This window comes from Devosia sp. (assembly GCF_017307495.1).
Taxonomy (GTDB): Bacteria; Pseudomonadota; Alphaproteobacteria; order Rhizobiales; family Devosiaceae; genus Devosia_A.
Map to the genome: position 1 here is coordinate 281,209 of NZ_JAFKHE010000013.1, position 46,266 is coordinate 327,474.

Here is a 46,266-nt window from a genome sequence, read left to right on the forward strand (position 1 = left end):
AAGGGGCGACGCAGTCGCCTCTTCACTTCCCCGTTGATTGGAGGCCGGGAGGGTGGCCCCAGGCGAGTATGTATCCAATCCTGCCAGGCGCCCGCCACATTCCCGCATATTCGTATCGACTAACCACCCCGCACCCGCCATGGTCGCCCGCGTGCTGCCGGCCTATATCTGGCTCACCACGTTCAGGGACCCCGCACCATGATCACCGTTGAATCCCAGGCCGCCGTGCGTTCCGCGCCCACGCTGCCGCTGACCACCAGGCTCGGCGCCGCCCGCATCGGCGTTACCAGTCGCGACAACGCGCTGGCCATCTGGCGCGACGTCGTCGGCCTCGAACTCATGTCCGAGGATGCCGAGGCGCTCCACCTCGGCGCCGGCGGGCAGGAACTCATCACCCTCGAGCTCGGCGCCACCAAGCCGTTCCCCGATCGCTCGCTCGGCCTCTATCACGTCGCCGTCCACGTCCCCACCCGCCAGGCGCTGGCCGAGATGGCGGTGCGCGCGCTCATGCGCCGCGTCCGCATTTCCCCCACCGACCACCTCGTGTCCGAGGCGATCTACCTGTGGGACTTCGACAACAACGGCATCGAGATCACCTTCGAGACCCCGTGGCGCGGCCATATTGGCAACGGCGAGGACGGCTTCTACGTCAAGACGGTCGACGGCTCGCCGCATTCCGGCCGCGAGGCCATCGACATCGACGACCTGCTCGGCGAACTGGACGACCTCAAGAATGTCCCGCCGCTGATGCCGGCCGGCACCCGCATCGGCCACATCCACCTGCATGTGAACGACCTCGAGCGCGCCATGCGCTTCTATCGCGACGGCCTCGGCTTCGGCGGCCTGTTCATCATGCGCCGCTTCGGCATGGGCGACCTCGGGCTCGACTACACGCCGCACACCATCGCCTTCAACATCTGGTCCGGCCCCAACGCCGCCCAGGCCCCGAAGGGCTCGGCCGGCCTGCGCTGGTTCCACATCGTCGTCCCCGATCAGGCCGCGCTCGATGCCATGAAGGCCCGCCTGACCAGCATCGGCGCGCCCTACACCGGCACCAACGAGGGCCTCGAGGTCCGCGACCCGGCCGACAACCTGGTCAAGGTGGCAGTGGCCACCTGACCCTCCCAGGGGGCAGGGAGAGCGCTCACGTCGCGCTCGCCCACCCACCGGGCCATCCCCGCGAAAGCGGGGATCTCCGTTTGGCCCACGGACCAAGACCAGAGGTTCCCGCTTTCGCGGGAATGACACCGTGCCTGGTGGCAACGTCAGTCAGGCACTCATCCAACGAGCGACAAGAACCGCTCCACCTCGTCCGCCGTCGTCGCCCAGCTCGTCACCAGCCGCACCAGGTCCTCGTCCGGCCCGAGCTGCCCGCCCATCGCCTCGGCCGGCCATTCGTAGAGCGTGCCGCCGGCCGCCCGCACCGCCGCGATTGCCGCCCTGGGCAGCACGGCGAACACTTCGTTCGCCTCGCTCTCCCAGCCGAGCCACGCCGGTCCGGTGCCGCGCAGGCCGGCGCGCAACTGCTCGGCGCGCGCATTCGCCGCCCGCGCCCAGCGCAGCCAGTTCCCATCCGTCAGGTATGCCTCGAACTGCGCCGCGACGAAGCGCGCCTTGCTGAACGTGTGCCCGGCCCGCTGCCGCCGCGCCGCGAGGTCATGGAGCCTGTCGGGCGCAAATACCACGATCGCCTCCGCCGCCCAGCAGCCGTTCTTGGTGCCGCCAAAGCTCAGGAAGTCCACCCCGGCCTTCCAGGTCAGCTCGGCCGGCGTGGCCCCGCTTGCCGCCACCGCGTTGCCGAACCGCGCCCCGTCCATGTGCACGGCGAGGCCGCGCGCCCTGGCGAGCCCCGTCAGCGCCTGCACCCCGGCCGGCGCATAGACCGTGCCCAGTTCCGTCGCGTTGGTGAGGCTGAGCGCCACCGGCACGCCGTAGCGGCTGCCCTCCGGATAGCGCGCCATCATCTCGGCCAACGCCTCCGGCGCCATCCGCCCCGCCGCCTGCGGCACCGCGACGAGCTTCATGCCCTGGCTCTGGAACTCGGTGGCGCCCCACTCGTCGACATGGATATGCGCCTCGCTCGAGCAGAACACCAAGCCGCCCGGCCGGCTCAGCGCCGCCAGTCCCAGCGAATTCGACGCCGTGCCGGTGCCGGTGAACCACACCTGCACGTCCGTCTCGAAGACCTCCGAGAACAATCCCGTCACCCGCCGGGTCAGCGCGTCGTTGCCATAGGCGGGGGCCGCCCCGTCATTGGCCCGGTGCAGCGCCGCCATCACCTCCGGCGTCGCCCCGGCCCAGTTGTCGCTCGCGAAATTCATTTGATGGTCTCGATTGGTAGGAAGCATGCTCCTAGCACGCCTCCGCCACCCTCTGTCATCCCGGCGGTAGCCGAAAGCCCACTTCCATGCCAGCCAGCGCCACCGCTATGATCCGGCCTGGAGGAGACCCCGATGCGAGCCATATCCTGCGTGGCGCCGAACCAGCTGGCGCTTGTCGAAATTCCGCGTCCCGAACTGAAGCCGGGCTGGGTGCGCGTCGCCATCCGCCACATCGGCATCTGCGGCACCGACTATCACATCTTCGAAGGCAACTTTCCGTACTTCGAGTATCCGCGCGTCATCGGCCACGAGCTGTCCGGCACCGTGGTCGATGCCAACGGCGCCGACTTCAGCGTCGGCCAGCCGGTGGTCATCAACCCCTATCTCACCTGCGGTACCTGTCCGGCCTGCCGCGAGGGCAAGACCAACTGCTGCGAGACGCTGAAAGTCGTCGGCGTCCACGCTCCGGGTGGCATGGCCGAAGAGATCGTCATGCCGGCCGCCAACCTTTATCCGGCCGGTGAGCTCAGCCTGCGCGATGCTGCCATGGTCGAGTTCCTCGCCATCGGCGCGCACGCCATCCGGCGCACCGCCGAGCTCAAGCCGGGCGCGCGCGCCCTCGTCGTCGGCTCCGGCCCGATCGGCCTGGGCGTTGCCCACTTCGCCCGGATCGCCGGTGCCGAGGTCACCGTCGTCGATGCCGCCCCGGACAAGATCGCCGCCACCCGCGAGCTGGGCTTTGCCACCTTCTCGCCCGATCAGCTCGACGGCGCCGAGTTCGCCGGCCGCCGGCTGTCCGGCTTCGACGCGGTCTTCGATTCCACCGGCTCGATCCGGGCGATGAACGCCTCGCTCTTTCACACCCGCAACGGCGGGGCCTACACGCTGGTCGGCGTCATCAAGGGCGACCTCGTCTTCCCCGACAGCGAGGTGCACCGGCGCGAACTCACCATCCGCGCTTCCCGCAATGCCCAGAAGGCCGATTTCGAGGACGTCATGGCCGCGATGCGGGCCGGCAGGATCCCGACCGACCGCCTCGCCACCCATGCCACCAGCATGGACGACGTCCCCTCCAGCATGCCCGCCTGGGCCCACGACCGCACCGGCCTGATCAAGGCGATCGTCACGGTGTGACCCTACCCCGCACGGGGAGGGAGACCAGCGAAGCCGGTTGAGGGGGCGACTACGTCCTCCGGTGGCTGCAGCCCCTCATCCGGCGCTACGCGCCACCTTCTCCCCGACGGGGAGAAGAACAGCGCAGTATCGGTAATCACCTCTGTTCCTCTCCCCGTCGGGGAGAGGGTGGACCGGCGCAGCCGGGACGGGTGAGGGGTGCCGGGCCACTGGGGCCATCCTACCCCCGGCCGAGCATCCGGTTCGGCGTCACGTCGAGCTCGATCTCTTCCATGCCGAGCAGCCGCGCCACCACCTCGGGCGGGTCCTTGACCACATGCGTGCCCGACACCGTATCGATCTTGGTGTCGCGCAATCCCTTGACGATCGCCACCACGTGATCGGGGTTGATGTACATGAACCCTTCGGGCGTATCGAGCTTGACCAGCCGCATGCGTCTCTCCTGTTGCTGCGGACATAACCGAACGAACGCCGCCGGGTGACATTCTGCCCGCCCCATGGGAAAGGAAGGATGAACCGCATTCTCCACCGGAGTCGCCCGTTGCGCAGCGCCGATGACATCCTTGCCTTCTGGTTCGTCGAGCACGATCGCAGCCACTGGTTCGGCGGCGGCCCGGAATTCGATGCCGAACTCAGAGAAAAGTTCGCCGATACCCACGCCGCCGTGGCTCGCGGCGAGGCCTGGACCTGGCGCCGCACCCCGCTCGGCCGCCTCGCCGAAGTCATCGTCCTCGACCAGTTCTCGCGCCAGATCCACCGCGGCACGGCGCAGGCCTTCGCCGCCGATGCCATGGCGCTCGCCCTCGCGCAGGAGGCGGTAGCGGCCGGCCACGACAAGGCGCTCGAGCCGGTGCCGGAGCGCCAGTTCCTCTACATGCCCTACATGCACTCGGAATCGCTGCTGATCCACGACGAGGCCATGCACCTGTTCGCCTCGCTCGGCAGCGAGGACGTCCTCGCCTACGAGGTCTCGCACCGCGACCTGCTGCGTCGCTTCGGCCGCTATCCGCGCCGCAACGAGGTGCTTGGCCGCGTCTCCACGGCGGAGGAGATCGACTATTGCGCCAGCGAGGAGGGCAAGTGGTGATGGATCATTTCCTGCCGCTCTTCGCCATCCTGGGCGCCCTGCTGCTGGGCGCCATCAGCCCCGGTCCGAGCTTCGTCTTCGTCGTTCGCACCGCCGTCGCCCAGTCGCGGGGCGAGGGGCTCGCCGCTGCGCTCGGCATGGGCGTCGGCGCGATGCTCTACGGCGCCCTTGCCGTGCTCGGCCTGCGCACCCTGATGCAGGATGGCGGGCTGCTGTTCACCGCGCTCAAGGTCGCCGGCGGGCTCTACCTCGTCTATCTCGCCTGGCAGATCTGGCGCCACGCCGCCCAACCGATCACCGTCGAGACGGGCGGCGCCGGCGCCGCCAACCCCGGGAAGGCCTTCACCCTCGGCCTTCTCACCCAGCTCTCCAATCCCAAGATCGTGGCGGTGTTCGGCGCCGTCTTCGCCGCGCTGCTGCCCGCCGATCCCGCGCCCTGGCTGTACTGGGCCCTGCCGCCGTTGATCTTCCTGCAGGAAACCCTGTGGTACGGCATCGTCGCCGTGGCCTTCTCCGCGAGCCGCCCCCGCGCCCTCTACCTCAACGCCAAGCTCTGGGTCGACCGCGCCGCCGCCACCTTCATCGGCGTCCTCGGCGTGCGGCTGATCCTCGAGGCGCGCTAGAGGTCCCCTTGCGTGATGCATTTGTGCATCGCTCGGCATGAAACCGCTCAGCCGACTGGCGAAGGGATCAATTGGTCATTCCATCTTAAGCGCTGCCGCGTAAGTAATGGGGCAGTCTTGCTTGGGGTGCAAAAGATGATTCTCCGTTCCCTTGTTACTGCTGCCGGACTTTCCTTGCTGGCCGGCACCGCCTTCGCCGCCGACCTCACCATGCCTGCCGGCGAAGTGCCGGTCGTCGACAATGGCTTCGACTGGGCCCGCCCGTATGTCGGCGCTTCCGTGAGCAGCGAGTTCTCGCTCGACGACGGCGATGACTATTTCGGCGGGGGTGTGTTTGCCGGCATCAACTTCCTCGCCTCCGAGAGCTTCCTGCTCGGCGTCCAGGTGACCGCCGACGCGGTTTCCGACGGCGACGCCAGCTATGGGGAACTCTTCGTGTTGGGCCGCGCTGGCATCCTGCTTACGCCCGACATGCTGCTCTACGGCATCGGCGGCGTCGGCTTCGACTGGGAACTCGACGATCCTGACAACAACAGCACCGCGTACCAGCTCGGTGCCGGCATCGAAGTCGCGGTCAGCGACAGCGTCACTGTCCGCGGTCAGCTGACCGGCTACGGCTACTTCGACGACAGCGATCTGTTCGACTATGCCCGCGCCACCGTCGGCGTCGCCTTCCACTTCTGATCGCCGCCAGCGTAGCGCCTTTAATCGGGCCCCTCGGGGCCCGATTTGCTGTGTGCTAATGACGTTCACGATTCATTTGAAACGGCGCATCTTTCCCTCACCCTGACCCTCCCCCCGAAGGGGAGAGGGTACGCAAGGCCATTAAGCGGTGCCACACCGCCCCCTCTCCCCTCCGGGGAAAGGGCTGGGGTGAGGGGCAGGTCGAGGTGATTCCGATACCAGCTGCAGCGGTCTATGCGACGATGCCCTGCACCAACCCGGGATCGACCAGCGCGCCCTTGTGCCCGATCACCACGCCGGCCACCCGGTGTGCCCGTTCGACCGCTTCGACCGGCGACAATCCCCGTGCCCGCCCGCTGAGATATCCGCCGTTGAACGAGTCGCCGGCGCCGGTCGCGTCCACCACATGCTCGGCCTTCGGCGCCGGCACGTACTGGCGCACCCCGTCGGCGGTCGCGACGAAGGCCGGCTTGGCCCCGTCCTTGGCCACCACCTCCTGCGCCCCCAGCGCGAGGTAGCGCTCCGCCGTCGCCTCGGGCGAGGCATCGCCGAACAGCGGCGCCTCGTCGGTATGGGTCGGCAGCACGATGTCGGCGATCGTCGCCGCCGCCGTCAGGATGCACGCCATGATGCGCGGGCTGGTCCACAGCGCCGGCCGGAGGTTCGTGTCGAACACCACCGTCGCGCCGGCATCGCGCGCCTTGACGATCGTCCGCATCAGCTTGCCGCGTGCCTTGGGCGCAAGGATCGCCATGGTGATGCCGGAAAAGTACACCGTGTCGGCCCCGACCACCGCCGCCTCCAGCGCCTCGACGTCGTCGGCCAGTTGCTTGGCTGCCGATTGCCCGCGCCAGTAGGTGAAATGCCGGTCGCCTTTCTCCTGGTGGATCAGGTAGAGGCCGGGCCGCCGGTTGGCGATCGTCTGGATGCGGTCGGTGCCGATCTCCGCCTTGCCGATGAAGGCGCGCATCTGGGCCGAATACATGTCGTCGCCCAGCGCCGTCACGTAGTCGACCTGCCAGTCCGCAGGCAGCAGCGCCTTGGCGTACCAGGCCGTGTTCAGCGTGTCCCCGGCATAGCCCAGGCGGTACATCCCACCCTCGCCGCCAGACATCTCGATCATGGCTTCGCCGATGCTCACGAACCGCTTGGTCACGCCGCTTGTCCCCTCAACTATCCGATGCTTATGCCGAGGATATCGGCCTTAGGCAACAGGCTGGTATGGCAGTCAGCGGTGCGCTTCGGTATGGTCCTGATCCTCCAATGGAAGTTCATGCAGATGACGCGACTTTCCCTTGCCGTTTCGCCGGTCGACTACCCTGAAGTGCAGTGGGGTACATTTGACCGAAAACAGGTCACGCCCGGCATCGTCCATCTCGGCATCGGCGCCTTTCATCGCGCCCACATGGCCGTCTATGTCGATGATCTGCTTGCGAAAAATCCGTCCTGGGGGATCATCGGCGCCTCGCTGCGTCGCCCCGACACGCGCGATGCGCTGGCCCCGCAGGATTTCCTCTACACCCTCGCCATCCGCGACGCCTCGGGCACGAAATGCCGGGTCATCGGGTCCATCCTCGATGTCCTCGATGCCAGCACGCAGCGCGGCCAACTCATTGAAACCATGGCGAATCCGGCGATCCGCATCGTCTCGCTGACCGTCACCGAGAAGGGCTACTGCCACGACCCGGCGACCGGTGAGCTCGACGAAAAGCACCCCGACATCGTCCACGACCTGGCCCATCCCGACCAGCCTGTCAGCGCCCCCGGCATCATCGTCAAGGCTCTGGAATTGCGGCATGATCGGGGACTTGTCCCCTTCACCGTGATGAGCTGCGATAATCTGCCCTCGAACGGCAAGACGGCGGGCCGCATCGTCCGCCGCTTCGCCGAATTGCGGGGAGGAGGCGGGGACCTTGCGAAATACGTTCAGTCGGTAAGTTTCCCCTCGACCATGATCGACCGGATCGTGCCCGCCACGACCGACGCAGATCGAGAAATAATAAAGAAAATCAGTGGCTTAGAAGATGCCTGGCCGATCATGACCGAGCCCTTCACCCAATGGGTGATCGAGGACGATTTCCCCGCCGGCCGCCCGCCCTTCGACACTGTCGGCGCCCAGCTTGTCGAGGATGTCGAGCCCTTCGAGCTGATGAAGCTCAGGATGCTCAACGGCTCGCACTCCACCATGGCCTACCTCGGCTACCTCTCGGGCTACCAGTATGTCAGCGAAGCCATCGCCGACCCCGGAATTCACAAGCTCATTCGTGGACTTATGACTGATGAGGTGATGGCCACGCTGCCCATGCCGCGTCCCACGCTCGAAGCCTACCGCGACCAGTTGCTCGCCCGTTTCGCCAATCCCGCCCTGAAGCACCGCACCTGGCAGATCGCTATGGACGGCACCCAGAAGCTGCCGCAGCGCCTGCTCGCCACGATCCGCGATCGGCTGGAAAAAGGCCAGTCGATCCAGAGGCTTGCGCTCGGTGTCGCCGCCTGGATGCGCTACGTCACCGGCATCGACGAGCAGGGCAATCCGATCGACGTGAAGGATCCCCACGCGGCGCGGCTGCGGGCCATCGCCGACAGCGCCGGCCGCGATGCGCAAAAGCTGGCCGCCGGCCTGCTGGAAGTGCAGGAAGTCTTCGGCACCGACCTGCCGGCCAATCCGGCGTTCACCGAGCCGGTCACCAACCACCTGAAATCGCTAATGGAAAAGGGCGCGAAGGTGACCGTTTCGTCGCTTTCCTAGCCCCGCCCACCGTCCGCGTTTAGCGCACGGTAGCGGCCTAGAGCCGCCCCTCCATCGCCCGGTCGAAGATTTCGAGGGCCAGCGCCTTGGTCAGTTCCACCGGATTGCCGCCCGCCGTCGGGTCGACGATCGCCATGTCGGCGATCAACTCACGCTTCTCGCCCGTCACTTTGAAGTCCTTCAAGGTGTTGGGAACGTTGAGCTTTGCGCGCAGCCCGTTGATCGCGTGCAGGAACGCATCGAAGCTCGGCGGCATGCCGCAATAGGCCGCGAGGCGCGCGATCTTGGCCTCGATGGCATCGCGGTTGGCGACCAGCACGTAGGGCATGAACATCGCATTGGTCATGCCGTGATGCGTGTCGTACAGCGCGCCGACCGGGTGGCTCAGCGAGTGGATGGCGCCGAGCCCCTTCTGGAACGCCGTCGCGCCCATCGCGGCGGCGCTCATCATGTGCCCGCGCGCCTCGATATCGTTGGGGTTGGCCGCGACCTTGGGCAGGTTCTCGAGCGCCAGCCGCACGCCCTCGACCGCGATGCCGTCGGCCAGCGGGTGGTAGCCCTTGGCGCAGTAGGCCTCGAGGCAGTGCGCCAGCGCGTCGAACCCTGTCCCCACGGTGATGAAGGCCGGCATGCCGACCGTCAGCTCGGGGTCGGCGATGACCACCTTGGGCATCATCAGCGGGTGGAAGATCACCTTCTTGGTGTGCGTCGCCTCGTCGGTGATGACGCCGGCGCGGCCCACTTCGGAACCGGTGCCCGCCGTGGTCGGCACCGCGACGATCGGGAAGATCCCCTTGGGGTCGGCGCGGGTCCACCAGTCGCCGATATCTTCGAAGTCCCACATCGGCCGCGTCTGCCCGGCCATGAAGGCGATGACCTTGCCGGTGTCGAGCCCCGAGCCGCCGCCGAAGGCGATCACCCCGTCATGCCCGCCCTTGCGCAGCACGTCGATGCCGGCGGCGACGTTGGCCGATATCGGGTTCGGCTTCACGTCGGCGAACACTCCGACCCCGTAGCCCGCATCGCGCAGCAGCTTCAGCGTATTCTGCGTCACCGGCAGGTTGACCAGCCCGGCATCGGTCACCAGCAGGGGCTTGGTGATCCCCGCCGTCTTCAGCGCCTCCGGCAGCTCGGCAATCCGCCCCGCCCCGAACTTGATCGCCGTCGGGTAGTTCCAGTTGGCCTTGGTCATTGCGCCATTTCCTTTGTGGTCGTGTAGCCGGCGGGCAAAGTCAGTTTGTGAACGTGTTCTTCACCCGAACCGATCGGGCCATGTAGGGTATCCAGATTGCTGCACCGACTATTGCCTGACTGAGCGACCTGACGGTCTCCCGGTCGAAGAGTTCGGCGGCCCCTGACGCGAAGACGTCATGGAAAACCACGTAGGCAACTGCGAGATCGAGAACCAGCCAGCTGAGGTTGGCGCCGAGCCAGTATTGATAGAGGCGGGGGAAGGTCGATCGCCTCTGCAGCATTTGAACGAGAAGGTAGATCGGCGCAACAAACTGCACGAGCAGATTAACGAGAGTCTCGATGGCTATGAAGGCGGCCTGATGAAAAGGAAACTGCCCCAGCATGCCGAGGGCTTCCCATGAGTTCCAAAGGTTCCAGGCCCCCACAAAAGGGGTCAGGCAGATCCCAAGCAGCGGCAGGAGCAACCACCCGCCGATACCCGAAACCGTCTTGCCAGGGCTGCTCGCCAGTCCATCTGCGTTCGTCATTCCGTTCCCCCAAACAGTACTTGCGAGTATCACACTCGCCGCAAATGATAACTCTTCGGCTGCGTGAGATTGGCGTACCCGATCTCGCTCAGCGCGCCGCCCTTGCCGGTCTCCTTCACCCCGGTCCACACCAGCGCCGGATCGAGATAATCGCAGCGGTTGGCGAACACGGTGCCCGTCTCGACCTTGGCGCCGATGCTGGCCGCCGCATCGAGGTCCTCGGTCCAGATCGAGGCGGTGAGCCCATACGGGCTGTCGTTCATCAGCTCGATCGCCTCGGCGTCGTCGCGCACCTTCATGATGCCGACCACCGGGCCGAAGCTCTCCTCGCGCATCACCGCCATCTGGTGGTTCACGTCGGTCAGCACTTCCGGCGCGAGATAGGGCGAGCCCTCCTCGTCGAGCGTGTGCCGGGTGTTGAGATGGGCCCTGGCGCCCTTGCGCAACGCCTCGAGCGTCTGCCCGCGCACCAGGTCGGCGAACCGGCCGGTGGCCATCGGGCCGACCACGGTGTCGGCCTCGAGCGGGTTGCCCAGTGTCCAGCCGCGCGCCACCTCGACGAAGTCCTTGACGAACCGGTCGTAGACCGAGGCATGCACGTAGATACGCTCCACCCCGCAGCAGCTCTGCCCCGAGTTGAAGAACGAGCCGTCCACGAGGTTCTCCACCGCATGGTCGAGCCGCGCGTCGGCCCGCACATAGGCCGGATCCTTGCCGCCGAGTTCGAGCCCGAGCGTCGCGAACGTCCCCGCCGCCGCCCGCTCGATCCGCCTGCCGCCCTCCACCGAGCCGGTGAAGTTGATGTGGTCGATCTGCCCCGAGCCGATCAGCTTTTCGGTATCGGCGTGGTTCAGCACCAGGTTCTGGAACAGCCCGTCCGGAAGCCCCGCCGCCTTGAACGCCTCGGCGAAGCGCTCGCCCACCAGCAGCGTCTGCGACGCGTGCTTGAGGATCACCGCGTTGCCGGCCATCAGCGCCGGCACGATCGAGTTGACCGCCGTCAGGTACGGGTAGTTCCACGGCGCGATCACCATCACCGTGCCGAGCGGCTCACGCGCGATCCAGCGCTCGAACCCTTCCTTGTCCGGCCGCATCGACGGCTTGAGGCTGTCCTCGGCGATGGAGATCATGTAGCGCGAGCGCTCCTCGACGCCGCGCTTCTCGCCGCCGTAACGCACCGGCCGGCCCATCTGCCAGGCCAGTTCGGGAACGATCTCGTCGTTCTTCGCGATCAGCGCATCAAGGAAGTGCTCGAGGAACTTCGCTCGTTCCTTGACGGTGATTTCGCCCCACACCTCGCGGGCCCGTTTGGTCTTGGCGACGGCGCCGGCAATCTCGGCACCTGTTGCCAGCGGCCGCTCGGCATATACCCGCCCGTCGATCGGCGAGACGATCTGGACCTTGTCGGTCATTTGTCACCTATCTGTTGTGGGCGCTGTTCTAGCTGCGCTCGAACCCGCGCTTCAACTCCCAATCGGTGACGCGCCGGTCATACTCGAACTGCTCCCACTCGGCCGTATGGACGTAGTGGCTCACCACCTGCTCGCCGAAGGCCGCCTTCAGCATCTCGGAGCCCCTGAGCGAACTGATCGCATCACGCAGCGTCTTGGGCACTTCGCGCAGCTTCTCGCCCACGTAGGCGTCGCCCGAGAAGGGCGCCTCGAGGCTGAGCTTGTCCTCGATGCCCTTGAGCCCGGCGGCGATCAGCGCGGCGAACGCCAGGTACGGGTTGAGGTCGGCCCCGCCAATGCGGCACTCGATGCGCACGCCCTTGCTGTTCTCGCCGCACAGCCGGAAGCCGGCCGTCCGGTTGTCGGGGCTCCAGATCGCCTTGGTCGGTGCGAACGTGCCGACCTGGAAGCGCTTGTAGGAGTTGATGTAGGGCGCAAGGAAGTAGGTGACGTCGTGCGCGTAGGTGAGCAGGCCGGCCACGTAGTGGCGCATCATCTCGCTCATCCCCAACTCGGCCCCGGGCGCGAAGAAGACGTTGCCCTTCTTGTCGGCCAGCGACATGTGGATATGGCTCGACGAGCCGGCGAGGCCGTAGTCCCACTTGGCCATGAAGGTGATCGACTTGCCGTGGTTGTGCGCGATTTCCTTCATCGCGTTCTTCATCACCACGTGCCGGTCGGCCATGGTGAGCGCGTCGGCGTAGCGCACGTTCAGCTCTTCCTGCCCGGGTCCCCATTCGCCCTTGGAGTTCTCGATCGGGATGCCCGAGGCCTGCAGCAGCCGGCGCATGTCGCGCAGCACGCCCTCTTCCTTGGTGGTCTGGAAGATATTGTAGTCCTGGATGTAGTAGCCGGCGGTGGCGAGGTTCTTGTAACCCTTGTCCCAGGCGGAGCGGAAACTCTCGTCGAACAGGTAGAACTCGAGCTCGGAGGCGAAGTTCGCCGTCAGCCCGAGCTTCTCGAGCCGCGCCAGCTGCCCCTTGAGGATGGCGCGCGGGCTGTGCGGGATCGGTTCGTGGTGATGATGGTCGACGAGGTCGGCGAGGATGATCGCCGTGCCCTCGAGCCAGGCCGCCTTCATCAGCGTGTCGAGGTCCGGCTTCATCACGAAGTCGCCGTAGCCCCGGCCCCAGTTGGCCGCCTCGTAGCCCGGCACCGGCTCCATGTCGATGTCATTGGCCAGCAGGTAGTCGCAACCATGCGTCTCGTCGATCGCGCCGTCGAGGAAGAACTCGGCCTGGAAGCGCTTGCCGATCAGCCGCCCCTGCATGTCGGGGAAGGCGACCAGCACGGTGTCGATGGTCCCGGCCTTCACGTCGGCTTTGAGCTGGTCGAGCGAATAAGCGGCCATCGCCGCCTCCCATTGTTCGTTTTCTTGTCGTTGGGACCCGGCCGCGAGGGTGCGGCCGGGCCGATGTCGAAACGTCAGCTGTAGCGGTACGGGGCGCCGGCCTTTGCCATGTCGGCGTTGTACTGCTTGATGATCTCGACCACCTTGGCGCTGCGCGGGCTCTGTCCGGCGATCTGGTCCCAGAACGCCTGCGCGTCGGCTTCTACGGTCTTCCACTCCTCTTCCGGGATTGTGGTCAGTTCCAGCTTGCCGTTGATGCGGAAGTTCGCCTCGCCGTTCCAGTACCAGTGCTGCCGGTAGTAGTGCGAAGAGTCGATCATCAGGCGGTAGAGCTGCTGCAGGTGCGGCGGCACCGCGTTCCACTTCGCCGTGTTGACGAAGTACGAGCCGGCCCAGGCGCCCGACAGCGGGTTGGTGAGGTAGTATTTGAGCACATTGGCCCAGCCCACCGTGTGCAGCTCGGTGGTGCCGCTCCAGCAGATGCCGTCGAGTTCGCCCGTCTGCAGGGCCGGCTCGACGTCTTCATACGGCAGCGACACCGGCACCACGCCGTACTTGGCGAGGAACTGCCCGGCCGTCGGGAAGGTGTAGACGCGCAGCCCGTTGAGGTCGGCGAGGCTGCGCACGGGTTTGGTCGTGCCGAAGTTGCATGGGTCCCACGCGCCGGTCGAAAGCCAGGTGACGTCGGGGATCTCGGCATAGGCCTCTTCCCAGATCTCCTTGAGCCCGCGCCAGTGCCACAGCGCCGGCACATCCAGCGAATAGCGCGAGGCGAGCGGGAAATAGGCGCCAAACACCTTCACGTCCACCGGCGCCGCCGCCGAGTCGTCGTCGCTCTGGGCCGCGTCGATCGTGCCGGTCTGCACGGCGCGGAACAGCTCGCCGTGCGGCACCAGCTGGTCGGCCGTGTAGAGCTCGATCTCCATCTCGCCATTGGCGGCGGTGTTGAACCATTCGATCGCGTTGCCGACCACGTGTTCGGCCAGCGCCGGCCCGGCATAGGTCTGCAGCCGCCACTTGATCGGCGACTGAGCCTTCACATGCGGCATCGCCAGGGCCGTTGCGCCCATCGCGGTGGCGGTGGCGAGGCCGGCCTTCTTCAAGAAGTCGCGCTTGTTGAGTTTTTCAGTCTCACTCATTGGTCGTCCCTTTCCCTGGTTGAGCCGTCATTGGTGCCGCAGCACTTTCGCCAGTGCCTAGCGCCCCGTGTACATTTGCGGGAGCCACAGTGCGATCTGCGGGAAGAGCATCAGGATGATGATGGTCAGGATCATCATCAGCGCGAACGGCAGGATCGACCTGTAGATGTCGCCCAGCGTGATCTCGGGCGGCGCCATGGCGCGCATCAGGAACAGGTTGTAGCCGAACGGAGGCGTGATGTACGCGACCTGGCAGGTGATGGTGTAAAGGATGCCGAACCAGATCAGGTTGAAATCCAGCTCCTTGACCAGCGGGATATAGAGCGGCGCCACGATCACCAGCATGGCGGTGTCGTCGAGGAACATGCCCATCACCACGAAGCTCAGCAGCATCAGGATAAGGATGCCCCACGGATCGAGGCCGAAGGTGTTGAGCAGCAGGTGCTCGATCGCCTTGACCGCTCCGAGCCCGTCATAAACGGCCGAAAAGCACAGCGCGCCGAGGATGATCCACAGGAACATCGAGCTGATCACCAGCGTGCTGCGCGTCGTCGTCTCCAGCACCTGCCAGGTGAGCCGGCGGGACACGAGGGCCGCGAGGGTGGCCAGCACTGCCCCGACGACCGAGCTTTCGACGAGGCTGGTGACGCCGGTCATGAACAGCCCCATCATGATGCCGAACACGGCCAGCGGCAGGAATCCGGCGCGCAGCAGCGCCAATTTCTCGGCCCAAGTGATCTGGTCGCGCTCCTCCTTGGGCATCGCCGGGGCGATCTCCGGCTGCAGCCGGGCGCGGACATAGATGTAGACAATGAAGATCGCCGCCATCATCAGCCCGGGCAGGATGCCGGCCAGCCACAGCTGCAGGATCGGCTGCCGCGCGATCATGGCGTAGAGCACGAGCACCACGCTGGGCGGGATCAGGATGCCCAGCGTCGAGCCGCCCTGGATGACGCCAGTGACCATCACCTTGTCGTAGCCGCGCCGCAGCAGTTCCGGCAGCGCCACGGTGGCGCCGATCGCCATTCCGGCGACGCTCAGGCCGTTCATTGCGGAGATCAGCACCATCAGGCCGATCGTGCCGATGGCTAGCCCGCCGCGGACCGGGCCGAACCAGACGTGGAACATGCGATAGAGGTTGGACGCGATGCCGCTCTCGCTCAGCATGTAGCCCATGAACACGAAGAACGGCACCGTGATCAGCGGGTACCAGTTCAGCACCTGGAACGCAGCGTTGAACGGCAGTTCGGCCGAGCCCTGGCCCCACAGCCACAGCGCCGCCACCGAACCCACGAAGCCGATGACGCCGAAGACGCGCTGCCCCGTGAACAGCAGCACCATCATGCTGGCGAACATGAAAAGGGTAATCAGTTCCGAGCTCATCAGATCTTGGTCCCGCGTGCCGCGGCGATATCGCGGAAGAAATTGGCAATGAACTGCAGGAGCATCAGGACCAGACCGATGGTCATGATCGTCTTGATCGGCCACAGCAGCGGCGACCAGGCCGAATAGTTCTTCTGTCCATAGATGACGGCGTAGCTCGTGCTGGAGATGCCGCCCCAGATCATCACGCCGAGGTAGAACATCACGAACAGCGCCGTGAACGCGTCGAGGCCCGCCCGCCGCTCCGGCGGCAGCCGGTTCCAGAACAGGTCCATCCGCACATGGCCGCCCTGCTGCAGCGTGTAGGCGCCACCCAGCAGGTAGTAGGCCGACAGGATGAACTGGCTCATCTCCAGCGCCCAGTTGACCGGCGCGCCGAGGAACAGCCGCGACAGCGTGGAGGCAAGCAGCACACCGGCGAGGACGAAGAACAGCAGCATCGCGAACCGCCCGACCCAAAGGTTCAGGCGATCGACGAAATGGACGAAGACTCGGATGGGTTTAGGCACGCGGCAAGTTCTCCGCCGGTGTTGTGATGGGTGGCTGTGGGTGCGACCCCGCAGCGTTGTCGCGTGCCCCGAGAGCAGCTTCGAGGCACCGGGCCAGCCGGGCGGCCCACTCGGCCACGCCTTCCGGTTCGAGAATCTCGTCGTGTCGGATTTCGATCATCGTCGCCTCGAGCCCGCGTTCCTCGCCGTGATGCTCAAGCGTGTAGGTCACGCCGTTGAGGGCCGAGTAGGGCTCGTTCCAGCCCACGTTGAGCCCTGCATCCTCTTCGAGCAGCGCGTCGCGCAGCGCGGCGGTGAAGCGGGCGTCACGCGCATGGATCAGCCCGATCGGCCACGGCCGCGGCACGTCCTTGTAGACCGGGGTGAACGAGTGCACGGTGACGAGGATGGTCCGCAGCCCGGCCGCCCGGCGCGCGTCCAGCACCTCTTGCAGCGCCGCATGGAACGGCTCGTGATAGGCCCCGATCCGCCGCGCCCGCTCGTTGTCGCCGACGTCCTTGTTGCCGGGGATCTCGGTGCGCTCGGAAATGATCGGGATCAGGTCCGGCGCGTCATGCCGCCGGTTGCAGTCGATGATCAGCCGGCTGACGGTCGAGGCGACGAGCGCTGCGTCGAGCCGTTCGCTCAATTGCAGCGCCACGCCGAGCGCGCCGGGGTCCCAGGCGATGTGCATCAGGCGCTGGTGCGGCGTCAGGCCCAGGTCGCCATACGGTTCCGGGAAGCGGTTGGAGGCGTGGTCGCAGGCCAGCACGAAGGGCGAATGCCCTTCGGCGTTGAACACCTGTACCGGCGGCACGACGCTGGCCTCGCGCCGCGGATCGAAGTGATGCCCCGACATCTTGCTCCCCCAAGCAACGGTCACGCACCCCCCTCGGGCCACGTCACCGCTTTCACGTCCGCCGATCCCCCGTGCGAACGCTGACGGTAAACTGACGGGTTTTTGACCGTTTGGTCAATCCACCCCGTTACAACTCGCTGTGGGTCTTCATGAACGCCTTGGGCGTCAGCAGGATCTTGTCGTCGACCTCGCCGATCAGGCCGGTGTCCTTGCCCTCGTAGTCGAGTGCGTTCAGCACGGAGCGCATGATGGCGAGTCGGCCGCGCTTCTTGTCGTTGTTGAACACGATGCGCCAGGGCGCGTGGGGTGTGTGCGTGGTCTGCAGCATGCGATTGCGCGCCTTGGTGTAGTCGTCGAAGCGTTTGAGCGCCTCCATGTCGACAGGCGACAACTTCCAGATCTTCAGCGGGTCGTGCCGCCGGTCGTGGAAGCGCTTGAGCTGCATCTCGCGGCCGATGGTCAGCCAGAACTTGAACAGGTGGATGCCGTCGCGCACCAGCATCTTCTCGAAATCCGGCACTTCCTCGAGGAACTTGTCGGTCTCGGCGGGGGTGCAGAAGCCCATCACCGGTTCAACGCCGGCGCGGTTGTACCAGGAGCGGTCGAACAGCACCTGTTCGCCGGCGGCCGGCATCCAGTCGACATAGCGCTGGAAGTACCACTGCGTCTTTTCCCGGTCCGACGGCTTGGGCAGCGCCACGTCCATGTTGAAGCGCGGATTGAGGTTTTCCAGGTAGCTGGCGATCGATCCGCCCTTGCCCGCGGCGTCGCGTCCCTCGAACACGATGACTATGCGCTTGCCGGTCTTGGCCTGGTCGTGTTGCAGCAGGGCCAGCTGGCGCTGCACCTGCAGCATCTGCGTGGCGTAGGCGTCGCCGTCGATCTTCTCGTCGTATGGATAGCCGCCCGAGGTCAGCGCCTTCTTCTTGATCCATCGGGGCAGCACCGGGTCTTCGAGGTCGAAGTTCTCGAGCGCGTCGGACATTCTACTCAACTCCGCATCCTGTCATGACCGTGTCACAACCGTGCTATGAACACCCCTGTCTGACAAGGTGCCGAATCGTTCCGGCACCGAGGGAAACGACTGATGGTTGACGAGCCGCCGCGCGGTGTGACCGGATTGGGCTGGCTCGAGACACTGCGCGGCCGGCTGTATGGCCGCCTTCTCCTGCTGCTGGCGGTCGGGCTGGTGTTCATGACACTGGCCGGCCTCGATATCCTGTCGCCCGGGATCGGCGCGCTCGCCTATGGCGCGATCGTTGCCCTCGCCGCCCTCGTGCCGGAAACGGCGGAGTCCGCCGCGGGCGTCGTCTCCGGCGGTAGCCAGGGCGAGCTGGCTTTCGCCGACGCGGTCCGCCACTTCGCCGACGCGCTGCCCGATCCGGCCGTCGTGCTCGATGCGCGCAGCGTCATCATTCACCTCAATCGCGAGGCGCGGCACCACTTCCCCGGCGTCGTCGCCGGCACCCCGATCGCCTTCACGCTGCGCTCCCCCCAGTTGCTCTCCGCCATCGAGGCGGCGCGGCTGGGCCCGGCCCAGACCATCGAGTTGCACCAGACCGTGCCCACCGAGACCTGGTACAAGGCGACCATCGCTCCGCTGCTGCCGGGGGCGCAGGGCAAGGACGGCATCCTCGTCATCACTTTGCAGAGCCTCACCGAAGCCAAGCGCCTCGAGTCGCTGCGCACCGATTTCATTGCCAATGCCAGCCACGAGCTGCGCACCCCGCTCACGTCGCTGGTCGGCTTCATCGACACGCTGCTCGGTCCTGCCGCCAACGACAAGGTGGCGCGCGAGCGGTTCCTCGGCCTGATGCGCGGCCAGGCCGCGCGCATGAGCAAGCTGATCGACGATCTGCTCTCGCTTAGCCGCATCGAGATGCGCCAGCACGTGCGGCCGATCACCCCGGTCGACCTGGGCCCGCTGCTGCGCGAGGTGGCCGAAGGCCTGCAGGTACAGGCGGCCGAGACCCGGACCCGGCTCGATGTGCGCCTCCCCGAGGGATCGGTGGTCGTCAGCGGCGATCGGGACGAACTCTACGAGGTGTTCGAGAACCTGATCGAGAACGCGATCAAGTACGGCGCCGACGGCGACAACATCGAGATCACGCTCACTCCCGACACCGGCCGCACCGGCTTTGCCGCCCTGGTCTCGGTGGTCGACCACGGCGTCGGTGTCGCCGAGGAGCACGTCCCCCGCCTCACCGAGCGGTTTTATCGCGTCGACGCGGAATCGAGCCGCAAGAAGAAGGGCACGGGCCTGGGGCTCGCCATCGTCAAGCACATCGTCACCCGCCACCACGGCCTGCTCGCCATCAGGAGCCAGCCGGGGCAGGGGACCCGCGTCGAGGTGCTGCTGCGCAAGTAGCGGTCCATGGCGGTAGGCGGGCAGGGCCCCGTGCTGGCTTTGCACCGCCGGTCCTCGCATGACGGTCGCCCGACCCGTCCCAGTGTCATTCCCGTTCGCCCAGGTGTGCGTGTTTCCACAGAAACGGCGCTGTCATGCGGCGCAAAGTGATGCGAAATCAAGGTATTAGGCCGTCATAAAAGTGCAACGCCGCTGTCATAAAACGTTGTGACAACGGCCATAGGTTCCGCCTTGCAGACAGGGCGGCCGGAAGACCGGGCCCGCCGACAGGGCCTTAGGGTCATCCTTCCGGAAGGGAAAAGACATCATGAAGATTGCAGTTTTCGCGAGCGCCGCGGTTATCGCGCTTGCCGCTGGCCTCGGTGCCGCCGCCGCGCGCGACCAGATCCAGGTCGCCGGTTCGTCCACCGTGCTCCCCTACGCCAAGATCGTCGCCGAGTCGTTCGGCGAGGCCTTCCCGGACTTCAAGACCCCGGTCGTTGAGTCCGGTGGTTCGGGCGCCGGCATCAAGCAGTTCTGCGAAGGCGTCGGCGAAGACAAGATCGACATCGCCAATTCCTCGCGTGCGATGAAGAAGGAAGAGCTCGAGACCTGCAAGGCCAACGGCGTCGCCGACGTCGAGGAAGTCAAGATCGGCTACGACGGCATCGTATTCGCCTCTGACATTGCCGGTCCGGACTTCGCCTTCACCCCGGCCGACCTCTACAAGGCGCTCGCCGCCAAGGTCGTGGTCGATGGCAAGCTCGTCGACAACCCCTACACCAAGTGGTCCGAAGTGAACGCTGCGTTCCCCGCGTGGGATATCGCCGCCTATATCCCGGGCGAAAAGCACGGCACCCGTGAAGTGTTCGAGACGAAGCTCCTCGACGCTGGCTGCGACAAGGACGCCCTCAAGGCCGCCGGCGTCGCCGATGCCGACGTTGCCAAGACCTGCGTCGCGGTCCGCAAGGACGGCAAGGCGGTCGACATCGACGGTGACTACACCGAGACCCTCGCCCGCATCGACAGCAACAAGACCGGCATCGGCGTGTTCGGCCTCGCCTTCTACGAGAACAACGCCGACAAGCTGAAGGTCGCGACCGTCGGTGGCGTCGCCCCGTCGACCGAGACCATCTCCTCGGGTGAATACCCCGTGTCGCGCCCGCTGTTCTTCTACGTCAAGAAGGCTCACATCGGCGTCATCCCGGGCCTCAAGGAGTATGTCGAGTTCTTCCTGTCCGACGACATGATCGGGCCGGACTCGCCGCTCGCCCAGTATGGCCTGGTCGCGGCTCCCGACGCCGAGCGCGACGAGATCCGTGCCAAGTTCGAAGCCGGCACCACGATGTAATCTGATCGGCGCGGGCTACGGCCCGCGCCGCCCCGCCTTCGGGCAAACCAGAGACCTGGGGCCTGCACCGCGCGACGAAGCGGCACACGGCCCCAGTACGTTGCAAACGAGGCATAGATGTCCGCAGGCTGGCTTGTCGCAATAGTTCTCGGCATTGGCGTCCTCGCGTACTTCTTCTCGGCTCAGCGGGCCCGCGCGCAGCGCGACCAGGTCGACCGCGCCAAGGAAGTCCCGCACTCCCTGCCGCTCTATCACGGCTGGTTCGCCTTCCTGCTCTCGACGCTCCCGGCGATCATCGTCCTGGTCGTCCTCAGTGCAGTCTCGAGCGGCCTGATCGAGGGGCGCATTCGCGCCGAGGCCGGCACCCACATTCCCGACCCCGCTGCCGCCAGCCTCCAGGTCGGCATCATCCACAACGCTGCCGAAGCGCTGGCCAGGCTCGGCCTCACCGGTACCGGCGTTCCGTCCACCTACGCCGCCCTGCGCGACGCGGCCTCGGCAGCCGGCATCTCGCTCGCCGACAGCGGCGAGGACTACATGCTGCCGCTCGCTGCCGGCGTGAATGAAGAGGCGGCACTGCATCGCCTGCTGATCCAGGGCCTGGCGCTGCTGCTCTCCGTTGCCGGCGCCGTCTTCGCCTATTCGCGCATCCGCATCCGCCTGCGCGCCCGCAACGAGGTCGAGCGCATCGTCCTGTGGTCGCTGATCGGCGCCTCCACCGTCGCCATCCTCACCACCGTGGGCATCGTGCTCTCGATGCTGGGCGAGACGATCCACTTCTTCTCCGAGGTCAATCCGCTCAACTTCTTCTTCGGCACCGTCTGGGACCCGCGCTTCGCCGCGGCCGGCTCGGGCGGATCGGAGGGGCAGTTCGGCCTCATCCCGCTGCTCGCGGGCACGCTTTATATCGCCTTGGTCTCGATGCTGTTCGCGGTGCCGGTCGGTCTGATGGCGGCCGTCTACATGGGCGAGTACGCCTCGCCGCGCATCCGTTCGACCGTGAAGCCCCTGCTCGAGCTGCTCGCCGGCATCCCCACCATCGTCTACGGCATCTTCGCCGTGGTGACCCTCGGGCCGTTCTTTCGCGACCTCAGCGCGGCGCTCGCCGGCGGTTTCGCCTTCATCCAGGCCCAGTCGGTGTTCACCGCGGGCATCGTCATGGGCGTCATGCTGATCCCCGTCGTCTCCTCGCTCTCCGACGACGTGATCACCGCCGTACCCCGCGCCATGCGTGACGGCTCGCTCGCCCTTGGCGCCACGCGCTCGGAGACCATCCGCAAGGTGATCCTGCCCGCCGCGCTGCCCGGCATTGTCGGCGCGCTGCTGCTCACCGCCTCGCGCGCCATCGGCGAGACCATGATCGTCGTGCTTGCCGCCGGCGTCGCCGCCCGCCTCAGCATCAATCCGTTCGAGGCGATGACCACCATCACGGTCAAGATTGTCAACCAGCTGACCGGCGACCTCGAGTTCAACTCGCCGCAGACGCTCGTCGCCTTCGCCCTCGGCCTCACCCTCTTCGTCATCACCCTCGGCATGAACGTCTACGCGCTCTACATCGTGCGCAAGTATCGGGAGCAGTACGAATGACCGACGCCGCCCTGCCGAACAGCGCCGTCGCCCCGGCCGCACCGGCCGCACCGGCCGCACCGGCCCGCCGCGATTTCGGGCTGAGACGCCGGCACGCCGCCGAGCGCCGCTTCCGCTTCTATGGCCTCGCTGCCATCGTCATCGGCCTCGGCTTCCTCGCCGTGTTGCTCTTCTCCATCGTTTCCAAGGGCTACACCTCGTTCGTCCAGACCTCGATCACCGTGCCGGTCGAGTTCTCCGCCGATATCATCGACAAGGACAACAAGCGCGCCACCGACCCGCGCGTGCTGGTCTCCGCCAACTATCCGGTGGTCGCCCGCAACGCCGTCGCCCGGGCCCTCGGCATCTCGCCCGACGACAAGGCCGCGATGCGCGACGTCGCCAAGTTCGTCTCCGACGGCAGCCGCGCCACCCTGCGCCAGATCGTGCTGGCCGATCCCTCGGTCGTGGGCACCACCCGCCCGGTGACGTTGCTCGCCACCGCCGACATCGACAGCGCCAACAAGGGCCAGATCGACCTTTCGGTCCCCGAGGCCAAGCGCAAGGTCTCCGACCAGCAGCTCGCCTGGCTCGATCAGCTCCGCCAGCAGGGCGCCATCTCCACCCCGTTCAACTGGGGCCTGCTCACCTTCGGCGCGTCCTCCCGCCCCGAGACCGCGGGCCTCGGCGTGGCGCTGATCGGCTCGCTCTACATGATGGGCATCGTGCTGCTCTGTGCGCTCCCCATCGGCGTCGCCGCCTCGATCTACCTTGAGGAATTCGCCAGGAAGAACCGCTTCACCGACTTCATCGAGGTGAACATCAACAACCTCGCCGCGGTGCCTTCCATCGTCTTCGGCCTGCTCGGGCTGGCGGTGTTCATCAACTTCTTCGGCCTGCCGCGCTCGGCGCCGATCGTCGGCGGGTTCGTGCTCACCCTGATGACGCTGCCCACCATCATAATCGCGACGCGTGCGGCGCTCCGCGCCGTGCCGCCCTCGATCCGCTCGGCCGCGCTGGGCATCGGGGCCAGCAAGATGCAGATGGTGTTCGACCACGTGCTGCCGCTCGCCACCCCCGGCATCCTCACCGGCACCATCATCGGGCTGGCCCGCGCACTGGGCGAAACCGCGCCGCTGCTGCTCATCGGCATGGTCGCCTTCGTCGCCGACGCCCCGGCCACCCCGCTCGATCCGGCCACGGCGCTACCCGTCCAGATCTACATGTGGTCCAATGAGGCCGAACGCGCCTTCGTCGAGCGCACCTCGGGCGCCATCATCGTGCTGCTCGCCTTCCTTGCCCTCATGAACATCGCCGCCATTCTGCTGCGCCGCCGCTTCGAGCGCCGCTGGTAAGCCAACCCGGATGAACGACATGACCACCGAAGCCTTCGCTACCGGCCCGGCCGCCGCTCCGACCCCCAACGCCCCGCCCAAGATGCAGGGCGAGAAGGTCTGTGTCTTTTACGGCGACAAGCAGGCCCTGTTCGACGTCGACCTCAAGATCGAGCCGTTCAGCGTCACCTCGCTGATCGGTCCCTCGGGCTGCGGCAAGTCCACGTTCCTGCGTTCGCTCAACCGCATGAACGACACCATCGACGGTTGCCGCGTCGCCGGTCGCATCAGCCTCGACGACGACGACATCTACGATCCCTCGATCGACGTGGTCGAACTGCGCGCCCGCGTCGGCATGGTGTTCCAGAAGCCCAATCCGTTCCCCAAGTCGATCTACGAGAACGTCGCCTACGGCCCGCGCATCCACGGTATTGCCCGCAACAAGGCCGACATGGACGAGATCGTCCACTCGTCCCTGCGCCGGGCCGGCCTGTGGAACGAGGTCAAGGATCGGCTGACCGAGCCCGGCACCGGCCTCTCCGGCGGCCAGCAGCAGCGGCTGTGCATCGCGCGCGCCATCGCCACGCGCCCGGAAGTGCTGCTGATGGACGAGCCATGCTCGGCCCTCGACCCCATCGCCACGGCCGTCATCGAGGAACTGATCGATGAGCTGCGCGAGAACTTCACCATCGTCATCGTCACCCACTCCATGCAGCAGGCGGCCCGCGTCAGCCAGAAGACGGCGTTCTTCCACCTCGGTAAGCTGATCGAGGAAGGCAGGACCGAGGACATCTTCACCAATCCCCGGAACAAGCAGACGCAGGACTACATCACCGGCCGTATCGGCTGACCTCGGGAGCGCGTGCAGGAAAGGACGGCAACGGCTTTCCGGTTCGCAAGCGCGACCAGACAACAACTTGGAGCCGCCCGGCGGCGACCGGCCGACGAACGGCTCCAGAAGAGGATTCGACCATGGCGACTACGCTGAACGAGCACATCGTCACCTCCTACGAGGACGAGCTCACCAATCTCAACACCACCATCTCCGAGATGGGCGGCATGGTCGAGCAGGCGATCACCGAGGCGGCGCGGGCGCTGCTCCGGCTCGATCACCAGCAGGCCCAGGACGTGCGCCTGTTCGACAAGAAGATCGATGAGATGCAGCAGCGCATCAACGATGCCGCGGTCTCCATCATTGCGCGCCGCCAGCCCATGGCCGCCGACCTGCGCATGGTCGTGACGGCCATCCAGGTCGCCAACGATCTCGAGCGCACCGGCGACATGGCCAAGCAGCTGGCCAAGCGTGCCCTGCAGATCGAGACGCTCAGCCTCGCGCCCAAGTTCTACAACGGCGTCAAGCACATGAAGGACCTGGTCGCCCAGCAGCTGCAGACGGCACTCGATGCCTACCTGACGCGCAATTCCAAGGCCGCAATCGAAGTCTGCTCGCGCGACGACGAGGTCGACGCCATCTACAACTCGCTGTTCCGCGAGCTCCTGACCTACATGATGGAAGACCCCCGCAACATTACGCAGTGCACGCACCTGCTGTTCTGCGCCAAGAGCCTCGAGCGCGTCGGCGACCACGCCACCAACATCGCCGAGGCCGCCTACTACCTCGAAACCGGCCGGCACCTGGGTGCCGACGAACAACAGCGCCAGCCACGCTAGGATAGTCCAAGATGAGTGCAACCATCCTGATCGTCGAGGACGAGGAAGATGTCGCGGTCCTGCTGCGCTACAACCTCGAGGCCGAGGGGTTTCGCGTCGCGACCGCGGCGTCGGGCGACGAGGCGGTCGAGCGCATCCGCGACGGCGTGCCGGACCTGATCCTGCTCGACTGGATGCTACCGGGCCTCAGCGGCATCGAACTGTGCCGCCGCTGGCGCGCCAGGGAAGAGACCGCGCGCACGCCGATCATCATGATCACCGCCCGCGGCGAGGAGGAAGAGCGCGTCCGTGGCCTCGCCACCGGCGCCGACGACTATGTCGTCAAGCCGTTCTCCATCCCCGAGCTCCTCGCCCGCATCAACGCGCTGCTGCGCCGCTCGAGTCCCCAGCTCGTCACCGCCGTGCTCAAGGCCGGCGACCTCGAGCTCGATCGCACCAGCCATCGCGTCCGCCGCGGCGGACGCGAGGTGCATCTCGGCCCCACCGAGTACCGCCTGCTCGAATACCTGATGCGCCATCCCGGGCGCGTGTACTCGCGCGAGCAGCTGCTCGATGGTGTCTGGGGCAACGACGTCTATGTCGACGAGCGCACTGTCGACGTCCATGTCGGCCGCCTGCGCAAGGCCATCAACCGCCACCGCGACGCCGATCCCATCCGCACCGTCCGCGGCGCCGGCTACGCCTTCGACGAGCGCTTCGCCGCCCTCAGCTAACCCGCCGCTTGGCAGCCCTGCTGCCTGGCGAGGCCGGAGCTTGGCCCGGCCCCCCGACCCCCAAAGCCAATTGCCCCCTTGCCCCGTCGTCCGGCATTTGTTGAACTTGCCCCGCCGGTTCTCGGCAGGGAAGCCAATTCAATGAAGTCAGCGTTGGTCGTGTGGGGCGGGCTCGAACTGCATGAGCCCGAGAAGGGCGCGCATGTCGTGCGCGAGATTCTCGCGGCGGAGGGCTTCCGCGTCACCGTCACCGACGACTACACCGCGCTCGGCGGCGCCGAGGTCGGCGGCTACGACCTGATCGTGCCGCAGGTCACCGGCGGCGAACTCGACCGCGAGAATTCGATCCGCCTGTGCGCCGCCATCGAGGCCGGCACCGGCCTCGCCGGCTTCCACCATGGCCTTGCCACCAGCTTTCCGGGCAACCCGCGCATGCGGTTTCTCGGCGGCTGCACCTTTGCCACCCATCCCGGCGACATCATCACCTATCGCGTTGATCCGAAGGTGAAGGACGATCCCGTCATGCAGGGCATCGCCAGCTTCGAGCACACTTCGGAGCAGTACTACATGCATGTCGATCCGACCGTTCGGGTGCTGGCCACCACCACCTTCAGCGGCGAGCACGCGTTCTGGAAGAAGGGCGTCGAGATGCCGGTCGTCTACAAGTCGGCCTATGGCCATGGCCGCGTCTTCTACTCCGCCCTCGGCCACAAGCCGGCCGAGCTCGACAAGCCCGAGATCCGCACCATCCTGACCCGGGGCCTGCTGTGGGCGGCGCGCTGATCGAGACGCGTCCCGTCGGAACGACCGGCATCGAACTGAGCCGCATCGGATTCGGCGGCGCGCCCCTCGGCGACCTCAGGCGAGCCCCGTCCGATGCCGCTTCCCGCGAACTGCTGCAGGCCGCCTGGGACGCGGGCATCCGCTACTTCGACACCGCCCCGTTCTACGGCTCCGGGCTTTCGGAGCGGCGGATCGGCGATTTCCTGCGCGACAGGCCGCGCGACGCCTATGTGCTCTCCACCAAGGTCGGTCGGCTGCTCGTCCCCGATCGCGCCTGGGCCATGCAGCGCCACGGCGATGCGCGCGCGCTGCCGTTCCGCCCGGTGTTCGATTTCACCCATGCCGGGGTGATGAAGAGCTACGAGCACTCGCTGCAGCGGCTGGGCCTCGAGCGTATCGACATCCTGTTCCTGCACGACCTCGGCCGGTTCAGCCAGAAGGACCGCCACGAGGAGACGATGCGGCAGGCCCTCGAAGGCGGCGGCATCCGCGCGCTCGAGGAGCTGCGTGCCTCGGGCGCGGTCCGCGCCATCGGCGCCGGCGTCAACGAGTGGCAGGTCATCGACGAGCTGATGAACCATGCCCGTTTCGACGTCTTCCTCCTCGCCAACCGCTACACCCTGCTCGACCAGGCGGTGATTGATACCCTTTTCGCCCGCATCCTGCGCGAAGGCGTCGCCATCGTCGCCGGCGCCCCGCTCAACAGCGGCATCCTCGCTACCGGCCCGATCCCGGCCGCGACCTACGACTATGCCCCGGCCAGCCCCGAGATGATCGAGAAGACCCGTCGCATCAAGACGCTGACCGACCGTCACGGCACCACCCTGATCCGCGCCGCGCTCAGTTTCCCGCTTGGCCATCCGGCCGTCACCGCCATCATTCCGGGCTTTTCCAACCCGGCCGAATTCGCCGACAATCTCGCCGGCTATCGCAAGGCCATCCCGGCCACGCTGTGGACCGAGCTCAAGGCCGAGGGGCTGCTGCATCCCGAGGCGCCGCCGCCGGTGACGCCTGTCCTCGACTGACTGCCGCAACGACCCGGCCGATCCGGGCGTTGCCAACAAGCAAACAACAGGAGACCGCATCATGGGTGAACGCTTCAAGCTTACGGCTTCGGACGGCTTCGTCTTCGGGGCCTACCGCGCCCGGCCCGAAGGCAAGGTGCGCGGCGGCGTCGTGCTGATCCAGGAGGTCTGGGGCCTCAACAACTGGATCCGCTCCGTCGCCGACCGCTGGGCCCGGCACGGTTACCTCACCATCGCCCCCTCCCTGTTCGATCGCGTCGAGCCCGGCTTCGAGAGCGAGAACTACGGTCCCGATCACTTCGCCCGCGTCGGTGAGCTGATGAAGACGTTCTCCATGGACAAGGCCGTGCTCGACGTCGAGGCGGCGATCAAGTCGGCGTCCGAGGGCGGCAAGGTCGGCATCACCGGCTACTGCTTCGGCGGCCGCGTCACCTGGATCGCCGCCAGCCGGCTACCGGGCCTCGCTGCCGCTTCGGGCTACTACGGCGGCGGCGTGCCCAACTACATCGACCTCGCCCCCAGGGTCCCGATCGAGATGCATTTCGGCGACAAGGACCAGGGCATTCCCCTCGAGCAGGTCGAGCAGCTCAAGGCACGCCATCCGGAGGCCGACATCCACGTCTACCATGCCGACCACGGCTTCTGTAACAGCGACCGCCCCGAGAAGTTCGACGAAGCCGCCTGCACCAGGGCCTCGGCCCGCTCGCTGGAGTTCTTCCATAAGCACCTCGGCTGATCTCGCCCGGCACTTCGCCTATCTCGAGGAGGCGGTCGACGATGCGCGGCGGCTTATGCTGTCGCGCCGCCGCGCCATGCTGGCCGCGCACCTGGCTGACGCCTACGCCGACCGCCTGTTCGCCGCCCGCGGCGAGACGGCCTCCGACGTCCTGGAGTTCCGGGCCCGACTTGCCCGCGCCCACCCGGCGCTGTCCCTCGTCTTCGACCTCGTCGCGGGCCGGGCGGAACTCATCACCGAGGCGGTGGAGGTCCCGATCGCCGAGTATGGCAGCCTCCGCGTCGAGGATTTCATGGTGAGCCTCTACAACCACAATACCGTGCAGCGCATCCGCCTCGTCACAGCGGATGGCCGCCACCGGGACGTGCACGAGGTCCTGGCGGAAGCGGTGAAGGCACTTTCGAGTGCGAGCTGAACCTGCCGGCAATCGCCTCCCTCCCCCTTGAGGGGAGGGATCGAGGGAGGGGGTGGTGCGGTGATCGCCGACACTCTTACCCCTCCCTACATGGGGGGGAGGGGAGCCCAACCGGCAGCCGGCTACTTCTCGGCCATCAGTTCGAGCAACTTCAGCGTCGTCTGCCAACTGCGGATGGTCATCGACTTGTACAGCGGTGACGCCACGATGCTGCTCAGCCGGCTCCTGGTGCGCTCGGCACTGAGCCGTTGCGAGTAGATTACGCCGTTGCCGGGCCAGACCTTGTCGACGCCCTCGCGCGGCTTGAACACCGCGAAGGCCTCGTCCCGGTCGATGTCGATCAGGAAGATGGCGTCGCTGTGGTAGCGGTCCGGCTGGTCCCCGAACCCCTCCGGCCGGTTGTCGATCACCGCCTGCAGTTCGCCACGTCTGACCACCAGCACCTTGACCAGCTCGTCATCGAGCCGGAACGCCGTCGTCAGCGTCTGCTCGATCCGCCGCGCCAGGGTCCCGGCGGCGAGGTTCGATCGGAACATCGCATTGCCGCTCTGGATATACGTGCTCACCTCGGTCAGCCCGATGTCCTCGAGCATCCCCTTCAGCCCCGCCATCGGCACCTTGTTCTTGCCGCCCACATTGATGCCGCGCAGCAGGGCCAGGTACTTCGTCTTGGCGGTCATGCTGTCCCCCTGCGTCTAGGTGGGCCTATGATCCAGAGTGTGCCGGCACGCGATCGCCACCCGATGGCTTGGGAGCCGGGATGGAAGCTCAGGAGGTGCGGCCTGCCGAGAGAACAAGAAAGGCCGGGATCACTCCCGGCCCTTTGGCTGCTCAGTCTCGGTTCAGCGTTTCTTCCTGTCGAGCTGGTGGTAGGCCCGGCGCGAGTGGAACTCGCAATAGGGCTTGCCCTCGTCGGAATGCTGGCCGCAGAAGTAGAAATCCGGCGTCAGCGGGTCCCCGATCGGCCACTTGCAGGTGTGCTCGCTGAGCTGCAGCAGGGTCAACCGCTGCTCGACCGGGATGAACAACTCCTGCGCCTGCGGAGCCATCTCCATCTCGACTGCGTATTCCTGCTCCATCTTGAGCGCCGTGGCGCCCTGGATGGCGCCGCCGCCACCCGTGCTGATGGTGTTGCGGGTCTTCATCACCGTGCCCAGGCCGCTCGAGCGCGAGGCGCTGGCGGGCGAGGAGACGCGGCGGGGAGCCGGACGCGGAGCGCTGCGCACGCGCGGCGCCGAAGTCGCCGGCTTGGCGCGGCCCGAGAGCTTCAGGCGGTGTACCTTGCCGATCACTGCGTTGCGGGTGACGCCCTCGCCAAGCACGCCCGCGATCTGACTGGCGCTCAGCCCCTCAAGCCAAAGCTTCTTGAGCAGCTCGACGCGTTCTTCAGTCCAGCCCATCAAATCAATTGCTCCTAATCGCAGGGGCGTGGACGGACTCACCGACCGTGCCGTTACCGCAGCAACAGCTCAACACACTACGCATCGTAGGTCTGAAGGGTCCGCCACACGAGATATCGTGTCCCAACGCCTTGATACTACACGGGTCGCTGAATCCGGTGCAAGCGTCGGGGCGGTTTTACACGGGGAAAACACGGCAGGAATCGGGCGTCACGCAAAGCCCGAGTCAAATCAGGCACTTGGCCCCGCAACGCCCGTGTCCGTTGACTTAACTACTCCACAAAGGCATATGGAATGCCTGCAACGCGCCGCCCAAACGCAGCGCGTTTTTGGTTTTTGTGGGGCTTTTGCAACAGTCCCGTCCCCGAGCCCTGAAAGGTGCGAAAATGTCTGCGCTATACGGTACGTATGCCCGGTCCAACCTCGCTTTCGAGCGGGGCGAGGGCGTGCGATTGTATGCTCAGGACGGCACCGAGTATCTCGACTTTCACGCCGGCGTGGCGGTGAATGCGCTCGGTCACGGCGACCCCCACATGGTCGCGGCGCTGAAGGCGGCAGCCGACAGGGTCTGGCACACGGCCAACACCTTCACCATTCCCGAGCAGGAGCGGCTGGGGCAGCGGCTGGTCGAACATACCTTCGCCGACGCCTGCTTCTTCACCAACTCGGGCACCGAGGCGGTGGAGTGCGCGGTCAAGACCGCCAGGCACTACTTCTGGGCCAAGGGGCAGGTCGACCGCTACGAGATCATCGCCTTCACCGGCTCCTTCCATGGTCGGACCATGGGCATGATCGCGGCCTCGGGCAACGAGCACTATCTCGAGGGCTTCGGCCCCCCGCTCGCCGGCTTCGTCCATCTCGACCCCAACGATCTCGCCGCCGTCGAGCAGGCGATCACCCCCAATACCGCCGCCATTCTGGTCGAACCCGTCCAGGGCGAGGGCGGCTGCACCGAGATGACCGGCGACTTCATGCGCGGCCTGCGCGCGCTCTGCGACAAGCACGGCATGCTGCTGATCCTCGACGAGGTGCAGTGTGGCTATGGCCGGACCGGCAAGTTCTTCGCTCACGAGTGGACCGGCATCGAGCCGGACATCATGGCCGTCGCCAAGGGCATCGGCGCCGGCTTCCCGCTTGGCGCCTGCCTCGCCAAGGGCGAGGTGGCCAAGTCCATGGTCCCCGGCACGCATGGCTCGACCTATGGCGGCAATCCGCTGGCCTGCGCCATCGGCAATGCCGTGCTCGATCGCATGCTGGCTCCCGGCTTCTTCGAGCAGGTCGACCACGTGGGCCAGCGCCTCAAGTGGCATCTGCAGCAACTGGCACAGCGCTTCCCGCACCAGGTGCTCGAACTGCGCGGCAGGGGCCTGTTGGCCGGCATCCGCATTGCTGCGCCGGTGAAGGAAGTGGTGGCACGGCTCCGCGACGAGCAGCACATGCTCGCCATGACCGCCAACGAGAACGTGCTGCGTCTGCTGCCCCCCCTTGTCGTCACCGAAGCCGATATCGAGGAGGCGATGGCCAAGCTCGCCGCCGTCTTCGAGCAGATCGAAGCCGAAAAGGCCACTGCCTGACCCAATTGCCGGAAAGCGATCTCAAGGGCGGGGACAGCAAACCCCGCCCGGCGCATTCCGAAACGGAGAGGTCCGATGACCGCTACCCCGCCTAGGCACTTCCTCAATCTCGACGATTTCGACGCCACCACGCTCCGCGGCATGCTGAGCCAGGCGGTCGAACTGAAGGACCGTCTCAAGAAGGGCGATCGACCCCAGCTCCTCAAGGACAAGGTCCTGGCCATGATCTTCGAGCGCCAGTCGACCCGCACCCGTGTCTCGTTCGACGTCGGCATGCGCCAGCTCGGCGGCGAGACCATCATGCTCACCGGCCAGGAAATGCAGCTGAGCCGTGAGGAAACCCTCTCCGATACCGCCAAGGTGATGTCGCGCTACGTCGATGCCATCATGATCCGCATCCTCACCCACGCCGACCTGCTCGAGCTGGCCGAGGCGGCGACCGTGCCGGTGATCAACGGGCTCACCCGCCGCGCCCATCCCTGCCAGGTGATGGCCGACGTGATGACGTTCGAGGAGCACCGCGGCAACATCAAGGGCGCCAAGGTCGCCTGGGTGGGCGACAGCAACAACGTGCTCGCCAGCTGGGTCAACGCCGCCGATCTGTTCGGGGCCGAGCTGACCATTGCCGTGCCCGAGGAATATTCTCCCGAAAAGGATCTGCTCGCCGACATCAAGAAGGCGGGTGCCGCCGTCCGTCTGATCGAGGATCCCGAGGAAGCGGTCAAGAACGCGGACCTCGTCATCACCGATACCTGGGTGTCGATGGGCGACGCCGACGCCGCCGAGCGCCGCCGGGCCTTGAAACCTTACCAGGTCAATGCCCATCTGATGGGACTTGCCGACAAGGACGCGCTGTTCATGCACTGCCTGCCGGCCCACCGCGGCGACGAGGTGACCGACGAGGTCATAGACGGGCCGCAATCGGTGGTCTTTGATGAAGCCGAGAACCGGCTTCATGCCCAGAAGGCAATCCTGTGCTGGTGCCTGGGTCAGGACCGGCAGAACACCTAGGCCTTTCGACCGACCCTTGCCGTTGCTCGGTGACCGGTTGCAGCGGCCTGAAGAGCAACACCGCGCCACGGCGTCATTCCCGCGCAAGCGGGAATTTCCGTTTGGAGTGCGCGGCCAACGAGACGGTGGGGCGGGGACCTTCGGCCCGCCACCGAGCGAGATCGGACTTTTTGACATGACGCAGACGGAGCTCCGCACCTATGGCCTCGATCGCCCGGAATCGGGCGACGATGTCGTCGTGCCCTTCACCCTGGACCGGCTCGACAGCCGCGGCCGCGTGGTGCGGCTGGGCGCCGCCCTCGATGCCATCCTCAACCGCCACAACTATCCCGAGCCGGTGGCGCGCCTGCTCGGCGAAGCGGTCGTGCTCGCTGCGCTGATCGGTTCGTCGCTGAAGTTCGAAGGCCGCTTCATCCTCCAGACGCAGACCGACGGTCCGGTGAACCTGATCGTCGTCGACCTCGACGCTCCGGATGGCCTGCGCGGCTACGCCCGTTTCGATGCCGATGCGGTGATGCAGGCGATCCAGCGCGGCGAGACCTCGCCGGCGCAGCTGCTGGGCAAGGGACACCTCGCCATGACCGTCGACCAGGGCGTCCACATGGAGCGCTACCAGGGCATCGTCGCGCTCGATGGCGGCACGCTCGAGGACGTGGCGCACGCCTACTTCCAGCAGTCCGAGCAGATTCCGACGCTGGTCCGGCTCGCGGTGGCGCAGCACTCGGTCAAGGGTGGTGCGAGCCCGCGCTGGCGCGCCGGCGGCGCGCTGGTGCAGTTCCTGCCCCCGCATGGCCAGTCGGTGATGCCGGACCTGCCGGGCGACGGCGATTTCGACAATCCCGAGACCGCCGATCCGGACTATGTCGAGGACGACAAGTGGACGACGACGCGGGCCTATCTCTCGACCGTCGCCGATGACGAGCTGGCGGACCCGGACCTCTCCGCCGAACGCCTGCTGTTCCGGCTGTTCAACGAGCCGGGCGTCCGCGTCTTCGATCCGATCGCGCTCGAGGAGCGCTGCACCTGCTCGGCCGAGCGGATCGAGGCCATGCTGCGCGACAACTTCACGGCCGAGGAACGCCAGGAGATGGTGATCGGCGGCGAGATCGAGGTGGTGTGCGAGTTCTGCTCGGCCGACTACCACTTCAAGCCGCACGAGTTCGAAGACCACCTCCCGCACCGCCACTGAGGCGAGGCCCGCCCGGCGCGGGCCCGCCTTCACTCGCTCGCCAAGGCCACCACCGGATCCAGCCTGGCCGCCGCCCTCGCCGGCATGAAGCCGAAGGCGACGCCGATGACGCTCGAGGCGACGAAAGCCGCGATGATCGTCGTCGGCGAGTAGATGAAGTTCAAGCCGCTCACCAGCTTCTCGACGCCAAAGCCGATCGCCAGCGACAGCAGCACCCCGATCGCCCCGCCGATCAGGCAGACCAGTACGGCTTCGATCAGGAACTGCTGCATGATGTCGCTCTGGCGGGCCCCGACCGCCATGCGCACGCCAATCTCGCGCGTCCGCTCGCGCACCGAGACGAGCATGATGTTCATCACCCCGATGCCGCCCACGATCAGCGAGATCACGGCGATGGCCGAGATCAGCAGCGACAGCGTCTGCGACGTCGACTGGATCGTCTCGCGGATCGTGTCCGTGTTCTGCAGGCTGAAGTCGACCGTGCCATGCCGCTGGGTCAGCAGCGCCGCGATCGCGGTCTGGGCCTCGGTGACATCGGCGCTGTCGGCCACGCGCACGGTGATCGAGGACAGCCAGCTCTGCCCCAGGATGCGCGACATCGCGGTCGTGTAGGGCATCCAGATGCTGATTGCGTTCGACTGCGGTCCGAAATTGTTGGTGCTGGCGGCCACGACGCCGATGATGCGCAGCGGCACGTTGCCCACCAGCACCACCTGGCCGACGGGCTCCTCGCCGCTGGTGAACAATGTATCGCGCGCCGTTGTATCGATCACGGCTTCCTGCGCCAGCGCCGTGATGCTGTCCGCGTCGAATGTCGTACCGGCGACGAACGACCGGTTGCTGACCCGGAAATAGTCCGAACCTACGCCCTGGATTTGAGTACTCGCCGTGACGCCGCGATAGCGCGCCTGGCCGTTGCTTGAGACCTGGGGTGTCACGCTGTCGGCATAGGACTCGGCAGCGATCGCCGCCGCATCGGCCGGCACCAGCGTGCGGATGGCGTCGCGGCGTCGATCGGCCGCGTTGGCGCCCGGTAGCACGTTGATCGTGTTGGTGCCGATCGAGCTGATGCGCTCGAGCACGGCCTGCTGGCTGCCCTGGCCCAGCGCCACCACCGACACCACCGAGGCAATGCCGATGATGATGCCGAGCATGGTGAGGAACGTGCGCAGGCGGTGGCTCGACAGGGCGCGCAGGGCCATCTGCAACGCCTCCGCTCCCCGGTCCAGCAGCTCGCGCCATGCCGGCACGCGCTTGCTCCCGGCGCTGGCCTTGTCCCTGGGCGGATTTGGCTTTTCAACGCGACGGTCGGAAACGATCACGCCGTCGCTGATCTCGATGACGCGCTCGACCTGCAGGGCGATGGCCGGATCGTGCGTCACGATGATGATCGTGTGCCCCTCGGCGTGCAGCTCCTTGAGCAGCGCGATCAGCTCCTTGCCGCTGTGCGAGTCGAGTGCGCCGGTCGGCTCGTCCGCGAGAATGATCTCGCCGCCATTGACCAGGGCCCGCGCCACGCTCACCCGCTGCTGCTGCCCGCCCGAAAGCGCATTGGGCCGGTGCGTCAGGCGGTCGCCGAGGCCCAGCCGCTCGAGCAGGTGGCGAGCCCGCTCGCGTCGCTCATGCCTCGTGGCGCCGGAATAGATGGCCGGCACCTCCACGTTCTCCACCGCATCGAGGTCGGCGAGCAGTTGGTAGCGCTGGAAGATGAAGCCAAAGTGGTCCCGCCGCAGCTCCGCCATGTCGTCGGGGCCGAGCGCGCTGACGTCGCGGCCGTCAAGGCGGTATTGCCCCGTCCAGCCGTTGTCGAGGCAGCCCAGCACGTTCATCAGCGTGGACTTGCCCGAGCCCGACTGGCCGACGATCGCGACCATCTCGCCGGCGTCGATGTCGAGGTCGATATCCTTGAGCACGACGATGCTCTCGGTCCCCGCGGGAAACTCGCGGCGGAGCTGTCGGACCGAGATCAGGGCTTCGCTCATCGTCCGATATCCATCAACGCAGGAACGCGCCCGGCGGCGGGCCGCCGCCGGTCAGGATGTTCCGCGTCTGGCTCTGGCCGGAAGTCGGGCCGCGGGTGCTGCCGGTCGCCGCCGACGTCACCACCAGGTCGCCCTCGGCAAGGCCCGATGTGACCTCCGCCGTGACCTTGTTGTTCAGCCCGACCGAGATCTTGGTCGGCGTCGCCTTTTCCGACTTCGGGTCGAGCACGTCCACCGTGTAGCTGCCATCGCGGTGCTTGGCGCCCAGCACCGACGCCGGAATGGTCAGCACGTTGCTGGCCTCGTTGAGCACGATCGTGACCTGGGCCGTCATCGAGATGCGCAGCTTGTGGCCCGGGTTGTCCACGTCGAACAGCCCATTGTAATAGATGGCCGTCGATGAACTCGCGGTCGTTTCTGCCGCGATCGAATCCGGCGCAGGCTCGATGGCGCGCAGGGTCGCATCGATGCGCGTGTCGGGATCGCCAAGGATGGTGAAATAGACCTTCTGTCCCGGTTGTACGCGGGGCACGTCGGCTTCCGAGATCTCGGCCTTCACCACCATCTTGTCGAGATTGGCGATCTTGACGATGGTTGGCGAGGCGCTCGAGGCGTTGACCGATTGTCCGACCTCGACCAACACCGCCACGACGGTGCCGTCGGACGGCGCCACGATCTTGGTGCGGTCGAGGTTCAACTGCGCCGACTCCACGCTGAGCTGGGCCTGCTGGATCTGGGCGTCGATCGCCTTGAGCTGTCCCTCCGCCTGCTGCACTGCCAGTTGTGCGGCCTGGTAGTCGGCGTCCGACACCAGTTTCTGCGGGTTCAGCTTCTCGGCGCGGTCCAGGCTGACCTTCGCTTGGGCGAGGTTGGCCTCTTGTATGCTCATCTGGGCCTCGACATTGGCGAGCGACGCCTGCGCCGCCTTGACGGCGTTCTCCTGGTTGAGGGAGTCGATCTGGGCGATCACATCCCCGGCCTTCACGTCATCGCCGAGCTGCACGTTGAGCGTCTTGATGCGCCCCGAGACTTCGGCACCCACGCTGACCAGCGCGCTGGCCTCGATGGTTCCGGTCGCGAGGACGGTTTCCTCGACGCCGCCGCGCGTGACGGCCACGGTGCGCGGCGCTTCGACCTTGGATGGCGCGCTGTAGATCGCCCAGGCCGCCACTGCGCCGCCGAGCAGCACCACGAGCGCGATCCACTTGAACCACCGCTTCATCGCCGTCACCTCGAGCCCCTATGTCTCGCCTACACATAGGTACGAGCGTCGAGAATGTCGCATGAGCGCTTGGTAAGCTTGGTGAACTCTTGGACAGGTGGGAGGCGGAGCGCCCCGCAGGCTGCAGCAGTGCGCGGCGCCACCGGAAACGGCAACTAGACCTGGCTCAGCGCGTAGTCGATGTCCTTGATCAGGTCGTCGGTGTTCTCGAGCCCGACCGACAGCCGGAGCAGGCCCGGCGTTACCCCGCTTTCGAGCCGCGCCTCCTCGCTCAGCCGCTGGTGCGTCGTCGTGCGCGGATGCGACAGGATCGACTTGGCGTCGCCCAGGTTGTTCGAGATCAGGATCACCGCGAGGGCGTTGCCCAGCTTGAACGCCGCTTCCTGCCCACCCTTCACCTCGAACGACACCAGTGTGGAGCCGGCCGTCATCTGCCGCTTGGCCAGCTCGTATTGCGGGTGGCTGGGGTGATGTGGATACATGATCCGCGCGATCTTGGGGTGGCCGGCGAGGAAGTCGGCGATGCGGACGGCGCTCTCCGTCATCTGGCGCACGCGCAGCGGCATGGTCTCGAGTCCCTTGAGCAGCACCCAGGCATTGAACGGCGACAGCGATGGCCCGGTCTGGCGCAGCAGCGTGTGCACCTCGCCGCCGATCAGTTCCTTGCTGCCCAGCACCAGCCCGCCCAGTACCCGGCCCTGGCCGTCGATATGCTTGGTCGCCGAATAGGTGACGAGGTCGGCCCCAAGCTGCAGCGGCTTCTGGTACAGCGCGGTGGCGAACACGTTGTCGACCACGAGCCGGGCGCCGTGCGCATGCGCGATGTCCGCCACGGCCCTGATGTCGACCAGTTCGAGCGTCGGGTTGGTGGGCGTCTCGATGAACACCAGCTTCGTGTTGGGCCGCATCGCCGCTTCGAAATTCTTCGGGTCGCGCCCGTCGATCAGGGTCGATTGCACGCCCCAGCGCGGCATGAATTCCTCGACCACGTAGCGGCATCCGCCGAACAGCGCGCGCGCCGCGACGATATGGTCGCCGGCCCGTACCTGGCTCATCACCGCCGCGGTCACCGCCGCCATGCCCGACGCGAAGCCGCGTGCATCCTCGGCGCCCTCGAGCAGCGCCATGCGCTCGAGCAGCACGTCCACCGTCGGATTGGCGAAGCGCGAGTAGTTGTGGCCGGGGATGTCGCCCTTGAACAGGGCCTCGGCATGCTCCGAGCTCGGATAGGTGTAGCCCGAGGTCAGGTACAGGGCTTCGCTCGTCTCGTTGAACTGGCTGCGCATGATCCCGCCATGCACCAGCTGCGTCTCGGCCGCCTGGTTCCTGGGATCATTGAGCGGATTGTTCGACTTCGACATGGCATCCTCGAACGACAAAAAAGCCGGCACGCGATAGCGGCCGGCTGCACGGGTCTCTTTAGCGACTTGTTTTAGGTGGCTGCAATCGGACCGGCCAAATCACCACCATGCGCCCAAGCGTCACTGCAAAGGCGCACTCGGGGGATATACGACCCAAGCTGGCTTGGCGTCAACGGCCGAGGTTGCTAGGGACAGGGAACAGGCGGCGGGGTAGGGCAGTGCAGAGCGAACTTTGGGCGACGGGCGTTTTTCCGGCCCGCTTCATCGAGCGGCTGGCAGCGAGCGGCAACATCATCGCCGATCGTCCGTTCGACGCCGACCAGGTGCAGCCGGCCAGCCTCGACCTGCGGCTCGGCAAGGTGGCCTACCGCATCCGCTCCAGCTTCCTGCCCGGCCCCGAGCACACCGTCGCCGACCGCATCGACCGGCTCAAGCTGCACGAGCTCGACCTGACCGCCGGTGCTGTGCTCGAACGCGGCTGCGTCTACCTCGTGCCGCTGCTGGAGAGTCTCGACCTGCCCGAGAAGGTCTCGGCGGGCGCCAATCCCAAGAGTTCCACCGGCCGCCTCGACGTGTTCACCCGCGTCATCGGCGACTACGTGCGTGGCTTCGACACCCTGCCGGCCGGCTACCGCGGCCCGCTCTACCTCGAGATCAGCCCGCGCACCTTCCCGGTGCGCGTGCGCACCGGCTCGCGCCTCAGCCAGATGCGCTTTCGCGTCGGCGACAGCCGGTTGACGGTGCACGAGCACCGGACGCTGCACAACGTGGAGACCCTCGTGTTCGACGCCAATGCCGAGGTCGGCGATGGCGTGCTGTTGTCGATCGACCTCAAGGGCGAGGACCGGGGCGGGCTCATCGGCTTCCGCAGCAAGCGCCACACCTCGGTCATCGACATGGACATCAAGGACAATCTCGACGTGCTCGACTACTGGGAGCCGCTGGTCAACCGCGGCGCGGACGAGTTCATCCTCGATCCGGACGAGTTCTACATCCTCGTCTCCCGCGAGAGCGTGCACGTGCCGCCCGCCTATGCCGCCGAGATGGTGCCCTTCGATCCATTGGTAGGCGAGTTCCGCGTCCACTACGCCGGTTTCTTCGATCCCGGCTTCGGCCACTCGGCCGCCGGTGGCAGCGGCAGCCGCGCCGTCCTCGAAGTCCGCAGCCGCGAAGTCCCGTTCCTGCTCGGTCACGGCCAGACCATCGGCCGGCTGATCTACGAGCGCCTCGCCGAGCCCCCCGACCGCCTCTATGGCACCGGCCTGGGCTCCAACTACCAGGCCCAGACCCTGAAGCTGTCCAAGCACTTCAAGCCGTTCTCGCTGTAGCGGCGGCCCCACCGCTGCCGTCAACCCGTCACTGCTCGCGCAGCGCGTGGGGCAGGCGGTCGCGGATCGGCTGCATCAGATAGTCGAGGAACGAGCGCGGCGCGCCGGTGATGAAGGCTTCGACCGGCATGCCGGGGACCAGGGTCACGTCGCCAAGCCTCGCGGCCTCCCCCGGCGCGATATCGAGCGTCACGGGGTAGTAGGCGAGCCGCGTCACCGGATCCTCATCGAGGTCGGCGCCGACGAGGCGGACGGTGGACTTGAGGTCGGGCGTGGTGGCGTGGTTGAGGCCGGGCAACCGGATCGTCGCCTCCTGGCCGGCATGCACCGCTTCCACATCTGCCGGGCTGATCCGCGCCTCGACCGTCAGGGTGCCACCCGATGGCACGATGGTCATCAGCACCTCGCCCGGGCCGATCACCCCGCCGACGGTATGCACCGCCAGCTGGTGCACGGTGCCGGCGATCGGCGCGGTGATCGCGGTCCGCCTCAGCTGCTCCGCCGCCGCCAGCCGCCGCTGCGACAGCTCGGCGATCGTGCTGGTCGTCTCGCCCAGTTCCCGGCCGGCATCGGCGATGGCGCCCTGGTCGATATTGAGGATCTGCAGCCGCGTTTCGGCGATACGGCCGCCCAGCTCGGCGATGGCGGTCTCGATCTGGCCGGCCTCGCCCTCGAGTCGCGCCGACTGTCGCTCCAGCCCGTTCAGGCCGCTCTGTGCCGCCAGCCCCTTGGCCAGCAGGGCGCGAACGCTGGCGATGTCCGCCGCTGCCAGTTCGACTTCCCGCGATTTGGCGGCCTGCTGCACTCGCAGGCCTTCGATCTGGCTTTCGAGCTGGCCGATCCGGGCGTTGAGCTGGTTCTTCTGCCCGTCGCGCGCCGCGAGGCGTACCGAGAACAGCCGCTGCTCGGTGGCCAGCAGGGCCGACACCAGCGGCTCACCCTCGCGCCCGGCGAAGAAGGCCGGCAGCTCGACCCTCGCCAGTCCGTCGCGTTCAGCGCGCAGCCGTGCCGCCGTCATCCACAGCTCGTCGAGCTTGCCGGCGACGATGTCGAGCCCGGCCCCGGCCGCGGTGGAGTCAAGCCGCACCAGCACCTCGCCCTCCCGCACCGACGCGCCTTCCCTGACGAGGATCTCCGCCACCGTTCCGCCGGTCTCGTGCTGGACCGACTTGACGCTGCCGTCGACCTCGATCCGTCCGACCGCGACCACCGCGCTCGACAGGGGCGCCGAAGCGCTCCACACGGCAAGGCCGGCGCCGAAGCCGGCAACGAGCATCACGCCAATGAAGCGGTAGCGGTGCAGCGCTCGTGCGTACGGGGACGGTCCGGCAATTGTGAGATCGGTCATTTGGCCCGCCCTCCGGCCACGACGTGTATCGGTGCGGACGACACCGGCTGCGACAGCTGCCGCAGCACCTCGTCCCGCGCACCAACCAGCTTGATCGTCCCGTCCATGACCAGCGCCACCTGGTCGACCGACGCCAGCGTCGAGGGCCGGTGGGTGACGACGATCGCGATGCCGCCGCGCTGGCGCACCCCGGCGATGGCGCGCGACAGCGCCTCGTCACCTTCGGCGTCGAGGTTTGAGCTGGGCTCGTCGAGCACGACGAGGAACGGATCGCCGTAGAGCGCCCGCGCCAGCCCCAGCCGCTGCCGTTGCCCCGCCGACAGGAAGGAGCCGCCGTCGCCGATCCGCGTGCCGTAGCCGTCGGGCAGTGAGACGATCAGCTCATGGGCGCCCGCGGCCCGTGCAGCCCGGATCACTGCCTCCGAGCTGGCGCTGGCGTCGAAGCGGGCAATCGTCTCGGCAATCGTGCCATCAGGCAGGGCGAGATCCTGCGGCAGGTAGCCGACATGCGGCCCGAGTCCCTCGCGCCCCCATTGGCTGAGCGCTGCGCCGTCGAGGCGCACCTCGCCCTTGGCGAGCGGCCACAATCCGACCAGTGCCCGGGCCAGCGAGGATTTGCCCGATCCGCTCGGTCCGATGATCGCCAGCCCGCAGCCCGCGACAAGGCGCAGTCCGGCGTTGCTGAGAATTGGCTCGCTGCGCCCCGGGGCGGCCACCGACGCCGCCTCGAGCTGCAGCGACCTGGTGGGGGCGGGCAGGTCCACCGCCACGCTCTCGAGCGGTTCTGCCAGCGACAGGTTGAGCCGTCTGTAGGCGTCGCGTGCGCTGACGAAGCCGCGCCAGTTGGCGATCGCCGTCTCGACCGGCGCGAGGGCGCGCGAGGCCATGATCGAGGCTGCGATCATCGCGCCGCCGGAAATCTCCTGCCTGACGGCGAGATAGGCGCCCAGCCCCAGGATCGCCGACTGCAGGATCATCCGGAAGATGCGCGCTGTGCCCCCCAGGTCGGCCTGCCCGTCGCTCGCCAACACGGCAGCGGCGCGCGCCGCGGAGCTGAGTGCGTTCCACCGCGCCGACATGGCCGCGCCCATGCCCATGGCGTTGATCGCCTCGGCATGCCGGCGCGCTGCATCGGCGAACACCTGGCGCTTGAGTCCAAGGGCATTGGCTTCGCCGGCCCGCTTGCGCACGAACACTTCCGTGAGCCCGGTCAGCCCGATGATCACCGCCGCCCCACCGACCGCGCACCAGCCCAGAAGCGGGTGCAGCAGGAAGCAGCCGGCGACGAACAGCGGCATGAACGGCATGTCGAACAGGGCCGCGGGCCCGTTTCCGCCGAGAAAGTTCCGCAGTTGGTCGGCATCCCGGACCGGTTGCAGCGCTTCGGCCGCCGACGCACCGCGCAGCGGCAGCCATGTCGCAGCGCGGAAGGCCTTCGGTGCCAGGTCTTCGTCGATGCGGGCCCCGACCCGGCTCAGCATCCGCGCCCGCAAGACGTCGAGGCCACCCTGCAGGGCGAACGCCGCAAGCGCCAGCAGCGACAGCACCGCGAGGGTCTCGAGGCTGCGGCTCACCAGCACGCGATCATAGACCTGCAGCATGTAGATCGAGCCGGTCAGCATCAGCAGGTTGATCGCGCTCGAGAACAGGCCAACCCAGCCGAGGTCCGGGAGGCGCCGGCGCAAGGCGACACGAGCAGGCGACATCGTCCCCGTTTCGGCGAGCTGTTCGGCCCGCCAGGCGGCCTCGTCCTTGGTCAAAGCGACCCTCCTCGCGCGACCGTGGTCGCGCCGTTGCCTCAGGCAATCAGCAGGAAGTCGGCCGCGGTGAGCCCCAGGTTCTTGGACAGCGTCGCGATCTGCTGCTGCGCCGTACCGCCAACTCCATCCGGGTCATAGTAGAGGGCGCCGGTTGACGAATTGTAGATGAGCCGGTCGCTGGCATCGCCCGCTGCGCCGCCCTTGACGAAATCGTCGGCGCTGAGGTTGCCGACCTGCAGCGCGGTGAACACCGACACGCTGAGCGCGATCGTGTCGTCGGTCACGTTGAAGTCGAGGATCTTGTCGATGTTGGTGTTGCCGATCGCCGTGTCGAACACGAAGGTGTCCCGGCCGCTGCCGCCGGTGAGCGTATCGGCGCCGAGCTTGCCATTGAGCACATCGTCGCCGCCCGAACCGGACAGGCTGTTCGCCGCCGAATTGCCGGTGAGCGCGTTGGCCAGCGCATTGCCGGTGCCGTTGATGGCGTTCGATCCCGTGAGCACGAGGTTCTCGATGTTGCTGCCGAGCGTGAAGCCGATGCTCGAGCGGACGGTGTCGATGCCGGCATTGCTCGCCTCGGAGACCTTGTCCGACCGGTTGTCGACGACATAGGTGTCGTTGCCGGTGCCGCCGGCCATCGTGTCCGCCCCGCTGCCGCCGTCCAGCGTATCGTTGCCGTCGAGGCCGTTCAGCCTGTCGTTGCCGCCCATGCCGTTGATCGTGTCGTCGCCGGAGGTGCCGTTGAGCGTGTTCGCCGACGAGGTCCCGGTGATGATCGAGGCCGTCGGGGCCGACGGCTGGTAGGTGCTGAAGTTGAACGCCGTCGAGCTGCTGATGCCGGCGAAGTAGTTCGACGCGGCGTCGCGGAAGGCGTCCGCGCCGATCGTCACGTAGTACGATTGCCCCTCGGCCAGGTCCGCGCTCGGGTCGATCGTGACCGTGCTGCCCGAGATCGAAACCTGGGAACTGTCGGACGCATCGATTGTTGCGACCGTCGCTCCGCCGGCAGCGTGGATGACGATGGTCCCCGCGCCGGCGACGACGCTTTCGCTGAAGCTGAGCACCAGGTTGGCATTGACGGCCACCGAACTCTGGTTGTCGGCCGGGGTCGAGGAGACGAGCGTCGGCGCCGCCGTGTCGCCGGGGGGCGTGGAGCCGCCGGAAATCAGCCACTCTGCCGAGTAGGTGCCGTCGAGGAAGCTGAAGTACTCGACCCCCGAAACCGTATCGATGCCCAGGGCGCTGGTCAGCAGGAACTGCATGGCCGAGCTGTCGTAGCTGACGGTGCAGGTCACGAAGTTGACCGCCAGCACGCAGTAGTCGATGCCGTTGCCGCCGATGATCACGTCGTTGCCGGCGCCGCCCGTGAGCGTGTCGTTGCCGTCCCCGCCGTCGAGCCGGTCGTTGCCCAGGCCGCCCGAAAGCGCATTGTTGGCCTTGTTGCCCGTCAGCCAGTCGTCGCCGCTGCCGCCGATCGCATTCTCGATCAGCGAGGCGACATTGCCGTTGTAGAGATAGGCGTTGGCGATGTTTCCGCGCGCCAGGTGCCCCGGGTAGAAGTTCCCGCCCAGGTCCGCGAGTTGGGCGGTGCTGGTGGTCGTCCACCCGCCGGGGCCGAGGTCGACGCTCAGGTTCGTCGCGTAGTTGGAGAAGTCGTAGGTATCGACGCCCCCGCCGTCCCACAGCGTCACGAACACGGTGTTGGTGGTGCTGGCGCCCTGGCCGACCCCGTTGACGAACATTTCGCCGGTCGTCGCACTCCACGTGTAGGTCGTGTTGCCCGCGTTGGTGCCGTAGTTTGCGCCGTACATGTACTGCAGCGCCGCGATGTCATCGAGCATCAGCGTGGCCGGATAGCTGCCCGGCTTGACGGTGTAGCCGTTGAGGTTCGCGCCCACGAACGAGCGGTAGGTCATCACCGAGTATTCGAGCGAGTCATGGTTGCTCGGCAGCGCCGCGAGCCCGTCCTGCCCGTGATCGAGGCCAAGCGCGTGGCCGATCTCGTGGATGAATGTGGCGTAGGCATACGAGCCCATGACCGGGCTGTTGTAGTTGGTGTGGTTGAGCCATACGTCCCCGCCCTGTACCGCCGTGGTCGGCAGGTAGGCATAGGCGGTGCCGGCATTGTCCTCCTCGGCGAACCGGATCGTGGCGTGGGTCGACGTCGTCTCGACGATCTCGCTGAAGCTGAGGTTGGCGTAGGTCTCGATCATGTCGAGGATCGCGCGCACCGCTGACTGCTGCACGCCGTTCATCGCCTCGAAGCCGGTCTTGGCGTACTCGTACTGGCCGGAGGCGCTGGGGAAGCTGAAGGTCAGGCTTCCCGATGCCCACTTCGTCCCGGACAGGATGCCATCGATATCCAGGTTACCCGTCAGGCTCACACTGCTGGTCGCCGGCACCTTGGCCCCCGCTCGGTTGGACACGCATGCGCAATCACGCCGATGCAGTCTGGCAGCCGGAAATTGAAGGATGACCCCATAGGTCGATAAAAGTTTATCGAATGGAGGCGATCGAGGCGTGATCCGGCTCTCCCCACGGATCCCCGCGCTCGCGCTGTTCCGTCATCTGGCGGATCGCCTTGTCCAGCGCCAAGCGCCCACGGGCTCCGGATCCTGCGCCACCCGCTTGACGCCCGCCCCACACTCCGGCACATACGAAGCCGCCGCGGGTGTAGCTCAATGGTAGAGCAGAAGCTTCCCAAGCTTACGACGAGGGTTCGATTCCCTTCACCCGCTCCAATCCATGCCACGTCGTTGATGCCCGGGGTCGCGCAGCTCCTCGCCACGACCAGAAAGCATTTCCGCACGAATCTTGTCCCCCTCCGCTCAACCCGTGCGATTCTCTCCCTCGTCCGCTGCACCGAAGCGAGATCATGACGAGTGGTTGGTGCGGGGGAGATTGGGTGGGGTGGCAGTCGTGTTGCCCCAGGCTCAAAGCACGCGCGGCATGGTCCGGTTCGCCGGATGAGCCGCTGTCAACGCGGGGCAGCGCCATGCCGGTGCTGCCAAGGACTGGAAGCTGCCGGGCATGGGCAGCGGAGCTACGGGTTCGCGTCAGGCAGACGCCGGCGGATACCGGGCGCCCCCGGTCTCGCGATGCGGCACGGGATGCGCCCGGGTCCGCGTGCCATAGGCCCAAAACCCCGATCGGCCGGCGA

At 66.8% G+C, this 46,266-nt stretch carries 41 protein-coding genes, 1 tRNA gene and 1 riboswitch; of the genes, 22 read left to right on the top strand and 20 right to left on the bottom strand.

Annotated features, from left to right (window positions below; all coding sequences use genetic code 11):
* Window positions 1-198: 198 nt before the first annotated feature.
* Complete coding sequence (locus J0I99_RS04680) at window positions 199-1,119, top strand: VOC family protein (protein ID WP_291389907.1); 921 nt, start codon at window positions 199-201, stop codon at window positions 1,117-1,119.
* A gap of 158 nt (window positions 1,120-1,277) precedes the next feature.
* On the opposite strand, the gene J0I99_RS04685 is transcribed toward J0I99_RS04680, so the two are convergent.
* On the bottom strand, window positions 1,278-2,321 hold the full coding sequence (locus tag J0I99_RS04685; protein ID WP_291396179.1) for a low specificity L-threonine aldolase: 1,044 nt from the start codon (window positions 2,319-2,321) through the stop codon (window positions 1,278-1,280).
* Window positions 2,322-2,453: 132 nt separating this feature from the next.
* Here J0I99_RS04685 and J0I99_RS04690 point away from each other — a divergent pair, with 132 nt between their 5' ends.
* Window positions 2,454-3,455, top strand: a complete 1,002-nt coding sequence (locus J0I99_RS04690) for a zinc-binding alcohol dehydrogenase family protein (RefSeq protein ID WP_291396181.1) — start codon at window positions 2,454-2,456, stop codon at window positions 3,453-3,455.
* 220 nt (window positions 3,456-3,675) lie between these two features.
* Here the strand turns inward: J0I99_RS04690 and J0I99_RS04695 are convergent, their stop codons facing one another.
* Complete coding sequence (locus J0I99_RS04695) at window positions 3,676-3,888, bottom strand: hypothetical protein (RefSeq protein WP_291396182.1); 213 nt, start codon at window positions 3,886-3,888, stop codon at window positions 3,676-3,678.
* A 78-nt stretch (window positions 3,889-3,966) separates the two neighbouring features.
* Between J0I99_RS04695 and J0I99_RS04700 the strand changes: the two genes are divergently transcribed.
* From J0I99_RS04700 to J0I99_RS04710, 3 genes are all read left to right on the top strand, one after another.
* Window positions 3,967-4,542 carry a DUF924 family protein gene (locus tag J0I99_RS04700; protein ID WP_291396184.1) on the top strand — a complete coding sequence of 192 codons (576 nt, stop codon included), beginning with the start codon at window positions 3,967-3,969 and terminating at the stop codon, window positions 4,540-4,542.
* Window positions 4,542-5,165, top strand: a complete 624-nt coding sequence (locus tag J0I99_RS04705; RefSeq protein ID WP_291396186.1) for a LysE family transporter — start codon at window positions 4,542-4,544, stop codon at window positions 5,163-5,165. Before J0I99_RS04700 ends, J0I99_RS04705 begins: the two co-directional genes overlap by 1 nt.
* 135 nt (window positions 5,166-5,300) lie before the next feature.
* Window positions 5,301-5,849, top strand: a complete 549-nt coding sequence (locus tag J0I99_RS04710; RefSeq protein WP_291396187.1) for an outer membrane beta-barrel protein — start codon at window positions 5,301-5,303, stop codon at window positions 5,847-5,849.
* A gap of 232 nt (window positions 5,850-6,081) precedes the next feature.
* Here the strand turns inward: J0I99_RS04710 and J0I99_RS04715 are convergent, their stop codons facing one another.
* Entirely contained in the window at window positions 6,082-7,005 is a 924-nt protein-coding gene (locus tag J0I99_RS04715) for a sugar kinase (protein ID WP_291396188.1), read from the bottom strand.
* Between the two features lie 123 nt (window positions 7,006-7,128).
* On the opposite strand from J0I99_RS04715, the gene J0I99_RS04720 reads away from it, so the two are divergent.
* On the top strand, window positions 7,129-8,598 hold the full coding sequence (locus tag J0I99_RS04720; protein ID WP_291396189.1) for a mannitol dehydrogenase family protein: 1,470 nt from the start codon (window positions 7,129-7,131) through the stop codon (window positions 8,596-8,598).
* A 37-nt stretch (window positions 8,599-8,635) separates the two neighbouring features.
* Here the strand turns inward: J0I99_RS04720 and J0I99_RS04725 are convergent, their stop codons facing one another.
* The 9 genes from J0I99_RS04725 to ppk2 form a co-directional block, all read right to left on the bottom strand.
* On the bottom strand, window positions 8,636-9,790 hold the full coding sequence (locus J0I99_RS04725; protein WP_291396191.1) for an iron-containing alcohol dehydrogenase: 1,155 nt from the start codon (window positions 9,788-9,790) through the stop codon (window positions 8,636-8,638).
* 40 nt (window positions 9,791-9,830) lie between these two features.
* Complete coding sequence (locus J0I99_RS04730) at window positions 9,831-10,319, bottom strand: DUF2569 domain-containing protein (RefSeq protein ID WP_291396192.1); 489 nt, start codon at window positions 10,317-10,319, stop codon at window positions 9,831-9,833.
* A 29-nt stretch (window positions 10,320-10,348) separates the two neighbouring features.
* Window positions 10,349-11,731, bottom strand: a complete 1,383-nt coding sequence (locus tag J0I99_RS04735; RefSeq protein WP_291396193.1) for an aldehyde dehydrogenase family protein — start codon at window positions 11,729-11,731, stop codon at window positions 10,349-10,351.
* Between the two features lie 28 nt (window positions 11,732-11,759).
* Window positions 11,760-13,121, bottom strand: coding sequence for a glutamine synthetase family protein (locus tag J0I99_RS04740; RefSeq protein ID WP_291396194.1), 1,362 nt, complete (start codon window positions 13,119-13,121; stop codon window positions 11,760-11,762).
* 74 nt (window positions 13,122-13,195) lie between these two features.
* Complete coding sequence (locus J0I99_RS04745; protein WP_291396195.1) at window positions 13,196-14,260, bottom strand: C4-dicarboxylate ABC transporter; 1,065 nt, start codon at window positions 14,258-14,260, stop codon at window positions 13,196-13,198.
* A gap of 57 nt (window positions 14,261-14,317) precedes the next feature.
* Window positions 14,318-15,643, bottom strand: coding sequence for a TRAP transporter large permease subunit (locus tag J0I99_RS04750; protein WP_291396196.1), 1,326 nt, complete (start codon window positions 15,641-15,643; stop codon window positions 14,318-14,320).
* A complete protein-coding gene (locus J0I99_RS04755) occupies window positions 15,643-16,152 on the bottom strand; it encodes a TRAP transporter small permease subunit (RefSeq protein WP_291392997.1) in 510 nt (169 codons plus the stop codon). Before J0I99_RS04755 ends, J0I99_RS04750 begins: the two co-directional genes overlap by 1 nt.
* Window positions 16,145-16,990: an N-formylglutamate amidohydrolase gene (locus J0I99_RS04760; RefSeq protein WP_291396197.1), complete on the bottom strand. Its 846-nt coding sequence runs from the start codon at window positions 16,988-16,990 to the stop codon at window positions 16,145-16,147. Before J0I99_RS04760 ends, J0I99_RS04755 begins: the two co-directional genes overlap by 8 nt.
* A gap of 127 nt (window positions 16,991-17,117) precedes the next feature.
* Window positions 17,118-17,975, bottom strand: coding sequence for a polyphosphate kinase 2 (ppk2, locus tag J0I99_RS04765; protein ID WP_291396198.1), 858 nt, complete (start codon window positions 17,973-17,975; stop codon window positions 17,118-17,120).
* A 102-nt stretch (window positions 17,976-18,077) separates the two neighbouring features.
* On the opposite strand from ppk2, the gene J0I99_RS04770 reads away from it, so the two are divergent.
* From J0I99_RS04770 to J0I99_RS04820, 11 genes are all read left to right on the top strand, one after another.
* The gene (locus J0I99_RS04770) at window positions 18,078-19,358 is read left to right on the top strand and encodes an ATP-binding protein (RefSeq protein WP_291396199.1); all 1,281 of its coding nucleotides are present in this window, start codon (window positions 18,078-18,080) and stop codon (window positions 19,356-19,358) included.
* A 307-nt stretch (window positions 19,359-19,665) separates the two neighbouring features.
* Window positions 19,666-20,688, top strand: a complete 1,023-nt coding sequence (locus tag J0I99_RS04775) for a substrate-binding domain-containing protein (RefSeq protein ID WP_291396200.1) — start codon at window positions 19,666-19,668, stop codon at window positions 20,686-20,688.
* A gap of 117 nt (window positions 20,689-20,805) precedes the next feature.
* A complete protein-coding gene (pstC, locus tag J0I99_RS04780) occupies window positions 20,806-22,275 on the top strand; it encodes a phosphate ABC transporter permease subunit PstC (protein ID WP_291393006.1) in 1,470 nt (489 codons plus the stop codon).
* A complete protein-coding gene (pstA, locus tag J0I99_RS04785) occupies window positions 22,272-23,609 on the top strand; it encodes a phosphate ABC transporter permease PstA (protein WP_291396201.1) in 1,338 nt (445 codons plus the stop codon). The genes pstC and pstA overlap by 4 nt, the downstream gene beginning before the upstream one ends.
* Window positions 23,610-23,628: 19 nt before the next feature.
* A complete protein-coding gene (pstB, locus tag J0I99_RS04790) occupies window positions 23,629-24,438 on the top strand; it encodes a phosphate ABC transporter ATP-binding protein PstB (RefSeq protein ID WP_291396202.1) in 810 nt (269 codons plus the stop codon).
* Between the two features lie 122 nt (window positions 24,439-24,560).
* A complete protein-coding gene (gene phoU / locus J0I99_RS04795; RefSeq protein ID WP_291396203.1) occupies window positions 24,561-25,259 on the top strand; it encodes a phosphate signaling complex protein PhoU in 699 nt (232 codons plus the stop codon).
* 11 nt (window positions 25,260-25,270) lie between these two features.
* Complete coding sequence (gene phoB, locus J0I99_RS04800) at window positions 25,271-25,972, top strand: phosphate regulon transcriptional regulator PhoB (RefSeq protein WP_291389468.1); 702 nt, start codon at window positions 25,271-25,273, stop codon at window positions 25,970-25,972.
* Window positions 25,973-26,113: 141 nt separating this feature from the next.
* Complete coding sequence (locus tag J0I99_RS04805) at window positions 26,114-26,755, top strand: ThuA domain-containing protein (RefSeq protein WP_291396204.1); 642 nt, start codon at window positions 26,114-26,116, stop codon at window positions 26,753-26,755.
* Window positions 26,740-27,780 carry an aldo/keto reductase gene (locus J0I99_RS04810; protein WP_291396205.1) on the top strand — a complete coding sequence of 347 codons (1,041 nt, stop codon included), beginning with the start codon at window positions 26,740-26,742 and terminating at the stop codon, window positions 27,778-27,780. The genes J0I99_RS04805 and J0I99_RS04810 overlap by 16 nt, the downstream gene beginning before the upstream one ends.
* A 61-nt stretch (window positions 27,781-27,841) precedes the next feature.
* Entirely contained in the window at window positions 27,842-28,516 is a 675-nt protein-coding gene (locus tag J0I99_RS04815) for a dienelactone hydrolase family protein (protein ID WP_291391185.1), read from the top strand.
* 55 nt (window positions 28,517-28,571) lie between these two features.
* On the top strand, window positions 28,572-28,931 hold the full coding sequence (locus tag J0I99_RS04820) for a hypothetical protein (RefSeq protein WP_291391184.1): 360 nt from the start codon (window positions 28,572-28,574) through the stop codon (window positions 28,929-28,931).
* A 122-nt stretch (window positions 28,932-29,053) separates the two neighbouring features.
* Here the strand turns inward: J0I99_RS04820 and J0I99_RS04825 are convergent, their stop codons facing one another.
* Window positions 29,054-29,611, bottom strand: a complete 558-nt coding sequence (locus J0I99_RS04825; RefSeq protein WP_291396207.1) for a DUF1697 domain-containing protein — start codon at window positions 29,609-29,611, stop codon at window positions 29,054-29,056.
* 162 nt (window positions 29,612-29,773) lie between these two features.
* Entirely contained in the window at window positions 29,774-30,331 is a 558-nt protein-coding gene (locus J0I99_RS04830) for a GcrA family cell cycle regulator (RefSeq protein WP_291391182.1), read from the bottom strand.
* 386 nt (window positions 30,332-30,717) lie between these two features.
* Between J0I99_RS04830 and J0I99_RS04835 the strand changes: the two genes are divergently transcribed.
* The 3 genes from J0I99_RS04835 to J0I99_RS04845 all read left to right on the top strand — a co-directional run bounded on the left by J0I99_RS04835 (window position 30,718) and on the right by J0I99_RS04845 (window position 34,105).
* On the top strand, window positions 30,718-31,905 hold the full coding sequence (locus J0I99_RS04835) for an aspartate aminotransferase family protein (protein ID WP_291393819.1): 1,188 nt from the start codon (window positions 30,718-30,720) through the stop codon (window positions 31,903-31,905).
* A 75-nt stretch (window positions 31,906-31,980) separates the two neighbouring features.
* A complete protein-coding gene (gene argF, locus J0I99_RS04840) occupies window positions 31,981-32,916 on the top strand; it encodes an ornithine carbamoyltransferase (RefSeq protein ID WP_291393817.1) in 936 nt (311 codons plus the stop codon).
* 175 nt (window positions 32,917-33,091) lie between these two features.
* Window positions 33,092-34,105, top strand: a complete 1,014-nt coding sequence (locus tag J0I99_RS04845; RefSeq protein ID WP_291396209.1) for an Hsp33 family molecular chaperone — start codon at window positions 33,092-33,094, stop codon at window positions 34,103-34,105.
* A 29-nt stretch (window positions 34,106-34,134) separates the two neighbouring features.
* Here J0I99_RS04845 and J0I99_RS04850 read toward each other — a convergent pair whose 3' ends face one another.
* From J0I99_RS04850 to metZ, 3 genes are all read right to left on the bottom strand, one after another.
* Window positions 34,135-36,087, bottom strand: a complete 1,953-nt coding sequence (locus J0I99_RS04850) for a MacB family efflux pump subunit (RefSeq protein ID WP_291396211.1) — start codon at window positions 36,085-36,087, stop codon at window positions 34,135-34,137.
* 13 nt (window positions 36,088-36,100) lie between these two features.
* Complete coding sequence (locus J0I99_RS04855) at window positions 36,101-37,309, bottom strand: efflux RND transporter periplasmic adaptor subunit (RefSeq protein ID WP_291396213.1); 1,209 nt, start codon at window positions 37,307-37,309, stop codon at window positions 36,101-36,103.
* Between the two features lie 155 nt (window positions 37,310-37,464).
* Window positions 37,465-38,670: an O-succinylhomoserine sulfhydrylase gene (gene metZ / locus J0I99_RS04860; protein WP_291396214.1), complete on the bottom strand. Its 1,206-nt coding sequence runs from the start codon at window positions 38,668-38,670 to the stop codon at window positions 37,465-37,467.
* A 37-nt stretch (window positions 38,671-38,707) separates the two neighbouring features.
* Window positions 38,708-38,786: riboswitch (SAM riboswitch) on the bottom strand.
* A gap of 102 nt (window positions 38,787-38,888) precedes the next feature.
* Between metZ and J0I99_RS04865 the strand changes: the two genes are divergently transcribed.
* Complete coding sequence (locus tag J0I99_RS04865; RefSeq protein ID WP_291396216.1) at window positions 38,889-39,998, top strand: 2'-deoxycytidine 5'-triphosphate deaminase; 1,110 nt, start codon at window positions 38,889-38,891, stop codon at window positions 39,996-39,998.
* A 28-nt stretch (window positions 39,999-40,026) separates the two neighbouring features.
* Here the strand turns inward: J0I99_RS04865 and J0I99_RS04870 are convergent, their stop codons facing one another.
* The 3 genes from J0I99_RS04870 to J0I99_RS04880 are packed head-to-tail and all read right to left on the bottom strand — an operon-like array spanning window position 40,027 to window position 45,508.
* Window positions 40,027-41,346, bottom strand: coding sequence for an HlyD family type I secretion periplasmic adaptor subunit (locus J0I99_RS04870; protein WP_291396218.1), 1,320 nt, complete (start codon window positions 41,344-41,346; stop codon window positions 40,027-40,029).
* Window positions 41,343-43,106, bottom strand: a complete 1,764-nt coding sequence (locus J0I99_RS04875; protein ID WP_291396220.1) for a type I secretion system permease/ATPase — start codon at window positions 43,104-43,106, stop codon at window positions 41,343-41,345. Before J0I99_RS04875 ends, J0I99_RS04870 begins: the two co-directional genes overlap by 4 nt.
* Before the next feature lie 38 nt (window positions 43,107-43,144).
* A complete protein-coding gene (locus J0I99_RS04880) occupies window positions 43,145-45,508 on the bottom strand; it encodes an Ig-like domain-containing protein (RefSeq protein ID WP_291396222.1) in 2,364 nt (787 codons plus the stop codon).
* Between the two features lie 265 nt (window positions 45,509-45,773).
* Between J0I99_RS04880 and J0I99_RS04885 the strand changes: the two genes are divergently transcribed.
* Window positions 45,774-45,847: transfer RNA gene (locus tag J0I99_RS04885), tRNA-Gly, on the top strand.
* Window positions 45,848-46,266 lie beyond the last annotated feature (419 nt).

Bases quoted from the DNA above. Each gene is read 5' to 3' on its own strand.
- J0I99_RS04680 (WP_291389907.1), top strand. From the start codon at position 199: ATGATCACCGTTGAATCCCAGGCCGCCGTGCGTTCCGCGCCCACGCTG.
- J0I99_RS04685 (WP_291396179.1), bottom strand. From the start codon at position 2,321: ATGAATTTCGCGAGCGACAACTGGGCCGGGGCGACGCCGGAGGTGATG.
- J0I99_RS04690 (WP_291396181.1), top strand. From the start codon at position 2,454: ATGCGAGCCATATCCTGCGTGGCGCCGAACCAGCTGGCGCTTGTCGAA.
- J0I99_RS04695 (WP_291396182.1), bottom strand. From the start codon at position 3,888: ATGCGGCTGGTCAAGCTCGATACGCCCGAAGGGTTCATGTACATCAAC.
- J0I99_RS04700 (WP_291396184.1), top strand. From the start codon at position 3,967: ATGAACCGCATTCTCCACCGGAGTCGCCCGTTGCGCAGCGCCGATGAC.
- J0I99_RS04705 (WP_291396186.1), top strand. From the start codon at position 4,542: ATGGATCATTTCCTGCCGCTCTTCGCCATCCTGGGCGCCCTGCTGCTG.
- J0I99_RS04710 (WP_291396187.1), top strand. From the start codon at position 5,301: ATGATTCTCCGTTCCCTTGTTACTGCTGCCGGACTTTCCTTGCTGGCC.
- J0I99_RS04720 (WP_291396189.1), top strand. From the start codon at position 7,129: ATGACGCGACTTTCCCTTGCCGTTTCGCCGGTCGACTACCCTGAAGTG.
- J0I99_RS04725 (WP_291396191.1), bottom strand. From the start codon at position 9,790: ATGACCAAGGCCAACTGGAACTACCCGACGGCGATCAAGTTCGGGGCG.
- J0I99_RS04730 (WP_291396192.1), bottom strand. From the start codon at position 10,319: ATGACGAACGCAGATGGACTGGCGAGCAGCCCTGGCAAGACGGTTTCG.
- J0I99_RS04735 (WP_291396193.1), bottom strand. From the start codon at position 11,731: ATGACCGACAAGGTCCAGATCGTCTCGCCGATCGACGGGCGGGTATAT.
- J0I99_RS04740 (WP_291396194.1), bottom strand. From the start codon at position 13,121: ATGGCCGCTTATTCGCTCGACCAGCTCAAAGCCGACGTGAAGGCCGGG.
- J0I99_RS04745 (WP_291396195.1), bottom strand. From the start codon at position 14,260: ATGAGTGAGACTGAAAAACTCAACAAGCGCGACTTCTTGAAGAAGGCC.
- J0I99_RS04750 (WP_291396196.1), bottom strand. From the start codon at position 15,643: ATGAGCTCGGAACTGATTACCCTTTTCATGTTCGCCAGCATGATGGTG.
- J0I99_RS04760 (WP_291396197.1), bottom strand. From the start codon at position 16,990: ATGTCGGGGCATCACTTCGATCCGCGGCGCGAGGCCAGCGTCGTGCCG.
- ppk2 (WP_291396198.1), bottom strand. From the start codon at position 17,975: ATGTCCGACGCGCTCGAGAACTTCGACCTCGAAGACCCGGTGCTGCCC.
- J0I99_RS04770 (WP_291396199.1), top strand. From the start codon at position 18,078: ATGGTTGACGAGCCGCCGCGCGGTGTGACCGGATTGGGCTGGCTCGAG.
- J0I99_RS04775 (WP_291396200.1), top strand. From the start codon at position 19,666: ATGAAGATTGCAGTTTTCGCGAGCGCCGCGGTTATCGCGCTTGCCGCT.
- pstC (WP_291393006.1), top strand. From the start codon at position 20,806: ATGTCCGCAGGCTGGCTTGTCGCAATAGTTCTCGGCATTGGCGTCCTC.
- pstA (WP_291396201.1), top strand. From the start codon at position 22,272: ATGACCGACGCCGCCCTGCCGAACAGCGCCGTCGCCCCGGCCGCACCG.
- pstB (WP_291396202.1), top strand. From the start codon at position 23,629: ATGACCACCGAAGCCTTCGCTACCGGCCCGGCCGCCGCTCCGACCCCC.
- phoU (WP_291396203.1), top strand. From the start codon at position 24,561: ATGGCGACTACGCTGAACGAGCACATCGTCACCTCCTACGAGGACGAG.
- phoB (WP_291389468.1), top strand. From the start codon at position 25,271: ATGAGTGCAACCATCCTGATCGTCGAGGACGAGGAAGATGTCGCGGTC.
- J0I99_RS04805 (WP_291396204.1), top strand. From the start codon at position 26,114: ATGAAGTCAGCGTTGGTCGTGTGGGGCGGGCTCGAACTGCATGAGCCC.
- J0I99_RS04815 (WP_291391185.1), top strand. From the start codon at position 27,842: ATGGGTGAACGCTTCAAGCTTACGGCTTCGGACGGCTTCGTCTTCGGG.
- J0I99_RS04820 (WP_291391184.1), top strand. From the start codon at position 28,572: ATGCTGTCGCGCCGCCGCGCCATGCTGGCCGCGCACCTGGCTGACGCC.
- J0I99_RS04825 (WP_291396207.1), bottom strand. From the start codon at position 29,611: ATGACCGCCAAGACGAAGTACCTGGCCCTGCTGCGCGGCATCAATGTG.
- J0I99_RS04830 (WP_291391182.1), bottom strand. From the start codon at position 30,331: ATGGGCTGGACTGAAGAACGCGTCGAGCTGCTCAAGAAGCTTTGGCTT.
- J0I99_RS04835 (WP_291393819.1), top strand. From the start codon at position 30,718: ATGTCTGCGCTATACGGTACGTATGCCCGGTCCAACCTCGCTTTCGAG.
- argF (WP_291393817.1), top strand. From the start codon at position 31,981: ATGACCGCTACCCCGCCTAGGCACTTCCTCAATCTCGACGATTTCGAC.
- J0I99_RS04845 (WP_291396209.1), top strand. From the start codon at position 33,092: ATGACGCAGACGGAGCTCCGCACCTATGGCCTCGATCGCCCGGAATCG.
- J0I99_RS04850 (WP_291396211.1), bottom strand. From the start codon at position 36,087: ATGAGCGAAGCCCTGATCTCGGTCCGACAGCTCCGCCGCGAGTTTCCC.
- J0I99_RS04855 (WP_291396213.1), bottom strand. From the start codon at position 37,309: ATGAAGCGGTGGTTCAAGTGGATCGCGCTCGTGGTGCTGCTCGGCGGC.
- metZ (WP_291396214.1), bottom strand. From the start codon at position 38,670: ATGTCGAAGTCGAACAATCCGCTCAATGATCCCAGGAACCAGGCGGCC.
- J0I99_RS04870 (WP_291396218.1), bottom strand. From the start codon at position 41,346: ATGACCGATCTCACAATTGCCGGACCGTCCCCGTACGCACGAGCGCTG.